This window comes from Pseudomonas sp. FSL R10-1350 (assembly GCF_009600525.1).
GTDB lineage: Bacteria > Pseudomonadota > Gammaproteobacteria > Pseudomonadales > Pseudomonadaceae > Aquipseudomonas > Aquipseudomonas helleri.
This window is the reverse complement of record NZ_WIVR01000005.1, coordinates 1-56847: the sequence shown is the minus strand read 5'-3', so window position 1 is coordinate 56847 and position 56847 is coordinate 1. Positions and strand designations below refer to the sequence as shown.

The following is a 56847-nucleotide window of genomic DNA, read 5'->3' as shown; positions in this document are numbered from 1 at the left end:
CCTTATCGCCAGGATTCCCATGCGCCAACAAGGGTATCCCGACCGCAGGTTTGCTCGCCTACTTCATGGTGGCCAAGTTTCCCGATCACTTGCCGTTGTACCGGCAGGAGAAAATCTTTGGCCGCGCCGGAGTGGCAGTTGCGCGCTCGACCTTGGCTCAGTGGGTCGGACAAAACGGCGTGCAGCTCCAGCCACTGGTCGACGCACTGCATGAGACCGTGCTGAACCCGGACGTGATTCACGCTGATGAAACACCGGTGCAAATACTTGCGCCAGGTGAGAAGAAAACTCACCGGGCTTATGTTTGGATCTATAGCTCGACGCCGTATTCGGCGCTTAATGCGGTGGTTTATGACTTCAGCCCAAGCCGTGCCGGAGAACATGCACGCAACTTCTTGGGCGACTGGAACGGCAAGCTGGTTTGCGATGACTTCGCTAGCTACAAAGCTGGTTTTGAGCAAGGCATCACTGAAATCGGCTGTATGGCTCATGCCCGCCGCAAGTTTTTCGATCTGCACGTGGCGAACAAAAGTCAATTGGCCGAACAGGCGCTGCACTCGATCGGTGGCTTGTACAGGGTCGAACGCCAAGCGCGGGACATGAGTGATGAAGACCGCTGGCGAATACGTCAGGAAAAGGCGGTGTCGATCCTCAAAAAACTGCATGACTGGATGTTGGCCCAGCGCGACCTGGTGCCGAACGGATCAGCCACTACCAAGGCCCTCGATTACAGCCTGAAGCGCTGGGTCGCGCTGACGCGCTACCTGGACGATGGGGCTGTGCCTATCGACAACTATCAAGTGGAGAACCAGATCCGGCTTTTGGGCACTCGGACGCTCAAAATGGTTGTTTGCCGGGTCGCTACGCAGTGGCAAACGGGCCGTTGCGATCATGAGTCTGATCCAGTCGGCGCGCATGAATGGGCATGATACGTATGCCTCTCTCAAAGATTTGCTTACGCAGCGGGCCAGTGAGATCGCGCAGTTGCTGCCGCATGAGTGTGTGTATGTCTGATTCGCGCTAGGTGAGTTGGGTGTGCTAATAGTTATATCATAATGCCTTGCCTAATCGCGGGCGATTAGTCAGTACACTACATCAACGATGAACAACTCACGACAGGGAGTTCGAATGAGTACCTTTGACGGCAACCATAAAAAGATAATTGCTGCTTTCATCGCCTTGAAGAACAAGGCCACCATCTTGGAGAAGCACACGCTACGCGGTATTTATCAGATCAACAAGAATCGCTTTCCGTTCATCAATGTGCATAACTACTTTGCACACCTGAGGAATGTATGCGATCTGCCGATCGTTTTCATGATAAACGAAGAGTTATCCAACACTGCGGCGAGACACCTATGCTCCGATTTGCTGGTCGAAATGCTTCAGGAGCAGTTCCTGACACCAGCCGTACAGATCGATGGCAAACAGGCCGCTTTAGTGCGCGAGGATTTCGAAGCGTCGTTGTCCGATGTAAGAGCGCTTCTCTCGGATCGTATCAATGGGATGGTTGGTAGCCTAATGCTGGACTTCACGGTCTCGGCATTCTCCTGTTTCGAACACTGGATCACTAAGCTGTACGAGGGCTATGCCGAAAAGTTGGAGACTGATCATGAAAAGAGCAGAAGGGACAAGGTCATCAAGCTGCTCGACCGGCATGGCGAATCGAAGTCGGATGAGGAGAGGTCTAAGTGCGTGGACAAAATCCTGGATGTGCGCAGCTCCTACCGCTCTTTTCCCGACAAGATAAATGAGCTTTACAAGCTTGCCGATAAGCAGAAGTACGGCAGGGATATCAACCACGACAAAGATCTCATCAAGTTCTTGGGGGCCTGCCGTAACACGGTGCACAACTCAGGCATTCATCGAAAGGGCCCGCTTCAGATAACCTGCAACGAAATCACCTATTACCTAAAGACCGACATGCCCTGGTATAGCCCTAGCTATCCCCAATCGATCGCGCTGCTGGGTGAGTTGGCAGATATCTATAGCCACCTCATAAGGTCACTAGATGATTGGCCGTTGGAAGCCGTCTGTGAGGAAATCACGTTACAACCAAATTTGAGACGTTTTGAAATCGCTGTCCAGATTGCCCATGAGTCTGATAGGGAGACGGAGCTTGAAGACATCCTCATTGAGAATCTGGAGGTCGGTGAGGTACAGGCGGCGAACATTGTTAAAAAGCTGGCGGAGATCAAAGCGGACACCTCTCGTGATCCAAAAGAGTTCTGCATTCATGAGATCATGACTGCCGATCTGCTGAAGCCGCTTCAGCTTAACCTCGGATCATGATCTTGGGATGCTAATGAACGTAGGTGGCTATCTAGTCTTTTCGGAGACATTGTAATGGGGGCAGACGGAACACTGATTACCCAAAATATCTATGCCTGATTGTAGCTTATATAGCTGCCTAATATGAACGCCCGCATCTGGCCGAAAGAAGTGCTTCTTGTTCATATGTGATCCATCTAACTCTCTAAATTCTGACCGGTCACAGCGAACCAGCCAGTTCCGCCCGATTGTTCACCGCCATATCCGGCTCAATCAAATCCTTAGTAAGCTGCCGCTTATCCAGTAGCATCTGCCATAGCATTTGGTCGATGGTGTTCTCCACCAGTGGGATTTTCACCACGACCATGCGCATTTGCCCGTTGCGATAGGCTCTGTCCTCAGCCTGTTCTTGCATACCTGGTGTCCAGGGCAAACCAAGAAACATGACGTAGTTCGCGGCGGTCAGGTTGTTGCCTGTACCTGCCGCTGAAGTCGTGCCAATAAATATCCGGCTAAAGGGATCACTCTGGAATGCGTCGATTGCTTTCTGCCGTTTGCCAATCGAGTCGCTGCCTACCAAGGAAACGCACCCATAACCAGCGACTACACACAGTGATCGCAGTTTGCTGACAGTGTCTTTGAATTCGCAAAACAAAATTACCTTGTCCTCGACGTCCAGCTCTGCGAGCAGTTCCATCACGACTCGAATTTTCACCTGCTCCAACAGTTGGCGAAGTGAGCCGAGTCTGGCAAGGCAGGGCCTGTCTTCAAGACGAATGCGATCGTACTCACTACGTTCTTCCATAGAGAGTTCGACCGGTAATGTTTGCCGTTGCTTGCCCTTGAGTCCGGGCAACACGTCTTTGCGCCGACGTAGCATCCAGTCGCCAATGGCATCGCGCAGGTTTTTGCGAAAGTCCTGACTGCCAGCGAATTGTTCGCAGAACTCTTTGAGGGGCAGTTGCCCAACCGGGTGTCCAGACAGGCGCAATAACGTATGCAGTTCTGATTCGCGATTCAGAACGGGTGTGCCGGTCAAAAGGTAGCGATTGGGCACTTTTGCTGCAATGTCGAAGCCGTGGCGGGTCCAGGCCGCAGTGGGCTCTTTCAGACGGTGAGCCTCGTCAATGATCATCACTTCGAAATGAGCCGCTTGCAGCACGTAATCCCCCAACCGCTCGTAGTTGGTAATGATCCACTGTGAAGACGTGTCAAAGACCTGCAGCCCGATCCGGGCCTCTGGATACACCATCTGGATTTCACGCTGCCAGTTGATGATCAGCGTTGATAGGGTGATGACTAATATAGGCCGGTTTGCCGCCCTTACAGCAGCCGCAATGATGGCCTGACGTGTTTTGCCAAGGCCCATATCATCGGCCAGTAACGCACTGGTGCGTTGAAGCAGGTGCTGGATGCCTGCCGGTTGATGGGCCAGCAACGAATGGCCGTTTATGGCTTGGGCGATTTGTTCTGGGGTGAGCTCGGTACGCTCGATTGAGGGGATTGCAGCCAGGTACAGGTCGTTCGATGATTCTTCCGCAGGCAACTGCGCCGCACGCTCCTGGGGCGGTCCACCGAGACTGATTCGTGTGATGGTTTCGGCAGGAACGATTGAGCCATCGGTCAGCAGCTCCTGAATGGTGTCGAGGATCTCGAACTGTTCCTCTGACAGCTCAAGTTCGAGAATGAGGTTGCTACGCACCAACTCAGCGCTGGCATCGATGCGCCAGGCCTTGGATTGGCCGAGAAAGACACCGCGCATGCGGCGAGCAACTGCGACGGCTCCAGGGTGATAGTCACCCGACAGCAAAATCCCGCCGCGGACGAGCGGGGCGATACGAAAGACAAGCCCCCAGGTGAAGGCTTGACGATCTGGCGCGCTCTGCGCTGCCTCGATTCTTTGGCAAATGGATTGCCATGTATCCTGAAAACGCCCGTCGGCCAGCTCCATCAAGCGATGAAATATAACGTCTAGCTCTGGCAACAATTTGTCTTTGGGTAAACGCCAGAATCGAAACATTGGATGATCGTTGCGGCGAATAAAATAGCCGCCACGCTCAAGCAGTAGCTTTCGTGCAACCGGGGCAGAAGGCTTTTTCTTTTGCACACGATCCCGTGGGTAAATCTTGCAGGCCCTTATCGTTTGGCCATCGAAGTACTGGAGGCGATCACCCATTCTGGCTAGAACGGGCTGTGGGTATTGATCGATGTCTCCCAGCGGAACACACCAGCAGCGGGTATGGGAGGTTGAGTTCAAATAGTGTGTGATGAAGGGGGTAAGAATCGCAGGAGCGAGCTTAAAGTGCATGGCCCACGTTTGTGCGACCTCAACCTGGCGTTCAGAAAACTTCTGCAACTTGGGTTCAAGCCCGAGCAGCTCTGAGACAGGACTTCTTTTCAGTGTATTCACCCATGATTTCCTCTGCGGTTCGTGGGTGAATGTCTGATGTGGAGTCGGTGATGTTCCACCGTTAATGCATAACCCCTTAACTTGAAATTTACGTCATACCCGAGTTTTTGAACGCAGAAATTTCATTGGCTGTACTGCAGATCAAAGTCCCCTCGGCTTTTCGAAGTTCGGCTTGCCATTCAATGTGGGATAACTAACCTTGCAGCCATTGGCTTTGTAGCCTGTGCACCCCCAGAAGTCATAGCCTCCGTCGCCTTTTTTCTGCCTTCGGGCGAGAGGTTGATTACATTTGACGCAGGTGTAAGTGGCGCCTGTTTGAGCAGGCCGAGTAACTGACGCCATGGGCACGCTCGGTAGTCCACGCTGCTGCAAGAGTTCTTCTTCCAGCCGTTTATGCAGCCGTTCGACGACAGCGCCATAAGTGGCTTGGCCTTGGGCTATCTTGTCCAGGTCGCGCTCCAGCTCGCGTGTAAAGTCCAACTCGACGAAGCTGAAGAATCCTTCGAGCTTGCTGATGGTTTCTTCACCCAAGGGCGCCGGGATCAGCTTGCGACTTTTCTCCTCGATCATTCCTTTACCGGTGATGTTCTTCAGGATGGAAGCGAAGGTGCTGGGGCGACCAATGCCGCGCCGTTCCATTTCCTTGATCAGGCTGGCCTTGGTGTAGCGTGATGGCGGCTGGGTTTTCTTCTGCAGCAATTCGCCGTGGTGCACCGGGATGAACTGTTTTGGGGTAAGCGCGGGAACCGGATTGTTGGCTTCTGCGTCCTTTTCATCGTCGGTGTCATCACCCTTGAGCAATTTCAGCCAGCCAGGGTAAGACAGCGTTTTACCTGTCGCAGTGAAGCGCAGCGGTTTACCTTGGGGACCTACTGCAAGAAGCTTTGCCGTTCTCACGTCGTAGACAGCCGCTTCGAGCTGGCTGGCCAGCGCCCGGGTCCAGATCAGCTTATAGAGTGCACGTTCCTCATCGTTTTCACCGGCTGAGGCTTCAGCCCAATAAGTCGGGGTGATTGCCGGGTGGCCTTCTTGAGCACCCTCGGCAGCTTTGAACGTGCGTCGAGTATCGACTGTTTTCATGCCCAATGAGGTGGCCACCGCTTGAATGTCCGCCATAGCCTCGTCCGGAACATTGGGATTGTCTGTCCGGTGATAGGTGATGACACCTTGTTCATATAGCCGCTGAGCAACCTGCATGGTCTTGTCTGGATCCCACTTCAAGGCGTTGCTGGCGGCCTGTTGCAGTGAGGACGATATGAACGGGGCGGGCGGATGGCTATCGGCCTGGCGATCTTCGCAGTTTTCGACTACGACGTTGCGAGTGCCGGCGACGAGTTGGGCGAAGTTGGTGTTCTGAACGTAAGGAAAGTCCTTGCTAGCAAAGTCCGGGACCGGTTGCCAGTCTGCGTGCCAAGTGATGCCCTGGTTCAGATCGATGAAGTTCAGACGCACGCCAAAATGATTGATCACCTGAAAGGTGCGGATTTCGCGTTCACGCAACACTACAAGGAAAACGGCGGGCGATTGCACGCGACCGGCGGAAGTGGGTTTGCCCATGAGGCGGCGTAGTTCCTGAGTTACCAGGTAACCCACCAAACGGTCCAGTACACGACGGCACTCTTGGGAGGCGACCCTGTTCAGGTCTATTTGGCGAGGGTTGGCCAAGGCCTCCTCAACTCGTTTCAGAGTGATCTCATTAAAAGTGATGCGTTTGTAGTCTTTGACTCCGAGCACTTGCTGGATATGCCAGCTGATGCTTTCACCCTCTCGGTCAGGGTCGGTTGCCAGATATATTTCGCTAGCCTGTTTCGCAGCCGCTTTAATGGTGCGTACGGCCTTGGCACTTTTATCCAGAATCTCGTAAACCGGTGTGTAGTTTTTGCGTACCCCGGTGGTGATCATGCTGTCGTCCTGACCTTTGGCCGGAAGATCGCGGATATGACCACCACTGGCAACCACCTGCCAGTCTTCGCCAGGGCGCAACTTCTTCATCATCGGCTGGAGCTTTTTCAGCTTGCCGGGTGCCTCGATGATCAACAGCTTCATGGGGTGATCCCTCTTTAATTGGCAGAGAGGGACTGTCGCGGGAGCGCAAGGCGGTTATCAATGGGAAATGGGAATAGGGGACCGGGTGTTATTTTCGCGGCAGTAGAGTAGTTCCGGGCATGTGCTTGAATTTAAATAATCGAATGGTTTGCACGCAACTTCCTATGTCGACAGGTACTTAAAAAAGAGCCAGAGTCAGCTGCTGTTCCTGGGCAAATCCCTTTAACCACGACGCACGCATGGCAGGATGGCGATAGGGGCAGGTATACACCGCAAGCCCTTTTCGGGCCGCCTCAGCACCTGCCGCCTTCACCGCCTCGTGTGGATTGTTGAGTTTGCGTCTGTCCACCGACTTCAACGGTGTTGATGCCTGCACCATGGGCTGCGCTCCTCGAAGAACAGAACAATCAAACAGTAGCTTCCTGATTGGGAGTATTTTGGATCACCACATAAGGTTGAATCACAAGGTGCTAAATTGCCGAAAAGCAGGTTTGTACCACCAGAAACCTCACGAGTGGCGCGATTTTTTGACAGTCTTCCATACGTACCGTTAACCGGCGAGGCCAAGGCTGTGTTTGTGAGCATCGGCTGCGGCCAGGGCGTGGTAAAGCAGAAAAGCTTCGTGGGCTCGATGCAGTGGGGGCCAGTTCAGGCCGCTTCCAGTGAGTGAATGACGGCAGATAAGAGCTCTGAGGTACTTTGCAGCACGTAGGCACCAGGATTCCCCGGCATAAGCTAGAAATCCAAAACTATAAGGGCGATTTTACATTGATGGCGAGAGCCCATCTTGATCTGCCTGGCTGGTGTGTCGTTTTGTCGACTTGTGATAATATGAATACATGTATTACAGAGGAGCCTGAAGCATGGCCACTTCAATTCGTTTGGCCCCCGAAACTGAGCAGCGGCTCGAGTTTTTGGCAAGCAGTACAGGGCGTACCAAAGCGTATTATTTACGCGAAATAATCGATCATGGGCTGACGGATATGGAAGATTATTATCTCGCGGCTGAAGTCTTGGAGCGCGTACGTAAAAACCAAGAAGTCGTTCACTCTGCTGCAGATGTGAGGAAAGACCTTGGTTTGGACGATTGATTACACCGATACAGCTAAATCTCAATTACGTAAGCTCGATAAGCAATCAGCCAAGCGCATTCTTGACTACATGGATGAGCGCGTCTCCAGAAGGGATGATCCGAGAACGGCTGGTAAAGCCCTCACGGGGCCATTAGGTGGCTTGTGGCGGTATCGTGTAGGTGACTTTCGGGTCATTTGTGAGATTCAGGACGGTGCGTTGAGGATCCTTGTCGTGCAGCTTGGTAATCGAAGTGATGTGTACCGTTAGATCAGCGTAGTCTGCAACCTTGGCCATCTGCATTTCGAATTTATTTGAGTTTGAAGAGTTCAGGGGGTAGACGATGAACTGTCTCCCCCAACACCGTGAGCTTCACGAATGGGGCGAAAAATTAAGCTCCCAATCAGAACGGCTCGTCAGGATCTGGATAGCTATCCGGACCTGAAGCCGGTTGTGGCGCCGATTGAGTTTTATTGTTCTGTTGCGCGGTTTGGTTTTGGGAAGGAGTCAGGTTCACCAGGGTGACGCGATGCGGCAGTATTGCGATGCGGCTGGCCTGAATTTTCAACGCTTCAAAGTCACCGTCGTCGTTTTTCCAGCGGTCCATCACGGCCCGACCCGACAGCAACACGCGCATCCCTTTCTGAAACAGTTGGGAATAGTGCTCGGCATCTTTATGCCACCACTCCACATTTGCCCAAAACCCGCCACGGTCTTCATAACCGCCTTTGCCATCCGGAATCGAGTTGTCGAAGTAGACGTTGATGCGTAGCAATCGACGCGGGTCTTTATTGCCATTGGGGAATTCTTTGAACTCCGGTGTAGAACCGATATTGCCTTCCCAGCCTTGAACGGGCGTGCCCATGGTGTAGCCCTCAGTGAGTTGATTTCTTGAATTTGAAAGGATCGCGGATGGCATGGCTGGAGATGTAGGCGAGCAGGTCCCGGGCTTGGCGGGATGTTTCTGCCAGTTTTCCGGCCATATGATTTTTGTAAGCCTCGCTGGCCAGCTTTTCGAGGCTGCTGTCATACAACGAGTTAAAGAGCAGTTCGGTATCGTGTGCCGATCGCAGCAAGCCGTAGAGCAGGTCTTTTGCTTGGGAACTACCGGCGACGCCTGGCAGCGTTATGGCTGCCGCACCTTCACCGATGATCTGACCTTGCAGAAAGTTGAGTGCTTGTTGGAGTTGCGCGGGAGAGATCTGGTCCAGTGATTCCACGGCCAGGTAGTTTCGCGCCCGGGTGATGTCAATCTGCAGTAGCCCACTGGCGGTGCCATTTGATCAAAATACGAAGTGTCTGTCGGACGACGTTCCTTGCTAGGTAGGAATGTTCGTATATCAATAGTTGCTGCGGTTCGTTGAGCGTATTTTGAGCCGAGCTCCTACTGGCCATGACATTGCCTCAACCCCAATCATAATTTTTTATACAGCCGCGCGTGATCATGAGGGTGAAGAGGGTTGAGGCCCCGTTCAACTGGTTTTCGAGGGTGTTGGTCATGCTCATGTTTCCGCAGACCAGATTGTTATTCCAGCCGCCACCCATCTGAATGCTCTGCATGTTGCCAGCACTGCCCATAGCGACCGCGCTGCCGCCTCCGATGCTGTAAAGCACCTCATCCCCGATCACGCTGCCAGAGGACGAAGCGTTGATAGGGTCAGCACACCAGGCTGTCGCGCTGCAGAGGCTGTAAAGGGTTCCGATCAACCAGGGAGTGATTTTCATGACATGCTCCGGTCGCTGTTGGTCTGGATGCTCATTAGAAACCTGTGCTCCCCAAGAAAGTCTGGCCACGCCGTTGGCAGCAGGCGTATGGACGCCACAGCGCCCAGGCGTAGCCACCTCCTCGGCCTGAACCTGTGGTGTTGAATGTGCGAACACGGCATACGATTGACTGAGCGTCGGCGTCAACTCCTGCCACTTGCCGGTAGTGGCATCGCCCTCTACAAGCTCACCTGCAGGCCAATAGCCGTCGCGCGCAGAAGCTTGCATCGGCAGATAGACATGGACTTGCCCGGTACGCGTAGTGATGTCACCGGCGCGCTGTGCGATGACTGCCCCGGTCTTGTAATCATTGTTTGCTGCAGAAACCCACTGCGGGGGTAAACGTTGCCCCACAGATCTGCGGCGACCATACTGCCGACTTCACGTCGACCGGGGATCAGCGCTTCTGGATAAACCACCTCAGGAATTCCATACCGCCAGGCAATAGGATCAAGCGTGCTCAAGTAATACGGCATCCACGGCGCCGTCGCGCCTTGGCAGTCATACCCCGACGCACTGGCGAACTTACTGAATACAGCACCGCCCGGGTGCCCGATTACATCAGCCTCTTTGAACTTGAGCGCCGCGTTCCCGGCAACATGATTGGTCGTGGCGTCATTGCCCGCCTGAGACAACGGAGTCGGCGACCCCAAAGGCGACATCTCAACCCACGGGTTAGCCCCGGTATTGGAATACGCCGACACCACCGCATCCGGCACGTAATGCCGCACCTTGGTCGACGTCTTCACCTTGCAGCCAAACGCCGTGCACAGCAGCCAGTAGCAAATGCCAACCACCTTGTACTCAAGGCATTGAGGCGACAGCGACGAGGTAATGATCGTTGCTGAAGTGATCGATGCCGAGGCGCTGAAGGGCAGGTTACAGATCAGAGCCTGCGATAGCGGGCGGAGCAGGTGGCGGTTCATCGCGGTTGGCCTTTGGCGTTATTGATGAGGACCAAAGCTTTGGCCACATCCGGCTCGCCGTAGACGACGTAGCGCCGGTCAACAACGACGGCAGGGATCTTGGTGATGCCTAGGCTCCAGGCATCGGCTAGGTCTTGTTGGGCTTTGGCGAGATCGGTTTGTAAGCGTTTGCCAGAGGCAGAGTTGAGGCGGCTTTGGATGCTCGCGGCGGCTTGGTGTGGGTTTGTGGGTAGTGCGCGAGACAGCTCGGCTTCAAGGTGTTGTTGCTGGTCTAAAAGAATGATTCGGGCTGGGCCGGGGGAGGTGATGGGGTGTGATTGGTCGGTGATGATCCAGATTTGGGCTTGGGTGATTGTCGTTATGTACAGAAAGGCTAGCGGCAGCACCACTTTAAGCGGTATGCGGGTGAGGGCTTGTTGGGTGGGCATGGTGCTGTACCTGAGATGGGCTCGGGTACATGGGACTTGAAACAATGAGTATGTGCAGTAGGAAAATGGTTTTTGGTGGGGGATGGTTTTCTTGGCTGTATTCTTGACAAGAATATTTACCACCCTGAATCGGTTGATAAGCTCACGACGTTCTACAGATACATGAACTTAGAGTCATACTCTCTTGGTCAAGATGTGTCTGATATAAAGGAGTTTTATACATGATGTATTCAAAGATTGTCTGAGGCTGGTTTTTTAAGATTGCGGGTCTGCGGAGTACTGCCAGCCTATTATTAAGTAAAGCTGACATGGGATAAGTATTAGCAATGATGACTGCTCTGCTTCATGGGCTTTTTTGCTCAATCTTCTTTTCGCGAGGAGCGATTGGTTGGCGATCAACAAAATACTCTCGAATATTGGAGAGCATTTTTAGATGCTCAGGTGTTTGATAATTTCGATCGAAAATAGTTTTGGTTGCGTCAATATATAATTGTCTTGAGTCCAGAGATGGCGCTACAAAGGTGCCACCGTAAGGTTAGTTCGGTCCTACTCAGTATTGCCTGATTTATAGATTTTTTTAGAATCTCGTGGGGCTGAGTATCTGATAGAGTTTGAGGTATGATATGGTGGCATATGGCCTTTATCTCGTCCATTTTTTCGGTATTGATCACTTTATGAGCACCGTTTCTGCGCGAACTGTCACGATGCGCCAGGTTTTCGAGCTGGTGCTTGCGCTTGGTATAAAGGCAGTGCAACGACTAAAAAATCTGCCTGATAAGACCTTCCCTGATGTTGAAGTGCAACTTCTGGCCGAGCTGACCCTGAGAGAACTGATGTTAGTGATTGCAGGCATGAACCTATCTCACCTCGTCACCGATACGCTTCCCCAATGTGACTTAAAGTCCAGGACGCTTCAGTTAGATCAGGATCCAGACCCACTATCAAGCACGATGGAGTTTTAGTCATGTCGAGCAGTCAATCTAATGAAGCGACTAAACTGCTGGACTACTACATTGATGATTCTGTCGATACAGAATACGCAATTATGCTCTCTGCCCCATGGGGAGCTGGGAAAACTCACTTCATCGAGAAATATCTAGATCACCGTTCGTCTCAAAGAACCGCGAACAAGGGACCTTACTACCTTTATGCGAGTCTTTTCGGTGTCACTGCTATATCCGCGATCAAAGATCAATTCTTCGCCCAGATTCATCCGCAGCTCAACTCAAAAGGTTTTCAACTCTTCGGAAATATGGCCGCTGGTGTCTTAGAGAAATTTTCTGGCGCTAAGGGTGGCGCTCAAGCTTTGAAGGAATTGCTACTGAACCTAGACGGCAAGATTCTGGTAATCGATGATCTAGAACGCTGCTCTATGAAGATCTCGGATGTCATGGGCTTTATCAATACTCTGGTCGAGCATGAGAAGCTAAAAGTGATCATCCTTGCCAACGAGAACGAAATCCCTGAAGCACAGCGTAAAGACTACGACAGGCAGAAAGAGAAACTTGTAGGCAAGACCATTGAGGTGAAAGCAGATCCTTCTGAGGTCTTAGACAAACTTTGGAGCGACCTGAAGCCAGGCGCTGCCAAGGAGATCGTATGTGCTGAAAGGACTGCGTTACTGGCTACTTTCAACGATTCTAAGAGCCCCAACTATCGCAATCTACGCGCTGTGCTAGCGGACTTTGAGCGCTTGGTTGGTGTAGTGGATAAGCGGCTAAGTGATCAACCTAATGCACTGAAGCAGTTGCTGTTATACATGATTGCGACTGGATCTGAGGCCCGTAGCGGCGAATTGAACGAGGCTATGCTCCGGCAGCTTCCGACCACAACTATTTCAATGGGGCGATTATTCTCGAAATCAGTAAAATCTCCTCTTGAAAATGCCTTTGAGAGGCTAAAGAATCGCTACCCCAAGGTCCGTTGGACAGACCCCATCGTCAGCCCTAAGCATTTGGCCAATCTATTCTTCAGCGGTAGAATCGATGTTGATGCAATCAACGAAGAGTTAGCCTGCCATCCAGATGTAGTCGGGCACGCTCATATCCCGGCATGGAGGCTGCTCTGGGATTGGACACGTATGAGTAAATCGGAGTATGAGAAAGCCAAGGCCGAGCTGTTGAGTGAACTGGCCAACGAAAAGCTAACTCTTCCAGGTGTGATTCTGCATGTGGCAGGAATCACCATCACCCTACGCGATTATGATGATCAGCTGATAGGTGGTGAGGAGGAGGACTTACTGACTTATTTCACCAAGTATGTGTCCAGATTGGTAGGCGCTGGTACATTGGCACCAAATAAAGGCTTTAATGCCTTCGATAGTATGAGTGCTTTGGGACTTGTATATTCGTCATATAGCAACCCACAATTCATCTCTATCTATACAATGGTGAAGAATTCTAGTGCGGAAGTTTTACTTAAGCAGTTGAAGGAGAAAGCGTGCAGCTACGTAGAGCGCTTAGCGATTGACTCTGACAGCTATTCTTCTTTATATGAATATGGTGTTGAGGCTGAAAGCTATGGAGGCATACCATTTCTACATCATATAAATGTTGAGGTTTTAGCTGAACTTCTGATTATCGATTCACGATGCAATGATAAGCTTTTCATCTCGCTATTAAAACGATATGAGCATAATTCTCAAGCAGGCCAAACCCTTAAGGATGAATACAAATGGTTGGAGAACTTAAAGAATTGTTTGCTCGAAATGGCCGACGATGCTACGCCACCGTTTTCAAGAATGCTCCGTGAGCGTGTGAGTTACTACTTCGAAAATATTAAAAAGGGAATCGGCCAGCTAGCTAATGCCTAAATACAAATAGATGGATCATCTGTCAGTTTTTAGGGAGTAAACTATTCTAGTGTGATTAATAGAAATTTCGCCACGAGCGATCGCTACGATGGCTCATGGACAGTTACAATAACGACACTCTGGTTTTTAACTGATTACGAGCATGAAGCTCACAATCAAAGCGAGGTTTCTGTGAACGAGTACGACTTTTCGCGACTAAACGACAAGGAGTTCGAAGTTTTCTGCACTGACTTACTCAGCGCAAGTGAAGGAGTCCGCTTTGAGCGATTTAAACCTGGGCGAGATGGCGGAGTGGATGGTCGTTATTTTAAGTCCAAAGGTAATGAATGGATACTTCAGTGCAAACATTGGATTTCAACTCCCTTAGAAAAGCTTGTTAAGCACATCGAAGACTCGGAAATCCTGAAGGTTCAGAAGCTTTCACCAAGTAAATATTTTTTGGCAGTTTCACACCCTCTGTCGCGGAATGATAAAAACATTCTTATGCAGAAGCTTTCGCCTTTTGTTTTGTCTCCTGATGATATATTAGGCCGAGAAGATTTGAACGATATGTTGGCGAAGCATCCGGATGTTGAAAGACGGCACTACAAGCTCTGGATAGCTAGTTCGAATTTTCTTTCTTATATGCTTAACAAACCCATTTTTGACAGGAGTAAGTTTGAACTTAGCGAAATCATCGATTCCTCTAAGCTATATGTAGCTACAGCTAATCATAGTAGTGCGATTGAGACGCTGGAGTCTACGAGTGTAGTGATCATCACTGGTCCAGCTGGCATTGGTAAGACAACACTGGCGGGCCAGCTTATTTTGCAGTATGTCGCAGACGACTTTGAACTTACTGTGATTTCTGATGATGTAAAAGAGGCTGAGGGTGTTTTTGATTCTGACTCAAAGCAGATTTTCTATTTTGATGATTTTTTGGGGCGTAACTACCTAGAAGCTTTATCTGGGCATGAGGGCGCAAAGATTATGGGTTTTATTAAGCGTGTAGCTAAAAACCCAAAAAAACGATTTGTATTAACCTCTCGGACCACTATTCTAAATCAAGGTAAGATTTTAAACGACGTTTTTCATAACTCAAATGTCAAGCGAAACGAATTTGAAATTACACTAGAGTCTTTGGTGAAGATTGATAAGGCCCGAATTCTTTACAATCATATCTGGCATTCTGAGATGGATAGTGAATATGTCGAGCAGCTATATTTACACAAGCGTTATAGAAGTGTAATTGATCATAAAAATTTTAATCCTCGGTTAATACGATTTATTACCGATGTCCAGCGATTGGAAGATGTCCCGTCAGAGTCTTACTGGTCACATACAGTTAGTCTGCTAGATGATCCATCTCAGGTCTGGGACCATCCATTTCAAGCACAACTGGATGACTGTGGTCGTGCCCTAGTTTTGCTGGTCGCTTTCAACGGACGTTTAATTTCAGAGCTTGATCTTTCAGAAGTATTTGCGCGATATCTAGCGAATCCAGGCGCCTCCAGTCTTACTGGAAAAAAAGATTTTCTGCTAAACCTTCGTCACCTATCCGGTTCGATGCTCACAAGATTTGTAGTCAGCGAAAGTCATTCTTTCGCTCGGCTATTTAACCCTTCTTTAGGTGACTTCGTGCTGAATAGATATGCCAGTAACACTCCTATATTACGGCAGTGCTTTGGTAGTCTTATGACACTGTCTTCACTAAAGACGCTAAAGGATATGCTGAATAACAAGATCATCAACAACGGTGTTGCTGCTGAAGTTGTATGTCATATCTTTGCATCAGTTGCAGATATGAATTTTCTTGGATCTAATGCCGAATTTGTAGCGCAGTTATGTATTTTAAGGTCTGAGTTTGGTATGGGATTTAGCTTGTCGGATCAAAGTCTCTCAAAAGCTATAGATTTTATCGCTGGTGAGAAATGTGGCGGTAGTTTCCTAGCGTCAGCACGATTACTTTTGTGGGCACTATGTAATGGCAGTGTTGATGAAAATGCGGTGGAGGAATTTTTGGGAGGTGCTTTTGCCAATGATCCCGGTTATGACGAGCTACTGATTTTAGGTCAACTGCTAAAATGCTTTGATATTATAGAGTATCAATCGCTTTATGATGACTATGACCAAGCCATCACAGATCACCTAATCGCGTCAGTTGAAGATGAGTTTCCAGATGCTGAGATATTCTCTGATTGTAGTTCATACTCAGCAGCTCGTAGAAAATTCATGGAACTAATGAATGAAAAGGCTTTTGAGCTGGGAGCTAATGATTCGTCCAGTGTTGCAGATAGTGTTGTAGGTAATGTTGATATAGATAAATTTTACGATAAATATTTTTATGAAGCAGAGCGAGATTCAGATTATGAATCTTACAGAGCACAAAGCGTGAACTGGTTCGAGCGATCGCTTAATGCTACCGATCCAATTGACGATCTTTTCTCTCGTGATTAAATTAACTTACCTGAGGCTCATACTGAAAAATTAATCATCTGGTAGATTCTCGTATCCGAGATAATGCACCAGATACTTGGAAAAATTTCTGGTTTAAGTCGGATCCCGCTTGGAGGTCATTGGTGTAATCGAGAATTTTGCGGCGGCCGTGAGATTCTCGTACGGGATGATTGCAAGACGATAATGTTCAGTCGCATTTATCGTTCATTAGCCCCTCATCCCCCCACCGCCAAAATCAACCCAGCCTCATCATTCCTAACATTCCCCACCTCTTTCCCAACCGGAAACCATTCAAAATCCTCAGTAGCCTGACACCCGCCCAAAGCCAACTCCTCAGCTCTCCCAGCATCCAAATCAGCCTCAACCCATTCCCGCGCATGCTCCGGCGCGAACACCAGCGGCCGTCGATCATGAATATCCACCATCCCCTGATCACTCGCTGCCGTGATGATCACAAAGCCATCCCCGTCATGAGGCTCTAACCCCGGATGCACTTGTGCAAGCGCTGCAAAAAACATCGGCGCCTGGCTTTTCAAGCGTATGAAGTAGGGCTTTTTCTTTTTCGGGTCGTCCGGATCTTTGACCCACTCGTACCATCCATCTGCCATGACCAAAGCACGGCCGTTGGGCCACAGTTGTTTGAAGAATTTGCCGGTGGTGACGGTTTCTACGCGGGCGTTGATGGGATCCGGGCGTTTGCCTTTTGCCCAGAAGGGGGCCCAGCCCCAGTGCACGGGATCAATGCGTAACCCGTCTTCCACGCCATAAAGAATGCTGACCCGGGTATTGGGGGCGATGTTGTAGCGGCCAATGGGGTGGTTGTCGTAGCCGCTGACGATCTTTCTGTCGCTGGCCAATACGTTCAGGTAATCAGCGATGCCTCGGTACTGCACAAATGGTCCGCACATGGCGAGGGCCTCGTTGGCTGTAGCGACTGCAGGGAGCGTAGACGCATTAAACGGGATGTTCCTCTCGTCTAAATCTCATGCGGACGTATTGCTCAGACCTGTCTTACGCGGCTAACTGTATATTCATTCAGCTAATGAAAGGCGCGCGTCATGAGCTTCACTCTTTTAGGTCCTCTCGTGGAGGGTGGAGTTCCTATACCGCTGTGTTTGTTCAAGATTCCGGCCGGGTTTCAGACACCGGCGGCGGATCATATCGAGCAGGCGATTTCTTTGGATGAAGTGCTCAATGTGCGTTCGCCGCATGTTTATCTGGCGTCTATCGATGGCGAAGTACGCCAAGGGCGTGATTGTGACGCTGCCATATCCGACCGATGATGTGCGCTTGTTGACCAAGGCGGCGGTCGAAGCGATCACCCATGTTTTTCAGCCCGGGTTCAAATACAGCAAAGCCGAGGTGTTACTCATGGATCTACGGCAACCGGGCGAGTTCTCGGATGATCTGTTTGCGGTTAATCAGCCCGCAGAGGCGACCAGGGTGATGGCCGTTCTGGATCAAATTAACGCGCGCTGGGGCAGGGGCACGCTACGGGCTGCCAGTGTGCCCAGCAAGCCGGATTGGGGCATGCGCAGGGAAATGATGAATCAAAGCTACACGACCCGGCTGGATCAGTTGTGGCGACTGTCGTGTCATTAGCAGCAGGACACAACCCCACCCGTTAACGATGGGGCTGCCCATGGGCTGACGCTAAACCTATACCGTTACGGTACGTCTTGCAGCCCCAAGGTCACGTCGTCAATGATCGCTTTCGCCATCTCGCTGAGGTAGTGCGACGCCCAGCGCATGGTTTCGTGGCCATCGTCCATGGCGCCCAGGTAAGAGAGCGTGTTGACGCAATTCAACAGCAAAGAGGCATGTTGCAGGGCTTCTTCACCTGAGACACCGGCAATGACGCTGAATAGGCGCTGGTTATCTGCGTTGCAGGTGCCAAAGGTGGCGCCGCCAACGGTTTTGATCAACGGTGAGACGTTCATAAGGCACCTCGTTTTGCATCGAGGGGTTGGACGTTGGGCAGGGCGACAGTTCGCGTCGGGCATTTTTTGAGCGGATTGAGAGCGTGCATCGGGCATTACTCCTATTGTTGAGGAGCTGCCACGAACCGCCGTCAAACGATTTAGGGTGGCAGCTGTGCGCAGGTTGACGGACCGGGACAATAGGAAACCCGGCAGACCCGAAGGTCTCCCACGCACAGCCGCCATTAACGAAAGTGTGGACGCAAAAAAAGCGCCTGCAATCGTAATGGGGGCGCCTGTGCGCCTATTGTTAATCGGGCCGTCAAACCCGGTCGCTGATGTGCAGCGACGTCGAAAGGGTAACGCTCAGGTCCTTAAAGTGCAACCGCGAGCCGGTTTCTCACTCAAGTTAAACCGGCCTCAAATCGAAGCATCGCAGCGCGCGCCCACCAATCCATATCTGCTCAGCGCTTCAGCGCCTAAAGAGGCATTACCAACTGCCATAGGGGATGCCATAGCGTTCGACATAACGTTTCGAAGGTTCTTCTTGCGGACGGTATTTTCCATTTGATTTGCCTTGGTACGGGCCCAACGGCTCAATCTCTGCTTGGGCGCTGGAGACCAAGACCCTACCCAAGCAGTTGTCCTTCACCCAAACCTTGATAACGCCTCCTGGTGCCACGCCAATTATTGCCAATGCCGAGTAGTTCGCTGCATCATTTGGCCAGTCAGGGCAACGACGCGCAGTGGAGCCGCGCATGATGCTTCGGGCGTTTTCAGTAATTTCGATCCAGCCTTTATAGGTTTTCTGCTCAACGACGGATTGCCAACGCACGAAGATACGTTTGGGCAAATCAGCACCCGTAATAGGGTAAAGGTTTCTTCCTAGAGTGCCCCAGCCCCGGGCGTATTCTTTGTCCAGCCCTGGGTCACCAGACCCAAGCGCCCCTCCAGGCCCTCTGAACCATCGACCTTTCATATCCTCGACAGTGATGTGCTCAACCCAGCCAGACATATAGGAAGGGCCAATGTAATCCAGATTCCAAGAATCGTCCTTGGGGTCGTTTGCACCAGACAATGGGTCGTTTTTACAGGCCGAAAGCATCAAAAGGCTTAGCAGCATAAAAGCTGTTTTGAACCGTTTCATAACACGGCCTCTGTCCCCACATGGCTCCAGATTTTATTGGGTAAGTCTTCATTCGCCATCTGAGTACTTTCGCTTTTGAAAAGCGTGAACTGTAGGGTGGCTGAGGCGAACATGGATGTAGGAGGGAGCAGGTAGATAGCGAAGGAAAAAAACGTTATTTGCGTAGGTGCTGAAGGGTGCGGTCTTTTGAGAAACGGTTGTGTCATCGATGGCTGTTTTTACCCGAGTGGTTTTATAAATTAAGTTTTATTTATATGCCAAGAAAGCGCTTTGATCAGATTGATTTCCCACGTGTGGATCGATTATTTTTGTTTTTTGAACGCATAAGCTAAGGCGGTGGGGATGAAGGCTTGCAAACTGAACAGAGTGAAATTTGCAACGAAATCTATTTTGGTAATTAGTGTGGTGGTGGGCTGTTCTAATGCTTTCGCGCTAGATGCCGGTAAGGCACCGGGTTTCAATTTTCCAGGTTTAACTTCTTCGTATCTTCTCCAGGATTTCAATGGCATGAATCTCCCGGAAGAGGTGGCTTTGACGAAGGACTATCAGAACTCTTATTTTTACTCAAACTGTTACAGTCCAAATAATTTCTATCGAAGTGTGCCTGAAGGCTCAATGGTGTTTTTTGCTCCTTCCGGCTTCAGGTCTACGCCCAATAGTAGCTACCCTCGAGTTGAGTTAAGAGCTAAGAGAACATTCAGTGTGGGGCAAGAGATTGATGTTGAACAATCGGGTTCTGTTTATATAGTGCAAAACCCAAAGACGAAATCTATTATCTTTGCTCAGATTCATGGGGATAAATCGGGAGGGTCTGAGCTGTTAAAGCTTCGCTGGAAAGACGGCGCTATTGTTGCAGGGATAAAGAGTCGTTTTGGCGATAGCGAGAGCCAGTCAACATTGTTGGCGGGTGTAAAGCTCAATGAAAAAATTGATTACAAGATTGAAGCTAAGGGTAAGGATGGCGAAATGAGACTCTCCATCAAGGTTTCCGTAAATGGCAAAAATTCTATCAAGGAGTTCTCGTTCCAGAAGATTGGGTGGGAAGGTGTGGGTTTGTATTTTAAGGCCGGGAACTATAATCAAACTTCTGATCCTGACGGGGCAGCCGCTATAGTCGCCTACAGCGCCATAAATATTGAATACAGGTAGGCATAGATGAAAGTTGAAAAAAGCATGCTGGGTATGTCTTCAATAAACTTGTTGCAAGGCAGCGATAAGAGTAAGTCTTTGCAGGCTTGAGTGGCGTTAGTAACTGACCGAAGCAACTCACCCGCTACCTCTGTAGGCGAGTGAGCACATTCTTTGATGACATACCGCTGTTCCCGAGCAAAGGCCAATTCAACTTAGCTTTAACGCTGAGCGATTGTCAGTAGTACTCCAAAACTCACGAGCAGGCCGCCAAATATCCGGTCAATCCAATGTCGTGCAGCCACCAATTTCTCGCGCACCCTCCCGGCTGAGAAGCACAGTGCTATGAGGCTGAACCATAGGATGTGCGCGCCCGCGATGAACAACCCATAGGCAATTTGTACTGTTAAAGCTGTGTCCGGTCGCACTACCCCCATGAACAGACTTACGATGAAAATCGCTGTTTTAGGATTCAACGCGTTTGTGAGAAACCCCGTACGCAGGGCTGCAAGGTCTGACATGACGGGTGGCGGTGCGTCTAAACGCTCAATAGCCGGTTTGGAACGAAGCATTTTGACGCCCAGGTAGACAAGATATGCCGCCCCTGCGAGCTTCAGAGCACTGAACAACCAAAGCGTTTGTTGAAGCACCAACCCTAGTCCAAGCAGTGTGTAGCACACGTGGACAAGCACGCCCATACCAATTCCCACGGCTGTAAGGACGCCAGCGCGTCGAGACAGTAGCAATCCGTTGCGAGAAACCATGGCGAAATCAGGCCCTGGACTGATGCATGCAAGTGTTGTAATGGTGATCACTGCTATCCATTCGTTCATGGTTTGCCTTGAAATAACTGTTCATAGGCAGCCATGTTTTCAGGTTCCGAGTACTGGTAATAACGATGATTTCTAAAAGAAATGGTGATTTTAAATCACTAATTTCTGACGGCCGCATGCCATCTTTGCTCGCATTGCGTTGCTTCGAATCAGCTGGGCGGCTCGAAAGCTTTACCCGCGCGGCTGACGAACTGCATCTGACGCCAGGTGCTATCAGCCGAGCAGTGCGCTTGCTTGAAGATGATTTGGGCATCGACCTGTTCGAGCGGCGAAATCGCAGGGTTTTCTTAACAAATACCGGAAAACGTCTCGCGAAAGCGGTTAGCGAAGGGTTTGGGGTGATGAGCAACGCAGTTCGCGAGATACGCAGCGACTCCCGCCGTGCTCGTCAGCTTGTCCTGTCCTGTGAACCAACGTTGTTAATGCGCTGGTTGATACCACGCTGGAGCGACTTCCAAACACGTCATCCAGGGTTAGACATTCACTTGGTGGCTGGCGGCGGCACGTTTTCATTCGACCAGGGCATAGACTTGGCTATCCGGCGGGACGATTTTCCCTGCCCTCCCGATTACCATTCTGAGACGCTATTCCAAGAGAAGGTTGGCCCTGTGTGCCGGCCAGAAAAGGTGGATGTGTGGTTCGGCAAAAGCAGGCGTTGTTTGCGTTCGTCGGCTCCGCTGCTTCAGACGATAAGCCGACCTACGGCTTGGCAGGAGTGGGCGACTGCAAAAGGACTACCTGCTCCTGTAGTTGAGATGCAAGCATTTGAGCACTTTTATTTCAGTATCCAGGCGGCTGTCGCAGGTCTCGGAGTTGCTATTGGCCCGTGGCATTTAGTGCGCGACGATATACAGAACGGCGTGTTGACGGCGCCTTTAGGGTTCGTTGAAGACGGCTCACGCTATTGCCTGTTGTCCCCAGTTGCGCCAAAACCAGGCAGCTTGGAAATGGATTTACTTAAATGGTTGCAGGCCTTGGGCTGAGGCTATCCATCAACGCCAAGAGCCGGTCGCGACAGTTACCATGCGCAATCAAACTTCGGCGATGCGCTTTCTCTCCAACGAGGACGAGAACGCCCAGATAGCCATCCCGAGTCCGCTGTGGAAAAGCAGAGGAGCCTAAAGATTGATATTTGCGTAAACGCTTGTAGCGAAGAGGCGAGGCCCTTAATGGCTGGGAAGAAATTGATGATTTGGATTGACCTGATCGGCAAGCGCAGTGCAATCAAAAAGGAGTACAGGGTGATGGGCAGCACTGCCCACCCATGCTTCCACGTCCTCAGGCCTGATCGCAGGTTTTGCGTGGGTGATGTGTCGAAATTCTATATAGCTATCAGCGATAAAAATGAGTAGCAAAGCTGTCAAAAGCTTCAGCCCTTAGGGTAGAGTGCCGCCGCCCGATAATTGGATTCGGGTTCTATTGAATGGAGTAACACCGTGAAGATCGTTAGTAAAACCCTCGCTTCTGCTGTATGTGTTTTGGCTCTTGCAGGTTGTACCGGTACGGCTATGAAGACTCATCAGTACGATAGCAACCAGTACACCGTCGTAGGCCACAGTGAAGCGAGCGCTACGGGTGTGATGCTTTTCGGTCTGATTCCTATTGGTCAGAACAGCCGTTTTGTCCGCGCGCAGACATCTGCAATCCAGGCCAAGGGCGGCGATGCGCTGATTAATACTCAAGTCCAGGAAAAATGGTTTTGGGCCTGGGTTCTGAACGGCTACACCACCACCGTTTCTGGCGATGTGATTAAGCTGAAAACTGCTGAATAAGTAGCATTTGGTTTAAGAAAGCCCGGTTTCCGGGCTTTCTTGTTTTTAGCGTTTGGAGATTCTGTGAATTGAGTTAATCACGATGATGCTCCTGCATAGCCATTTTGTTATGACATCGGTCAGACCGTTGTCATCGTCCATGACGCCCAGGTCCGAAAGCGTGGTGACACCGTTAGACAGTTAAGAGGGGCCGCCCCGTCTTCGACGCCGCGCTGTCGCGCAGCAAACAGGACAGCGAGTATCTTCAGCATCCCCCAATCGGTTCCCTCTCCTTCGGGAGAGGGCTAGGGTGAGGGGTGCTCTTAGATAAAGATCAAAAGATCGCGAGCAAGCTCGCTCCTACAGAGCCTTTAGAGTCAATGACTTATTTCATGTTTGATAGGAGGCATGACGCCTGCTCGTATTTGGCAGTCTGTGTCCACATCACCTATGAGCGGATTTATCCATGGCCTGAGTATTTCAATGTTTACTGTGGCTGGCCAATTCTAAACTCTGGATATATAAATTAAACACAGTGGCTGCGTTGTTTCGGTCATTGCTATAGCGCCTTTTGATTCAGGCCATCCAAAAAGAGATGTAAGATCGCATTTTCCGCCGTCTTATATATTCAAATGGAGTCTATTTAATAGACGGCTGGGAAATAATTACGGATCGTTTTAAAAATTAAAAGAGTTAATGTACTTGGTTGTGTTGAGTAGAGGGGTAAACGTATTAAACGCGATATTCTTATTATAAAAACTCCTTGCTGAATGTTTCATTTTCATTAAAAATGAATTCGTAATGTGTGGTGCTTCCTGATGAGATAAGGAGTTCTGTTGATGGGTGAGTTGAATAACTATTTTAGAAGTGAGGAATACTCACAGGAGACTGCGTATTTATACAGCTATGCCGAGCGTGCTGTTTTGAATATGGGCTTTGACTATTTTATCTTTCGCATGATCATACCTACCTATCTGAGCAGTACTGGTGGTGCAGTGCTGACTAATATCCCGCCAGAAATCATGAAGCCGTATGAAGATAAGAACCAAGTAGAAGACAACCCTATCATTCGTCATTGCCGTACCAGTTTATTGCCCATTATTTGGGGGGCTGAATCCTGTCCAAAACTTAAGGATCTGATTCAAAAAGAAACAGGCAGCTATGCATGGTCTCAAGCACTGCATGATCATACGTGTGTCTCAAGTCTGATAACGGTTATCAGGGCTCATAACACTATCTCGGATCAAGATATTGTTGAAAAAGGCGGCAGCGTGATGTTGCTGTGTTCAAAGCTTCATACGTACTTTATGGATGCTTACCTCTCTGATTCAGATCGTTATAATAGGTTGCTCAAAATCACTGCAAGAGAACGTGAGATATTGAATTATTACGGGCAAGGGAAAACCGCTTCGGAAATCGGAATGGTGTTATCTATTTCGTCTAGGACCGTAAATTTTCATCTGAACAGTATCTACACAAAGCTAGGTGTTTCGAACAGTAAAGAGTCCCTCGTCCTTGCTGTTAAGTTTGGTCTTATCTAAAACGGCCGTTAACGGTTTGTCTCGCAATTGTACTAATGCAGTGTCACCACAATGCCGTCTTCGCACAATCTAATTCGGGACAACGATTTTTTCAGGCTTTTGAGGGAAGACTCAAGGGCTTTAGCTTTATCATCACGGCCTTCAACAGTCTGCTGAGTCGCGGTCTCTTCAATTTTTTTTGCGGCTTCGTTAATACGCTCGTGCACGAGAGTCAGCCTGGTTTTTATTTTTTTCTGCATGGTAAAGATTCCGGAAAATTCACCCGTACTGACAAGCGCCCGATACAGGACGAGAAATGTGTTGTTGAGTTACGGGTATAGAGAAATGCTGATGCGGAGTGTTAGATGGGATCGGCCGAGTTTGCGTGCGGCTACTGCGTAGCCCGGAAGATAAACATTGATAGGGCAAGTGAAATAGCTATAAGAATGACGCCGTGCTTTCAGTCTTGCTTTTCATGGGGGTGTATTAAGCCCAATGAAAAGCAAGCTGTTGATGTAAAGCGGCTGACCAAGGCCAGGTCGGTTATCTAGCCTGGACAGAACACCAATTACTCGAAAGTGCAGAGTTCCTGGTTGTTCTCTTTACATTCATTGCCTTTCCACGCTGTGCCCACAGGCTTGGCAGCAGGTTTAGTTGTAAGGGACATCCTCACGGCCTCGTCTTTTTTACCTTCATAGTCGCAGGCTACAAATGTTTTACTGGCATTAGTGCGGATTGACGCCATTTTAAATGTGACGTTTTTCAGATCAGATTCATCAGCCATCGGGTTTCCTCCTACCCACTGCTGCCCATTGGGAGCAGCTGCTGTATAGCTAAAACCGTTACCGTCAGCAGTCTGTCTAATATCGCTGACAGCCGGGCATGCAGTGGTAGCCGCATAAGCGTTACCCATCAACGCCATCATAGTAATAATACCAGCGGACATTTTTGTCAGGCTTTTAGTCATTTTTATTGCTCCGAGTCTTATGGGATACGATTTTTAGTTGTTTTACGTCTGTGAAGGCAGTCGGAGTGAGGAGAACAACAGTGCAGTAAACATACTTAAACTCAGTACCTGCTGATAAACCAATGCTATAAACATCTGGCGTCAAGTTAATGCTTGCCCGCTAGCGGGTAAGCCGAACTATAGTCAGCGATACATGAGGGTTCAGTACCTTGTTTCCTCGCGCCGATATAAAACGCTCTTCAAGTTTGGCTAATGCTTTACTTATTGGAGAGGTATTAGGTTAGGCGTTCGGATTGAGTGGCGTCTACTGTGATAAATAACAGGTCGTTAAAAATACTTAAGAGGATATTCAGCATTCTGAATGAGAGGGGCGGCCGTTCAAAGCATGTGGGGCAGTTAATCGTAGAGTAGGCACCAGACCTGACACGGGTTGTGTCAGGCCCAATCGTAATTTAAGCAAGCAGTTGAATAGCCTGTATCATCCCACGCTCGCATAAAGCTGTGGCCTACGGTCCCCATGCAAGTCGTTAAGTTTACTGATGTGTTTGTTGTGCGCTTCTTTGAGGTTTATCGTCGCCAGCAATAGTTGCTCACCTGCCAGTTCCGTCGGGCCTGCCAGTGGGTAGCCGTCGGCGTCGACGATCACTGAGCCCTGCACCCAGCCAACCCCTCGCTCGTGACCGTGGCGATCGCAGGCGGCGATGAACAGGCGGTTGACGGAGGCATTGGCCTGGACACGCACCACTTCGGCCGGGCGTTCTCTTTCCGGTCGTGGGCCGTCGGGCCAATTGACCGGCGCGCAGAGCAGTTGCGCACCGGCCAATGCGGGCAGGCGTACCCACTCCGGGAACTCCAGGTCATAACAAATCATCATGCTGATTCGCCCAAATGCGGTTTCTACCACCGGAGGCGGCGCGTTGCCGGCGCTGAAAATCGCGTTTTCCTCGTCCCACAAGTGAGCCTTGCGGTACACCGCACGCAGGCCTTGAGGGTCAATCATCGCGGCGCTATTGGCCAACTGATCAGCACCCAGCCGCTCGCAAAACCCTGCAACGATGAGGATGTTCAGCTCCTTGGCCAGTGCTTTCCATAAGTTGATGGCTGGCCCATCGGTGGGCTCGGACAGTGACAGCGCTTCACTGCGGTCATGGAAGAGGTAGCCGCTCTGGACCAATTCGGGGAGCACCACAATCTGGGCGCCGGCCGAGGCTGCCTGGCGGATGACCCGCTCGGTGAGCGTTCGGTTGTAGGCAAGGTCACCGATCTTTGGTGCCACTTGGCAGCACGCAACGGTGACATTGTTGGCTCTGTTCATTTACCCGGTTTCCTGTTCTTTAAGGCTCAGACGGTGTCGACGTTTGGCTCATTGAGACGATGTCGCTTTCGCTAATGGCGTCGATCACCCGGCGTTCGTACGCAAGGTCAATCGACCGGCTGAGCACGTAATAGACGAGCCCGGACACCAGCAGCCCGACCATCCAGGCAATGTCCACGCCGTTCAGCAGACGCGCCAGAGGGCCGACAAAAATCTCTTTGTTGGCGGTGGCATCGACGATGTAGAAAAACGGCACCATGGCTGCGAAACCCAGCAGGTAGGCAACGATCCCGCGAAATTGCCAGGCGCCATAAATGCCGTGGGGTGTGAAGAAGTGCGGGATCGCGTAATGGCCTTTGCGCACGAAGAAGTAATCCACCAGATTGACGGCAGTCCAGGGCACCAGGAAGTACAGCAACACGACCAGAAAGGTGTTCAACAGCGCGACACTGTCACCTTTGATCGACAGCACGCAGGTCAACACGATGACGCTGATGGCGAAGATCGATACCACGCGGGCTTGCGGCGTCGGCGTGATTTTTTTGATGGAGTCGACCCCCGTCAGCAACGTCAACATGGCGCTGTAGGTATTGAGCGCAATGATTGGCAGAAAACCGACGACCGAGATCAGCACCAAGACATTGCCCAACCCCGGGAAGACCGAAGAGCCCACTTGATTCAGCGCGACCAAGGCATCGGTGGCCTGCAACTGCTGTGAAAGCCAGGCACCGAGGCCGATCATCCACCCGCCGGACAAGGATGCACCGAGAAACACCGCTGCGATCAGTTTGGGCCTGCTGGTGTTTTTCGGAAGATAACGGGAATAGTCCGAGACATACGGCGCGTAAGAAATGTTGTAGCTGGCACCGATAGCAAACAGGGTGGCAAATGCGACCCAGTTAAAGCCAAGGTTGCTGGCTGGCGCCACGGCATCGCTTTGGCCTGTGCCCAGCATCAAGGCGATGGTGACGAGCGTATAGAGAGGCAACGTGGCCAGCAGCGCCCACTTGAACGCTTTGTGCATCAGGTCGTGGCCATAGACAGAGAGCAATGCGCCGATGAGCACGACGGCGGTGGCCACAAGGGTCGGGTCAAAACCAAAGACATGTTTGAGGCCGTCGATGATCAGTGAAATGTTCACCACGTTGAAGCCGACAAACACGAACATCGTCGCCACCAGGGCAAGGATCACCCCGCGGTAGCCAAACTGCGCCCGCGACTGGATCATTTGCGGTAGGCCCATCTCAGGCCCCTGGGAGCCATGGAAGGCCATAAAAATGGTACCCAGCATGATCCCGAGCGTGCCCGCCAGCGCTGTCCACAGGGCCGAAAGCCCCAGGCTTGGGCCTACAAAGCCAATAGAAATGGTGAAAAAGTGGAAATTGCCCAAAAACCAGAAAGGGCCTTGGCTGCTGAGCTTGGCGTGCCGCTCGTTTTCTGGGATGTAATCGATCGAATGGCCTTCGATGGCCATCCCGTCGCTTGTTTTCAAGGTGCACGTGGGGCTCTTGGGGGCTGACATACGATTCTCCTTTTGCTGGAATCGACAGTGATCATTGTTTTTATAAAGTGAAGCTGTCAGTGCAGGCGGGCGGCTCCATCACCCTGTCTCTCAATCAGGTAGAACTCCAGAACACTGCGATGAGATCGCCAAAAAACGTTGTGGCACGTGCACCAAAAACCGACCTATCATCGCTCGCCATCAAGGCGATTGAGTGCCGGTCCCTGGCAATGTAGGGGTCAATTTCAAGCTGTTAAATATCAGAGGCCAACTGTTCACATAGGTGTTTTTCTATGTAAACCGTTTACCAGGAGCGCGCATGTTAGGAACGGTGTCGGAGCTGGATATACGCTTGATCAGGGTATTTCTGGCCGTTGTTGAAGCCGGGGGCATCTCTGCAGCGCAAACGGCGCTCAATACGACGCAGCCCACGATCAGTGCGCAATTGGCCACCTTGGAAGCCAGGCTGGGGTTTCGCCTGTGTGACCGCGGGCGCGCGGGGTTTTCTGTCACGCCCAAAGGCCAGCAGTTTCTCGAGGCGGCGCGCCGCTTAATGGCCGCCACAGAAGGCTTTCGCATTGAGGTTCAGCACATCAATCGCAAAATTACCGGTAACGTCAATATCGGTTTGATGGGCCAGATCGATCCCGTAGCCAACAAAAAAATCGCGCAGGCCATCGCCCGTCTGCGATCCGAGCATGAAGGGCTCTACTTTCACTTTACTGAGCTGTCTTCCTCGCTTCTGGAAGAGAAGTTGATCAATGGGCATCTGGATCTGGCGATCGGCTACTTTTGGCGACGGTTGCCCAATATCGACTATTTTTCGCTGTTTCAAGAGACACAAATTGCTTATTGCGGGCCGTCTCATGTGCTTTTTGATCAAGTCGGAGCGCTCAGCAGCGAGGATGTTCGCGAGCATGACTGGGTCTGGCCCAGCCATCCGTTACCGGAAATGCCGGTTCCCACCTCCATTGAACGCTTGACCGCGCTCACCGACAGCATGGACGGGGCCGCCTTGTTGATTTTGTCAGGTCAGCATTTGGGCTTTCTTCCTCAGCATTACGCCGCCAAACATGAAGTGCTGGGGCAGTTGCATCCGCTTAACGCTGAGCAGTTACGTTATGAGGTCGGTTTTCATGCCGCCGTTCGACATTCCACGCGTCAGCATGATGTGGTGAGCGCCTTTCTGGCCGAGTTGACGGCTATTTTTGCGGTTGATTCGATTGTGGCGTGAGGCTTTACCCGGCGATCAAGAGCCTTGAAAAATCGCACAGCCTTTGCGCGATTACCCCAATATCCTGGCTGACGCCTATCCAGCGGCCAGGTCTGTAAAGGGCCACATAGTTAATGTTCGGTAATGGTGGCTCGCAGCGTATTTCGCTCAGGTCGCCTCTTTCCAGAAGATGCTGCAAACAACGTTTTGGTAAATAGGAAATACCCAGCCCGCACATGGTCAAACCGACTTGCGCGAGCAAGTTGCTCGCGGTCACGGTATTGGCGAAATAGACGCTCTGATCCGAAAACCATTTTTGATAAAACAAGCCGGTACCTGATGAAGTCCCTTGGGCCAATAATTTTTGCTGGGAGAGTTCAAGCAAGCTCCATGTTCGTTCGGTGTTCAGCAATCTGGGCGAGCACATCCAGGCAAACCCTACTGTTTGCAAGGCTACCGTGATGGATCTGGCGTCCGAGAATATATCCGGCACAACAACAAGGTCTAAATGGTCTTGTTCAAACTTGCGAAAGAGTTCTGCGCCGACCTCGACCACCGGTTCCAATTGCAGGCGAGGGTAGACCTCGCTCACGGCCTCGACCAATGACGGGAGCCAGGTCATGGCGGTCAGTTCTGTCACCCCGATGCGATACCGGCCCACCAGGATCGTTTTGTCGCTGACCTCACCCAGCATGTGGTCGCGCCGGTACAGCAAGTCGGTGGCATGTTCGAGCAATAAAGAGCCTTTTGTGGTCAGTCGGGCCGTGCGCCGCGTGCGATCAAACATCGCCACGCTGAAGGTCTCTTCGAGTTCAACGATTCTTTTGGATATCGCTGATTGGGACATATTTAACTTGGTTGCCGCTGCTTCGAAACTGCCTAGCTGGGCAATCCAGTAAAGAGCCTCCAATTGCTTAAAAGTCACCATGTAGAGCAGCCTTGTTCAGGTGTTGCCGGGTGGAAGTTATGGCGAATGGCAGTCCGACAGTGTTGTTTAAACAGTGCTTTATTCGGTACCGGGGCCGCCTGAGACGAGACGATCCTTGCATCGCCGGCCCGAACGTACAAGCGAGTTTTAAGCCTTAATAAACATCACTAAAAGCGATGAAAAATCATCATTTAATGTCGCTAAAAGTATTCTTGCGGGCAGCCTAAGATCGACCCCACGGTGATGATTGTCCATCGCTAAGGGTTCAGTTTCGTCTTCAGGTTGGTCCCCCCACTGTCCCTCTACGCAGCAAGCTGAACCTCAGCGTTGGCGGCATGACCGTAACGACACGTCAAGGCTGTGATCGACAGGGATCTGCTGATCCCTGTCGATCAACTCCGCTTTGGCTGACATCAGTTTGCGGTGAGAAAAAAATAAAATGAAAAACGCGTTTTTGTCCGAGCGGGTCCTGAGTATTGCCCCGTCCCCGAGTGTGGCTGCCAACGCCCTGGTGGCGCAGTTGCGGGCACAAGGTCAGGACATTGTGAACTTCACCGTGGGTGAGCCTGATCTCAACACGCCGGCGCATATCGTTGAGGCGGCGCGCGAGGCCATGGCGTCTGGCGATACTCATTACACCAGCACGCTGGGGACACCTTTGCTGCGCCATGCCATCGTGACCAAACTGGCGCGTGACAATGCCCTGGAGTACAGCCTCGAAGAGGTGGTGGCCGGGTCGGGCGGCAAGCAAATTATTTTTGAAGCGCTGGCGGCCACCCTCAACCCTGACGACGAGGTCATCGTCCACACGCCTTACTGGGTTTCTTACCCCGATATCACTCGCCTGAATGGCGGCACGCCGGTCGTTATCCATGGTCATGAAAGCAACGGTTTCAAGCTGACCCCGGCTGAACTTGAAGACGCCATAACGCCACGGACCAAGTGGGTCATTCTGAACAGCCCGAACAATCCCAGCGGCGCTGTGTACAGCGTTGCCGAGCTGCAAGCACTGGCCCAAGTGCTTCGTGATCACCCCCATGTGCTGATCATGGCTGACGAAATCTATGAGCACTTTGTGTATGGCGATGAGCCCTATGTCTCATTCCCGGCCGCCGCTCCCGATCTCAAGGTACGCACCCTGATTGTTAATGGCGCCTCCAAAGGCTACGCGATGACAGGTTGGCGCCTGGGCTTCGGCGCGGGTCCGAAATGGCTGATTGCTGCGATTGGCAAGTTGCTGTCCCAGAGCACTACCTGCCCGAGCTCGATCAGCCAGGCGGCGGCGGTTGCGGCGTTCAGCGGAGATCAAGGTCCGGTCCAGGCAATGTCGACGCTCTACAAGGGCCGCAGGGACATCATGCTGGTTGCACTTGAAGGCGTGCCAGGCCTGACCTGGACCGTCCCGGACGGCGCTTTCTACGTATTCGTCAACGTCAAAGGGCTCCTGGGCAAGACCACCCCGCGTGGGCAGGTGCTGAACACCGACGGCGATGTCGTCAAGTACTGGTTGGAGGAGGCGGGTGTCGCCACGGTCGTGGGCGAGGCCTATGGCATCAGCCCCTACGTGCGGTTGTCCTTTGCCAGTGGCGAAGCGGTGATCCAGGACGGCTGCGCGCGAATTCGTCGTGCCTGTGTAGCGTTGCGCTGATCAGGGCAACGCTGCTCAAAGGCACAGAATTATCACGCTGGAGCTGCCGCAGGCTGCGATCTTTTGATCTTCAACATCAAAAGATCGCCGCCTGCGGCAGCTCCTACCAAAAATGAAATAAGTGATTGATGCCAAAGGCCCTGTAGGAGCGAGCTTGCCTCGCGATCTTTTGATCTTGATCTGGCTTTTGATCTAAGAGGCCCCGTTAAACCACGTTGTCCGAACGCAGGTGTTGCGCAGTGGCTAAGCCGCAGCAATAGATATGTACCCAAAAATACCGAGGTGGATGGTTTTACGGCTGCATGCAGCCGATCGCAGCCTTCGTACCTCGTCAGCGACTACAGTCACCTGTTTGCTGCGCGACAGCGCGGCGTCGTAGACGGGGCGGCAGCTCCTACCAAAAATGAAATAAGTGATTGAATCTAAAGGCCCTGTAGGAGCGAGCTTGCCTCGCGATCTTTTGATCTTGATCTGGCTTTTGATCTAAGAGGCCCCCCTAAACCACGCAGCCGATCGCAGAGCGGCCACAAAGCCACGTCGCTTTAGAGTTGTGTAGATAACGATGCTTTGGCCGTCGCGTAAAAAAAACGCCCAACACGAAGTTGGGCGTTTTGCTTAGGGCAGTTAATTACTCAGGTTGGCAATAGGGCTTCACCGCGATGCCTGCTTGCTCAAGGGAGGCCCGCACTTTTTTCGCCATCTGCAGCGCGCCGTCGGTATCACCGTGGACGCAGATGGTGTCGATGGACACCGGAATACGCTTGCCCGACTGGGTGATAATTGCGCTTTCTTCGATCATCTGCATCACCCGTGCTGCCGCCTGGTCGGCGTCATGGATCACCGCACCTGGCTGCGTTCTTGGCACAAGGCGGCCGGAATCAAGGTAAGCGCGGTCGGCATAGATCTCGGTGACGTACGCCACCCCGGCACTCTCGGCGAGGCGTTCGAGGGTGACGCCGGCCATGGTCGACAGAATGAGCGTGTCGTCGACTTTCTGGATCGTCTCAATTAACGCCTGAGCTGCCATTTCATTGTCTGCAACCAAATGCCCCAAGGCACCATGGGCTTTTACATGGGTCAACCGGTGGCCGACCGACCTGGCCATCGCCCATGCGGCGCCAATTTGATAGGCCAACAGTTGGCGGAGTTCGTCCTGGGAGAATTCCTGATGCCGACGACCAAAGGCCCACAGATCGGGGTAACCCGGATGAGCGCCAACCGCGACGCCTTTTTGCTTAGCCTTTGCGCAAATATCGGCCATGATCTTGAAGTCGCCCGCATGAAAGCCACAGGCAAGGTTGGACGTGGTAACAACATCCAGCATTTCGTCATCCTGACCAATGGTGTAAGGACCAAAGCCCTCACCCATATCGCAGTTAATATCGACAGACTTAAGCACGGTGAAACTCCTTTAGTTAGTTGGTGAGTTCTTGTCCGGTGACATCTTTCATCTTGCTCAGGGCAATAATGGAAATCATGGCGGCCAAGCTTGTCCAAATGGCCGGTGACATTGAGTTGCCGGTATTTTCGACCAGCCAAGTGCAGATAAACGGCGTGCTGGCGCCGCCAAAAATAGCGCCCACGTTAAAACTCATGGCCATGCCGGTGTAACGCACACGGGTTGGAAATAACTCGCCGTAAACGGTGTAACCCTGGGCCTGAACAATGGCAAACGGCAAAAAGGCGAGCAGGGCGGCGAAGCTGGCCAGTGGGAAACTGCCAAGTGACATCAAGTACATTGAAATGGGGATAACAACGATATAGCTGGCATAACCAATGATCATTAATGTTTTACGACCCACCCGGTCAGATATTTGACCGAACAGGGGCATTGCCAAGGCCGCTGCCAAGGTACTGGCCGCCATCAGCCAAAAGACTTTGCCTGTTTCATAGCCCAGGGTTCGGGTCATATGCAGGTTTAAATAAACAATGCCCAAGTAGGCGGTGCAGTTCTGCGCAAAGGCAATGGATACCGCCAGATACAGCGATTTTCTATGGAGCGTGAATACTTCGCGAACTGGGGCTTTAACCACTTCATTTGATTCCACCAGGCTTTTGAATTTGGGGGAATCCTCCAGCTTCATCCGTGCCCATAAGGTGAGGCCGATAAAGGGAATGCAGATCAAAAATGGAATACGCCAGCCCCACGCCACCATTTCTTCCGGGGTGATCATGAAACTGACCGCGCCCGCCATGCCCGCGGCGGTGGCAATACCAATGGCAACACCCGCCGGGTTGAAGGCACCGAAGAACCCGCGTTTGTTGGCGGGAGCACACTCGGATATGTACGTGGCGGCACCGCTGGCTTCGCCTCCCGCGAAAAACCCCTGCGCCATTCTGCAGGCCACCAGCATCACCGGGGCAAGCACTCCCGCTTGATCGTAGGTCGGTAGTATCCCGACGATGCCGCTGACAATACCGATGCCGATGACCGTCGCAACCAATGTGTACGAACGGCCCCGACGGTCACCCAGGCGACCGAAAAAGATGCCCCCCAATGGGCGCATGATGAAAGCACTGGCGAAAACGGCAAGTGCAGAAAGAAGGGCCTCAAATGAATTCATGGCAGGAAAGAATACTTTCGCCAACGTGCTGGCCAATAAGCCATATATCGCAAAGTCATAGTACTCAACGGCTGAACCCATGCCTGCAACAATAGAGGCTTTCCAGGGGGATTGAGGTTCTGATGAAGTTTTATCGAATGAATAATGCAGAACTGCAGTATCTTTTATCATAGGTGTTTATCTCGCCGGAGGAATCCGAGAACTTTTGAGATGTAACCACTAGACAGTAGGGAAAGAGCAGGTGCCGAAGCATTAACCCGTAGTAGCTAGTAATTGTTATTGTATTTGTTTGCTGTAAGCCACTTGCAACATACACCACCGCTTATCATGGCTATAGCGATTTATTGGGATGGAATATCATCGCTTTTTCTCATCTATAGAGAAATTCAGAGCGTGAGAAGTCGCGCCACTAAACCGGTGGTGATGTTGCTTGTCAGGTTAAACGTCAGGCTGGGCGTTATATAAGTATTGCGACGATATCTCCGTAGCCCACAACGTGAGCATTACTGACTGAATAACTTTTCAATGTTCCGCTGGTGCTGGGGTATACCGGTACGATTGTTGTTTCAACGACGACATAACCAATGATCATGTCAGGTGTCACCTGTTGTCCGCAAAGGTCAGTCGTGGCCCCGGCAAAGGGATGCTGATGATAAAAAACACCCATCTCGGGTGATTCAATCACTGTGCCCTCTTGCAGAGTCTTGGCAGGCGCTGCCAGCGCGGGTTCTGCAACGCTCACGGTTGTCGTTGCGCTGCCAAACTCAAGGCTTAAAGAATAACGTTCATCTTCAACGGTTAATGAGCGGATGCTCGATCCTTGCAGTCGCTGGATCAATAATTCAATGTCATCAATGGTCATGACTGCTGGCTCCCTTCTCGCTGGTCTAGATAATGCTCCAGGTAATGAATGTTCGCCCCGCCTTGAGCAAACTGCGGTGTGCCCAATATCTCCAGTTGCAAGGGGATATTTGAATCAACACCGGCGATCACCAATTCACTGAGCGCTACTTTTATTCGCTCGATGGCTTGCTCTCGCGTTGAGCCATGGGCAATAACCTTGGCGATAAGGGAGTCGTAGTGGCTGGTGATTTTGAACCCGGGTTTAAGGTGTGACTCGACCCGAATGCCCGGACCACCTGGCGGCAACCAGTCACTTACCGTGCCGGCTGACGGTGCAAAAGACCATGGGTCTTCTGCGTTGATACGGCACTCGATGGCGTGGCCTGAAAATACAATCTGATCCTGGCTGATCGACAGTGGCAGGCCCATGGCCACTCGAATTTGCTCGGCGACGATGTCGACGCCGGTGACCATCTCGGTGACCGGGTGCTCGACTTGAACACGGGTGTTCATTTCAATGAAAAAGAACTCGCCGTTTTCGTAGAGAAACTCGAAGGTCCCGGCACCCACATAGCCAATCGCCAGGCACGCTTTCACGCACAACTGGCCAATCTCCTGGATCAAATCCCGGCCGACGCCCGGCGCCGGGGATTCTTCAATCAATTTTTGGTGTCGGCGTTGCGTTGAACAGTCTCGCTCACCCAACCACAGCGCATTGCCATGCTGGTCGGCCAGCACCTGAAGCTCGACGTGACGCGGTGTCTGAAGGAATCGCTCCATGTAGACCACCGGGTTGCCAAAGGCCGCGTTGGCCTCTTCGCGGGTCAGGCTGACCGAGCGCAGCAGCTCCGATTGCGCATTGACCACTCGCATACCACGGCCACCCCCGCCACCGGCCGCTTTGATGATCAGCGGGTAGCCGACTTTTGTGCCGCACTCGAGGATCTCTGCATCGCTATCAGGCACTGCGCCATCTGACCCCGGCACACACGGAATACCGGCTGCAATCATTGCCTGCTTGGCGCGCACCTTGTCGCCCATGCACGCAATGGCCTCGGATGACGGGCCTATGAATGTCAGGCCTGCGTCCTCAACCGCTTTGACGAACCCGGCGTTCTCGGACAGAAAGCCATACCCCGGATGAATGGCCTGAGCCCCCGTGAGTTTTGCCGCCAGCAGAATTTTTTGCTGCAACAGATAGCTTTTGGAGGCTGAAGCCGGGCCGATGCAAATAGAGGTGTCAGCCAGCTTTACATGGCGCAAGTCGCGGTCGGCTTTTGAATACACCGCCACGGTTTGCAGGCCCAGTGATTTACAGGCACGCCAGATACGCAACGCGACTTCACCCCGGTTTGCGATCAATACCTTGTCAAACATGGTTAACCTTCCTGGCTCGATAAATGGGGGTGCCGCGCTCAACGTCTTCACCATCCGCCACCAGGATCTCGACGATCTCGCAGGCAAACTCGGCCTCCAGCGGGTTGAATAATTTCATCGCTTCAATCACCGCCAGGGTGTCGCCTTCACTGACCTGACTGCCAACGCTGGTGAAGTCAGGCTTTGCCGGGGAGGGGCGCAGGTACACGATGCCCGCCATCGGGGCGGCGATCAGGTGCTCATCCAGTGGTGCGGCGGGTGCTGGCACAACCACAGTGGCTGCGGGTTTGAGAGGTGTTTCGGTGGTACTGACAGGCGTTTGTTGTCGGCGACCGAGGTGGACTTTGGTGTTCCCTTGCGTGTACTTCAACTCAAGGAGAGTCGAGCGCTCGAAGCTATCAATCAATCGTTCAAGATCTTTGCTGTGCATTTTTCCTTTTCCACTTTTTTCAGATCAACTACAAAAAACTTACCGCCATTGCGTCGCGGTCGTTTCAAACAAGGAGTGCCGCTGGGCGCCTGCGCTGAGGGCGGCGTCGATGTCGGTAAGCTCGAACCGAAGGGTGCGCCCCGGCATCAGTTGGCCCAGTTTCCAGAGGTCGGCTTCAATCACGTTCACCAGCTTGGGGTAGCCACCGCAGGTATTGGCGTCGACCAGTTGAATGATCGGCTCGCCGCTGGTGGGTATTTGCACCGTTCCGGGGACGATTCCGTGGGAGAGCAACTCACGGTTGACGGTGCGCTTCAGCACGGCGCCAGACAGCCTGTAACCTTGCCTGTTGGAGCTGCGCCCGACGGTGTAATGGGTGTTGAAGAAACGCTCTTTGCTCTCGTCCGGGAACTCTTGCCATTCGGCCGAGGGCAAGACGCGAACCGTGGTTCCCGCTTCACTCAGCGCCCGCCAGTAGGTTTGCAGTGCGGGGTCGAAGAGGCTCGATGCGGCGGCTGATGCAGCGCTATTGCGGGGCGAGCTGCGAAGCCTGTCGCCTTTTGCCAGGGCTTTGCCTTCGTGGCCTCCGAACGCGGCTTTAAGGTCGGTGGCGCAAGAGTTGAGCACCCGTTGCACCTCAATGCCGCCCTCGATTGCCAGGTAAACACAGCGGCCTTCTTGAGGCGCTTCGATGACCAGCGTCTCTCCCGCATTGAGCTTTAACCGTGACCACGGCGCGTGTTGTTTTTGCCCGATGCGGCTGCTGCTTAGCGCGCCGGTAATGGCAACACAGCACGCGTCGCTCATGCGCACCTTGAACGGGAAGTTGTTGATCTCAATGCTGGCCGCCTCGCGTGAATTGCCCAGCATCGCGTTGCCGAGCTCGTAGCTCAGGCTGTCAATGGCACCGCTGCGGCTGACACCGCTGGCCAAAAAGCCGATACGGCCGCGATCGACAATGATGTTGAGAGGACCGTTAGAGAGGATTTCCATCATTTCAATTGCGCCTTTGGACGAAATACCAGGGTGTCACCGGGGCTCAACAGCGCAGGCGGCATTGCCAGGCTGTCAAAGCCATCAAAGTCGGCGTGGCCGATCACGTGCCAGCCGCACGGGCCTGGGCACGGGAAGACAGAGGCCTGCTCACCGGCGATTACCACGCTACCTTTAGGAATCAAGGTGCGCGGAACTTGGCGGCGAGGCACTTCAAGCGCCAGGGGCAACCCCACGAGATAGGGGAACCCGGGCATCGATCCGAGCGCGGCCACGGTGTAAGTGACCGAGCTGTGCAAGGCAATGACGTCACGTGGGGTGAGGCCCGTCTGTTCGGCGACGTAGTCCAGGTCCATCCCGTGTTCGCCGCCGTAGATCATGTCGATGACGAAGTGCTTGCCATTGATAGGGGTTGGGCTGGAGCGGATCCACAGGTCGGACAACACCTGCGCCGCTGCATCTGGGGGGATCTTGCGGGGATCGTAGATGACCAGCAGGTTGTTAACCCCTGGCACGGTTTCGACTAACCCTGGAAAACTTTGCGGATCACGCAGGGTGTTGTTCAACGCCCAAAGCCGTTGTTGCAGCGCCTTGTCATAAGGGCCGCAGGACACATCCAGAAGCAGGCCATCGGTACCTGCGAGCGATATTCGCACAGAGGTATCAACGGCCTTTGACGTTGCTAATGTGGGTTCAAAAAGAATCATGGCTATTCCAAATGCAGGTGCTCACCGAACGACAGATGCCGTGCGGGAGGCGTTGCATGGAGCACGCCAACGTTTACGATTCGAATGTGTTTTGTCTTCGTTTAGTCTTTAAAGTGCTTTTTAATGGATATAACTAATTGAAAGTTAAGCTAAAAGTTAGATTTTGTTTTTTGCGATTTTTTGCCGAGAATTCGGCGGTGAAAGGATTTTTCAGCTCGCGACGCTATTTTGGCAATGCTACCTAAGGGAGCAAAGTCGCTACAAAAGGTAACATCGCGTCGAGTGCTTTCGTAAAGCTTGAGGGGTCAAACCAGTGAAGAGGCTGCCCTTGCTGCCTGGTCATAGGTGCCAGACATTTCTCTCAATGTGCGGGCCGTTGAACTGAGCTTTTCGACCAGGTTTTGATCGATGCTCGGCACCAGGCATTTGGTGCGTACCGTCACATACCGCTCTACCAGCGCCAGGCCCTTTTTGGTCGGGCTGTAGAACACTTCCTTGCCAATCTTTTTGGAACTGATCAGCAGGCTCCCTGACAGCTTGCGCAGGGAGTAAGAGACGATGTGGGTGTCTGCGAAATTCAAGGTAAAGCAGATGTCGGCGAGCTTCTTCTGTTTGCCACGGTGGCAAATGTGGTTCAGCACCATGATGTCGACCATGCCCAGGTCAGGTGCTCCGGCCGCGCTCATGCAGGAGGTGGCCCACCTTGAAAACGCGTTCCACGTCAGGATCATGCCGAACTCAAACTCCGACGCCGGGACTTGGCCTTCTACCACCAGGTGGGCAGACGCGACCAAGGGGCCGTTAAGGTCGGATTCAAGCTGAGAAAGCGTGTCGGACATATATCCTCCGTAATGACAAAGATCCCAAGTGAGAGCCATTGGTTTACGCGGCAATCTACCATAGCTGCCTACGCACAGGGGGCGCGGGGCGGCACCTGCGGGCAATGGCGGGGGCAGTTTGGGCCGCTGCGAAATGCCCTTTTAGTGGTCTGACGAGCCACTGACTCATCACTTTTTTCGAACATTTTTGCCTTCTTTAATTCGCTTTTTACAGGCGAAACCTTCTCCTAAAGTGGCGTCAACCCGCAGGTGATGCCAGCTGGGCCCCTGGCTTGAAGGCGGCTGGCATCCACACCTGTACCCCGGCTGGCGCATTGCCAACCGCCCACTCCGTCAAGATGGAAAACAACAATGATCGGACTTCGAATCCTCCCTCGTACACGCCAAGTCAGCGCCGCACTGGTCGACAGTTTTCGCGCAGTCCCGGTTGCCAACGTCAGTGACTGCATGGGGCGAATGACTGCTGGTGGTACTCAGTTGCGTCCGTATCACAAAGGCGGTGTGCTGGCGGGGCCTGCCTTCACGGTCAAAGCCCGTCCGGGTGACAACCTGATGATCCACAAGGCTTTGCATCTGGCACAACCCGGTGACGTGATTGTGGTGGACGGCGGCGGCGACCTGACGAACGCGCTGATGGGCGAGCTGATGGTGGCAACGGCCATCAAGCGCGGCCTGGGCGGCATCGTGCTCAATGGGGCGATTCGCGACATCGATGCGATCCAGGCCGGTGACTTTCCGGTGTACGCCGCCGGGATCACCCACCGTGGCCCGTACAAGGACGGGCCTGGCGAAATCAACGTGCCAATCGCCATCAGCGGCATGGTGATCAACCCGGGTGACCTGATACTCGGTGATGCTGACGGCTTGCTGTGCGTGCCGTTTGAGGCCGCCGAGCAGATCCTCGATGCCGCGCTGGGCAAGTGCGCAGCAGAGAAAGTGACGGTTAAAGAAATCGAAGAAGACCGCCTGGATATCACCTGGATTGATGCCCAGTTGGCACGCCTGGGTTACAAGGCATGAAGATCGTCATTCTTGACCGGGACACGCTGTCGCCACAGACCGTGCTGCGGGCGCCGTCCTTTGCACATGAGATTCAGTCCTGGGGGCGCACCGCTCCCGAGCAAGTGGCTGAGCGGATCGCCGATGCCGACATCGTTGTGCTCAACAAGGTAAAGCTCAGCGGTGAAGTGATTGCTGCGGCGAAAAACCTTCGCCTGGTGGCCATTGCCGCAACGGGCACCGATAACGTCGACATTGCGGCGTGCAAGGCGCGCGGCATCGTGGTCAGCAATATCCGCAACTACGCCGTCAACACGGTGCCGGAACACACCTTTGCCCTGATCTTTGCCCTGCGCCGGAGCATTTGTGCGTACCGTGACGCGGTGAGGGCAGGGCGCTGGCAAGAGGCGCAACAGTTCTGCTTCTTCGATTACCCGATCAAGGACCTGGCCGGTTCCACCATTGGCATCATCGGTGATGGGGTACTGGGCCAGGCGGTCGCCAATATGGCGCGCGGGCTCGGCATGCGGGTGATTTTCGCCGGGTACAAAGGCCACTCCGGGCTCGGCTCGTTGTATGTGCCGTTTGAGCAGACGTTGGCTCAAGCCGACATCCTGACCCTGCACTGCCCGCTGCTGCCAGAGACACGTAACATGATTGGCGCTGCAGAGTTTGCGCTGATGCGCCGCAAGCCTTTACTGATCAATACCGCACGCGGTGGGTTGGTGGACGAAAGTGCTGTCGGCCCGGCCCTGGAAGCAGGGCAGATCTCTGGCGCGGGTTTTGATGTGGTGATGACCGAGCCGCCTGCGCCGGATCATCCGTTTATGACGCTGGTGGATCGCCCCAACTTTATTCTCACCCCCCATGTTGCGTGGGCGAGTGATGAGGCCGTACAAGGTTTGGCCGATCAATTGGTCGACAACATTGAAGCCTTTGTACGTGGCGAGCCAAGAAACGTCGTTTAACCCACACCCGTTAAATTCCCGACCTTATGTGACGCTGAGAACGGGCATTTAATGTTAGAACCGCTATCAACCTTGAATAAGCAGGTTGTGTTCGAAACTCTGGAGGGCGCCCCATGATTAAACACCTTGATCACTTAGTTCTGACCACCGTTGATGTGCAGGCGTGCAAAGACTTCTACATGCGTGTGCTCGGCATGCAATTTGTGCCTTCGCCGGGAGGGCGGATGGCGTTCCATTTTGGCCAGCAGAAGATCAACGTTCACGTGCGCGGGTTTGAGTTCGAACCCAAAGCTCATTTGCCCGTCTCGGGGGCGCTCGACCTTTGTTTCATCGCCACCGTCACCCTGGATGAGGTCATCGCCCACCTGGAAGCCGAGAACTGGCCGATTCTGCTCGGTCCCGTGCAGCGTACGGGGGCAACCGGCCCTATCCGCTCTGTTTATCTTCGCGACCCTGATCTGAACCTGATCGAGATTTCCGAGTTGCTGCCCACTGAGCAGGCGTAAACACGTCACGATTGTTTGATTCGCTCCGCTGAGCGTTCGGCACGCGCTTGAACCCAAGGTGTTGAAGTCTCCTGTTTCCCTTTGCACTGCACGTGGCAAAGGGGAGTGATGAGAACACCCGGTCAAGTGTCGTGCCTTTTTTTGCGCTCGCACCTGCCGTTACACCCCTGAATAGCGACGCTTAATGATGCGAAAAAGGAATGAATAAGGTTTCTTATTTATCGCTTTTATCGACATCGCCGAATGCAGAACATGGCGGCTCCAATAAGCATAAAAAAAAGGAATGTTCATGACCGCAATCGCCGCCACCGACGTTGCCGCTCAGGCGAGGTCAAAGTATCGCTGGGTTGTTCTGTCAGTCATTGTCGTTGTTTACATGCTGGCCGCTGCCGATCGGGCCAACATCGGTATCGCCTTGCCCTACATCCAGAAAGAGTTCGGGGCGACCAATGCCCAGGCGGGATTGCTGGTCAGCGCGTTCTTTCTGTTTTATTCCCTGGGGCAAATTCCAGCAGGCTTTTTGCTCAGCAAAGTGGGTGTGCGTGTTGTGGCGCCGATCTCCATTGGCTTGACCTCAATCGTCACCCTGCTGATTGGCACCGCGCATAATTTCGGGCTGCTGAAAATCTATCGCTCAGCGCTGGGCATTGCCGAAGCTGCCCTGCCGTTGTCGATGCTGAGTACGATCAATCGCTGGTTCCCGGCGCGTGAAAAAGGTCTCGCCACAGGGGCTTTTCTGTCGGCGGCGAAGATGGGCGCAGTGATTGCCCCGCCCATTGGCGCAGCGCTGATCATGCTCGATGGCTGGCGGACGATGTTCTTTGCCTTCGCCATCCCCGGCGTCGTGCTGGCGCTGATCTGGTGGTGGCTGGTGCCCAACGATCCACGTGCGGGTCGCCGGGTCAACGACGCAGAAGCCACCTACATCGAAGACCAGCAGACCAGCAAAACCGACAGTGTGCGCACTCACAAAAGCTTCGGTGCGCTGGACACTTTGCTGCGTTACAAACAAACCCCGCGATTGGCCAGCTCACGCTCTGTGTTTGCGTCCTGGAACATATGGGGCTGCGGCCTGGGCTATTTGTTGATGACTGGCGTGGTCAACGTGCTGCTCGCCTGGCTGCCCAAGTACCTGGGGGAAGTGAAGCATTTTGAACTGATGCAGATCGGCTTCGTGGCGGCCTTGCCTTTTGCTGGCGGCGTGCTGGGCAATATCGTAGGGGGCTGGTTGTCTGACACCGTGCTGGACCGTCGCAGAAAGCCGACGATGATGATCAGCGCTGTGGCCACGTGCCTGATGATGGTTGCCTTGGTCTATGCGCCCAATGACCTGCTCTCGGTCAGCCTGCTGTTGTTTGGCACGGGCTTTCTGTTGAACATCGGCTATTCGTCATTTTCGGTGTACTCCATGGGCCTGACCACGCGCACCACTTACCCGGTGGCGGCCTCTGTGGTCAACAGCGCCGGCCAGGCTGGCGGGGCGATGGCGCCGCTGATCACCGGCATGCTCCTGGATAGCTACAGCTGGACGGCGGTGTTCATCTTCCTGGGCGTGTGCTCACTGGCGGCGCTGGTCTTTGTGCTTTCGATTAACGAGCCGGCCAACCATGACGAGTCGCTAGCGAGTGCCTAACCGGGCTGCCCATTAACAGCCTTCGGTTCTCGCCGGGAAGGTGCGTTGACGACCGTCATCTGCGCCTTCTCAGCTTTGCAGTTGCCGCGAAAAATCACACTGCTCGACGGCCCGAATCGCCACTTCGCTCACGAACGCCGAGGGCCGATCATTTCGGTACATCGCCATGTAGGGCACAGGCGGCAAGGGCGGGTCGGTGTGTATGATCGTCAATTTGCCCTCATCCACCAGCGGGCGAAAGCACTCCAGCGGCAGGTACGTGACACCCAGCCCGGCGGCGGTCAGCCCGAGCATGGCCGTCAGGCTGTCCGAGGACAGCATCTTGGGCAGCTCGATGCCCATGGTCCCCAGCCACTTGTTGACAAACAAACCCGACCCCGACTTTTTGCCTTGTACCAGCAGCGGGTATTTGGCCAGTTCGGCCAGCCCGACCACCCCCGAATGCTCGACGACGCCGGGCGCTGCCATCCAGGCGTTTTCAACGATGCCCAGCGGCACCGCGGTGATCTCGGGCGCTGTGAAGGTGTCGGGGATGATAATCATGTCCACCAGATCATCCACGAGCTTTTCATGGAGGTTGCGGCTCATATCGACTTCAGCCTCAACCGTTAGCCCCGGAAAATCCTCTACCAGTTTGGCAATCAGCCGGGGCAGCCATGTCAGCGCCGTCAGCTCGGTCACGCCCAGCCTGAGTCGTCGGGTCACCACGTGGGTGCCGTCCTTGAGTGAGGTGATGCGTTCTGCAAGGGTGAGCATTTCCCGGGCAATCACCAGCATTTCTTCGCCGATGGCCGTGAGCCGTGCACCGCGTTGCGAGCGGTCGAACAGTTGCAGCCCCTTGGAGGCCTCCAGTTCCTGTATGCGCTTGGAGATGGCTGACTGCGTGGTATTGAGGTGCTCGGCCGCACGCTCGAAAGTGCCGAGGCGTTCGATCCAGTGCAGCGCAAGGAGTTGCCGGAGGTTGATCATTAACATTCCTGTTAGGCATGTTTGGGCATACGATAATATCGCTTTTTCTATTTTTCAGGGTCTTTATCCTCAAAGCCATACGCCACCTGAGGAACACCCATGAACGCTATCGCCTCAACGTCAGACTTGCATGCGCTGCTGGCCGCTTATGCCCGCACCTCGACGTCCATTATCAGTGATTGCCTGGACCGCCTGCCTGGCGCGCCACTCACGCCATTCCATTGCATTGAAGGCACCATGGTCGGCACCGCCCTGACCGTGAAAGTCCCGTGCGGTGACAATCGTGCGATCCATCAGGCGCTGGAAATCCTGAGCCCCGGACAAGTGCTGGTGGTGGATGGCGGAGGGGATATCAGCCGGGCCTTGATGGGCGACATCATGACCGCCATCGCGCAAAAGCGCGGCGCCGCAGGCATTGTGGTAGACGGCGCCATTCGTGATCTGGCGACGATTGGCAAGGGCAGCTTCCCGGTGTTTGCCCGGGCCGCCTACCATCGCGGCCCGTATAAAAACGGGCCGGGGGAGATCAACGTACCGGTCAGCATTGGCGGCATGATCGTCTCGCCGGGCGACATCGTTGTCGGTGATCACGATGGCATCGTGGCGTTCCCGGCCGAGCAGGCAGAAGAACTGTTGCAACGGTGCCTGGGGACCGAACAAAAAGAAGCAGAGATGATGGCGCAAATTGCGTCCGGAACTTACAAGGGCGCCTACGGGGCCAAATAATCGGAAACCCTAACAATGAAAATTGCAATTGTCGGAGCGGGCGAAGTCGGCCTCACTTATGCGCGGCCATGGGCAGCGGCAGGGCATGACATCATCTTGTGCGACCTGAAACCCTCAGCCACCGCCCAGGCGTTTGCCGCCGAGCGGGGCCTGGATATCGCCACCTCAGTCGGCGCTATCGCTGCAGACTGCGACGTTGTCGTGTCGTGCGTATTCGGCACAGTGTCGCTGGTTGTGGCCGAGCAGGCGCTGGCCCACATGCGCAAGGGCGCGCTGTACATCGACATGACGACCGCTGACCCGGCGCAGATCAGAATCGCTGCCGAGCAGGCGGCGCAATCGGGCATCGTGTACGTCGACGTGGCAATCCTCGGCGCCATCGCGCTGACCCATGAGAAAACCAACTTGCTGGGCGCAGGTCCCGGCATTGAACCTGCGCAGCGCCTGTACGCGGCCATCGGCGCACCGCTCAAGGCGGTCGAAGGTGGCGCTGCGGGCGATGCGGCAGCGCTCAAAATTTTGCGCAGCGTGTTTACCAAAGGGCTGGAGGCGCTGACCATCGAGTGCTTTATGGCCGCAGAAAAACAGGGCGTGACCGACAAGCTGCACGACGCCTTGAGCGACATTGATCAAGCCAGCCTGCGCGACTTCCTCGGCGCCTTGATCCGCACGCACGTCCTGCATGCGCCACGTCGTCTCAAAGAGGTTGAAGAGGCTGAGCGCCAATTGCGCGCCGCCGATATGCCGGTGGCTGTGCTGCCGGGGGTCAAAGACCTGTTTCAGCGCACCGCCGAACAGATCAGTGTAAATCCGTTGGAAACGCCCGCACCGACCCTGGAACAGGCGTTTGAATGGCTCTTCAAGGCCAATGGGATCAAGCGCTAAATGAAGGCAGGGCCAGTCACCTGATCAAGGTGCTGGCCCTTGTGTTGCGGGTTCACTCAGTTGCGGTCCAGCCACGTTGAAACTGAGGCTTGCTCGCTCAATACGCCCACTTGACTGTGAGCGTGGCGTTGCGCGGATCGCCATAGAAGTTGTTGCCACCACGATGCCGGTTGGATACAGGGATGTAGTAAGTCTTGTCGGTGAGATTGTTTCCCACCAGGCTCAACGTTGTATGTTTGTCTACCCGATAGGCGATAGAGGCATTGAACAGGGTATAGCCGCCCTGATACATATCGCGGGTGGTGTCCGTGCTGCTTTGGGTCGTCAAGCCGGCGCCAATGCTCCAGCGCTCACCCGATGTGTCGAGGCGGTAGTCGGTATACATCCGTAACAGATGTTTGGGAAACCATTCGCTATAGGGATCGCCGGCCTTGATGGTGCCAGAGACATCATTCAGGTATTCGCTGCGCGTAAACGTGTAGCCAGAGTAAATTTGCCAGCGGTCGCTGAGCGCGCCCGAGGCTTCTATTTCCCAGCCCTGGCTGCGCACCTTGCCAGCAGCTTCGTAGCAGTTGTCCACGCACTCCAGGTTGCCGTTATCGATGGCACGGTTTCGCTGAATGATGCGAAATACGGCCGCTGACACATTAAGGTTGCCATCGAGAAAGTCGCCTTTTATTCCCGTTTCATAGTTAGCGCCTATGATCGGTTTAAGCGGCATACGGTTTTCGTCCACCACGTTCTGCGGTTTAAAAATGCTGGTGTAGCTGGCGTACCAGGAAAGGTTTTCTGCGAAGTCCCACACCAGCCCACCATAGGGCGTGAGTTTTCCGTCCTCACGATAAGGCGAGCGTGTTTCATTGCCTGTCGCGAGGTTCTTGAAGCGTGAGTTGAAATAGAAGCTGCTGTAACGGCTGCCCAAAATAAGCTTCAAGTCGTTGCTCAGGCTCAAACGTGTAGCCATGTACGTCGCGCGTTGGGTGTTGTCATAGCGATAGCGGTTACGGTAGGGCACCTGCGCGCGGGCAACCCCTGACGGATTGAAGGAGTAGACATTGACCGGTGAAGTATTGGAGAGCGTACCGACTCGATTGTCGTAATTTTCTTTCTGATAATCGGCGCCGATGACCACTTCATGGAGACGTTCCAGCAACGAAAAATTGCCGGTTACGTTAAGGTTGGCCGCGTACTGGTCGGCCATGTTGTTTCGGTGAATGTAGTTGTTAAGCCGGGCAGTCCCCTCAGGCCCGACACCTGTTACACCATTGCCGAACGTACCGATGAACTGTCCGTCCCCTTGTGTGTGGGTGTAGTTGAGAGAGCTGCTCAGCGTCCAGTCTTCCGCGAAACGGTGTTCAAGCTCGGCGAACAGATTGTTTTTCTCATAAGTCATGTTGTTCCAGCTGGCGCCCAGGAAGGTCGAACGCGACAGTCCCAGGCTGGCGTAGTCCGTCGACATGGGCACGCCATATAGGTTGGGCACGATGTTGGATTTCTGCCAGGTGTAGCCGGTGGTCAGGGTTGTGTCGGGGGTGAAGTCGTAAGCCAAGGTGCCGAAAAACACTTGCCGATCTGAGGCCACATAGTCAACGAACGATTTGCTGTCCTGGTAAACAGTGACAACCCGGCCGCGCAGTGAGCCGTCATCATTAAGCGCGCCCGATACGTCAATTTCGTTGCGGTACTTGTCCCATGAACCAGCACTGAGGCTGGCCGAGGCTTGAAAGTCATGGGTTGGAGCCTTGCGTACCAGATTGACAGTACCGCCGGGTTCGCCTGTCCCCTGGGTCAGGCCAGAAGCTCCGCGCAGCACTTCAACGTGGTCGTAGAGAGCCATGTCCGGTGAGTCGCTGGAAGCCTCAGCTGAACCCATGCCCGGAACACTTCCTTGAAATGAAGAGCTGGCACCGTTTTCCTGGACATTGTCCATGGCAAAACCACGTGAGTAAAAGCGCACCTGGTCGGCGGTTTCGTACATCACATTCACCCCGGTGACCTGAGCCAGGGCGTCCTCCAGGCGTGTCATGCCCTGGTCGTCCATCCGCTGGCGTGTGACCACGCTGACAGACTGCGGTGTTTCGCGAGTCGAGAGTGGCAAGCGGGTGGCGACCCCCATGCTGGTGGTGGTGTACGAGCCGCTGTGTTCGGTGGTGGCATCCAGGCCGCGGGTTACGCCCTGAACCTGAGTGTCTTCGAGGGTCAGCGCAGCGCGTCTACGCAACTGCAATTCTGTTCCTGTGCCGATCAGCTCCAGGCCGGTACCGCGCAACAGATGCGAAAACCCCTCATACAGGCTGTATTCACCCTGCAGGCCGGGACTCGACAAACCTTCGGTCAGACGGGTGTCGTAAATCAGTGCCACGCCCTGTGCTGCAGCGAAATTTGAAAGCACCTGGCTCAGGGACGCTGCGGCGATCTCAATACGTTGCTCGGGGCTTGCAGATGCTTTTTGCTCTGTGCTGAACGACTCGAGAGGTAGCCCTATAACGAGGCAGGTCAGGGTAGTGCGGGTCAGTCGGGAAATATTTAACGGGGGGGTTGATTTCAGGGGAGTGACCACCACAAGTGCTCCATTAAGTGACTAGCACTGAGGAGGCCAAGCGAGAACATAAAAGTGTCAGTCCACCGCCATATATTTTTTAAACGGCCGTTGAGAGTGCATCGACACGGACCCAGTAGCGTGAAAAGTAACGCACTGATACCGGCAGAATCTCTGGCAGCCGAGCCAGAAGGCGATCGCTGTCAGCCAATTTAAAGACACCGGAAACACGCAGTGTCGCAGCACGTGAATCGCACGAAAGTATTCCGGGCCGGTATTGAGCCAACTGCTTGAGGTAAATACTTAATGGCATGCCGTCAGCAAAGATCAGGCCGTGCTCCCAAGCCGCGACCTGGGGATTCTGAGCGTAAATGAACGCGCTTTTATTGCGTTGGATAAGCATGGCCTGGCCCGCATTCAGGCGTTGCATGGTCGCCCCATAGGGCTGAACGTCAAGTGCGCCTTCGAACAGTGAAACGTCAACTGACTGATCCCCTGTGCTCACCATAAAGCGGGTGCCCAGAGCTCGGATCAGGCCTTGCTCGGTCCGCACCAGAAACGGGCTCTGTGCCAAGGGCATGTCGTGGCCCGTCTCGATCAGAACTTCGCCTTGATAAAGCAGGATCAAGCGTTGTTGTGGCTCAAACACAACGTCTACAGCACTGCGAGCATTGAGGCTAATGCGTGTACCGTCAGCCAGGGTCCACGAGCGCACCTCACCTGTGCCGGTGCTTAAATCGGCGAACTCACGCGTCCAGGCCTGTGTATTCATGCCTGCTGCAAGGGCACCGCCGGTGACACACAGAACGCCCAATAATTTAAGTGCCGCACGGCGATCCAGTGCAGGGGTGTCCAAAGCTGTTTGCGCCACTAGCGGCGGCAACCCCTGGAAGCGTGACACTACTTTTTCGACCAGAGTCCATGCCTGTGCATGCTCCGGCGATGCATCAAGCCAAGCTTGCCATTCGTTGCGCTCCCGCTCGCTGACTTCACCCGACGATAGCACCGCGTACCACTCGGCAGCTTCCAACTGGGCGGGCGCCACGCATGAGCATGGGGTATCAAGCATCAGAGTGTGTCCTGAGAAACAACGGTCATGCACTGCAAAAGTGCGCGAGCGATGTACTGACGTACCGAACTCAGGGATACGCCCATCTGATCAGCGATTTCTCGATGGGTAAGCCCGTCAAGCTGACAAAGCAGAAACGCCTTACGTACCTTGTGCGGCAAACCACTGAGCATGGCGTCGAGTGCGTGGAGTGTTTCCAGAAGTTGTAAGCGCTCTTCGGGCGAAGGCATCAGTGATTCAGGTAAATTCGCCAGCGCTTCGAGGTAGCTTTGCTCCAATTGGCGTCGACGCATCAGGTTGACAAACAGGCTATGAGCGATCGTTGCAAGATAGGCCCGTGGCTGCACTACCTCACTCAATGTACGCTTGTTAAATACCCGAACAAACGTATCTTGAGCCAAGTCGGCGGCCACTTCCGGGCAGCCCAGGCGTCGGTACAACCATCGGCGCAGCCACAAGTGATGCTCGCCATAGACTGCGCTAAACAATGCATCGTGCTGAGCGTCGCTCATCCAGGTTTCCATACATTTAACTGAGACACGGGCGAGGGTCGGCACCGCAACGACGGCATCAGGCTTTTCGGAGGATATCCGATGGCTGATCGCAAATAGGAATGATTATTACATGCGCTTGTGAGATATGGAAACACTGTACTGACATCATGCTGTCAGGGGCTGGATGCCTGGGGCGTGAATCGGGTGAAGAAACGGGTTACCGGTCAGATCTGTCGATAAATGCCGGCTGGTAACCCTTGTGTAGCTGTCAGCTCAGGGCTGCGGGGTTAATCAGTTGCGATCCAGCCACACGGTTTGCACGTTGCAGAATTCCCGCACGCCGAAGTGCGACAGTTCACGGCCGAAACCGCTCTTTTTCACGCCACCGAAAGCCACGCGGGGGTCGCTGGCCGAGTAGCCGTTGATGAACACGCCGCCAGTTTCCAGTTCGCCGGTCAGTTGCTGGGCCAGTTCGACATTGGCGGTGTAAATGGTCGCTGTCAGGCCGAAGTCGCTGTCGTTAGCGAGCGCCACGGCATGGGCGCAGTCTTGTGCAGTAATGATCGATGCTACCGGGCCGAACAGTTCCTGTTTGAACGAGGTCATGCGGTCGGTCACGTTGGCCAGAATCGTCGGTTCATAGAAGTTGCCGGCCCCTTCGGCCTTGCCGCCGCCGAGCAACAGGGTCGCGCCTTCTTCCAGGGTGTCGCGCACTTGTTGGTCCAGTTCATCACGCAGGTCATAGCGTGCCATCGGGCCGATATAGGTGTCGCTGGACAACGGGTTGCCTACCACCAGTTTGCGGGTGGCTTCGACGAATTTTTCAGTGAATGCCTCGACCACGCCTTTTTCAATAATCAGACGCTTGGCGGCAGCACAGACTTGCCCCGAGTTCTGATAACGACCGACCACGGCGGCCTGCACGGCGGCGTCGAGGTCGGCGTCATTGAGCACGATGAACGGATCGGAGCCGCCCAGTTCCAGCACACATTTCTTCAGGGCAGCGCCAGCCTGTGCGCCGATGGCGGTACCGGCGCGAACGCTGCCGGTGAGGGTCACGGCGCTGATGCGCGGGTCGGCAATGGCGCGCGACACACCGTCCGGGGTGACGTTGACCACTTCAAACACGCCCTCGGCAAAACCGGCGCGCACAAAGGCGTCGCGAATCAGGTACGCGCTGCCCATCACATTCGGTGCGTGCTTGAGCACGTAGGTGTTGCCTGCCAGCAAGGCGGGCACTGCGCCGCGCAGCACTTGCCAGACCGGGAAGTTCCACGGCATCACCGCCAGAATCGGGCCCAGCGGACGGTATTCGATGCGTGCCTTGCCGCCTTCGACCTGGGTCGGTTCAGCGGCCAGCATGGCTGGGCCGTGTTCGGCGTACCACTCGCAGAGCTTGGCGCATTTCTCGATTTCGCCACGGGCCTGGGTGATCGGCTTGCCCATTTCCTCGGTGATCATGGTTGCCATGGCGTCAGCGTTGTCGCGCAGCGCCTGGGCCAGTGCAACCATGGCGGCAGAGCGCGCTTGCAACGGCGTGCGCTTCCAGCGGCTGAAGCCCGACGCGGCGCGGGTGAGGGCCGCGTCCAGAGCCTCGGCGGACTCATACGCGTAGTGGCCAATCTGCTCGCCCGTGGTCGGGTTGATCGAAAGGGCGTGGGTCTGGCTGGAAATCGGGCTCATGGCATGGTCCTGCTGAGTGAGTAGATGGGCACAGAGTAGGGTGGCTAAAGATTTCTTTAAACTGAATAATAGAGATCGTTTCTTTCACGATTGGAGAATGGCTGTGGATCTGGTGCAACTGGAAATCTTCAAGGCGGTAGTGGACCACGGCAGCATCAGCGCTGCGGCGGCCCACATCCATCGTGTGCCCTCAAACCTGACGACGCGGATCAAACAGCTCGAAGAGGATTTGGGTGTCGACCTGTTCATCCGCGAGAAAAGCCGTCTGCGCCTGTCACCGGCTGGCTGGAGTTTCCTTGACTACGCGCGGCGCATTCTCGACCTGGTGCAAGAAGCGCGGGCGACAGTGGCGGGCGAAGACCCCCAGGGTGCATTCCCGCTGGGTTCACTGGAAAGCACCGCCGCGGTGCGGATCCCCGCCTTGCTGGCGGCCTACAACCAACAACACCCCAAGGTCGACCTGGACCTCTCGACGGGGCCGTCCGGGTCCATGATTGAAGGCGTGCTGTCGGGGCGTTTAGTGGCCGCGTTCGTCGACGGCCCGGTGCTGCACCCGGCGCTGGAAGGTGTGCCGGTGTTCGAAGAAGAAATGGTCATTATCGCGCCGCTTCATCACGCGCCGATCCGCTGCGCAACCGACGTCAACGGCGAGAGCATCTACGCCTTTCGGGCCAATTGCTCGTACCGCCATCACTTTGAAAAGTGGTTCAACACTGACGCCGCTGTGCCCGGCAAAATCTTCGAAATGGAGTCTTACCACGGCATGCTCGCCTGCGTCAGCGCCGGTGCCGGGTTGGCGCTGATGCCCCGCAGCATGCTCAACAGCATGCCGGGGTGCGCGACGGTCAGCATCTGGCCGCTGGCCGCCGAGTTCCGTTATCTGACCACGTGGCTGGTCTGGCGGCGCGGGGCCGTGTCGCGAAACCTCAGCAGCTTTGTGCAGTTGCTGGAGGAACAAGGGCTGAGCGCTACGCCTGCTCTTGGCGATTAAGCTTCGCTGATTTTATTGACGCTGGTGATACGCCCATTCCAGATCATCTCGTAGTGGGCTGATTGAACCATCGACGACACGGCGCTTGGGGTCATAAGTGCCCAGCAGTGGTTGCCGTGCAAGCGCACAGAGTTGTACCGCAGCCCTGTGCATCGGGCGTCTTTCACGGCCTTGCCCAACGCATGCGAGTGCGTGTAAACGTCGGGGTTAACGTGGGTGAACGGGGCGGTCGCATAAGAGCAACCCGGGATACCAAACGGAATCTCTGCTCGCGGTATCAACTCAAGGCGCCCGACTTCATTTTGCATTCGGGGATTGGTCAGTGCCTGAATCTGGTACAGCGCTTCAAAGACGGCGGCATCGGCCACGTCATCAAATAGGGCAATGGGCGGGAATTTTGAATTGACCAGTCGATAGGCCAGCAGCGACGCGCCGGGCAGATCTGCCAACTGGTTCAAGGTCACCATTGCGACCCCCGCAATACATCAATGCGCCGATAGGTCTCGTACAGAGAAATCATGTCTAAGTGCTTCGAGTTAAAGTGGGACAGCCTGTGTCAATTACCCAGAGATCACCATGTCACTACGCGCCCTTCACACCTTGATCGCCATTGCTCAATACGGTTCGTTTGTGCGCGCTGCGGAGGCGGTTCATCTCACGCAGTCTGCGGTGAGCCTGCACATTAAGTCCCTTGAAGAGACGTTCAATGCGACCTTGTTCGACCGCTCGCGGCGGTTGCCGGTGCTCACCGAAGCGGGCCATATAGCCGTGGAACGGGCGCGGGAGATCGTGGCGCTGTATGACGGCATTGCGGCTGAAATTGGCGGGGATAACGAGCTGCGCGGCAGGCTTAGGATTGGCGCCATTCATACGGCGCTCGCCAGCACGTTGCCTGCGGCCCTGGCCGCGTTGGCGGCCGAGCACCCGCATGTGCGTATCAACGTGGCTTCTGGTATGTCGGCGGAACTGGCCGTGCGCGTTGAGGCGGGCGAGCTGGACGTTGCGATCACCACCGAACCTGTACGCCCGCACCCTTATGGCTTGGTCAGTACCACGCTCTATGAAGAGGGCTTCTGGATAATTGCGCCGGGTTCGCTGGCGGGGCAGGATTTTCGGCAGTTACTGCAACAGCAACCGTTCATTCGTTTTGATCGCCGGGCCTGGGCCGGGCGCACCATCGAGCAGGAGCTGCGGCGGATGCGCCTGCGCGTGCACACCAGCATGGAACTGGACAGCCAGGAGGCGATCATCCAGATGGTCAGCAGCGGGCTTGGGGTGGCGGTGATTCCGCTGTCAAGTCACAACCTGGCGCAGTTGGGCCATCTCGACATCCAGCCCTTCGGCTCGCCGCAAAAGACCCGCCGCGTGGTCTTGCTGGAACGCGAAGACCGCCCGTTGGCCAGATTGGCCGCCGCCCTCGCGCAGGCCGTTCAACGGCATGCTCCGGCCAGGTGACCTATGAGCAAAACTTGTTGATGGCTGAATTTTAAGTCGATTTTATTTTAGGTCGCGAGTTCTTATCGTGGTGCTCATCCAACCGTTGCCCGGAGAGCTCCATGTCACCTGTCGCTTGCGTAAAAATGATCGAAAGTTGTCACAGGTCGATTCGCCCAGCAGGGCCACTGTAATGACCCTCGCACTGCTACTCGCCCTGGCGCCCATTGCGTTGCTTATCGCCCTCGGCGCCTGGCTCAATCACAGTCGTTTTCTGGCCGACAGTTTTTGGGCTCAGGCAGAGCGTTTGGGGTATTACGTTCTCCTGCCAGCGCTGTTTTTACATGGCTTGGCCACGGCCAGCCTGGACAACGTGCCCGTCAAAGGCATGGCCCTGGTGCTGGTGCTTTCGACCTGTGCAGTCACTGTGGCGCTGCTCGCCAGCAGGTCACTGCTAAAGGGCAGTGATGCGGCGTTTACCTCGGTTTTTCAGGGCGGCATACGCTTTAACAATTATGTCGGCGTGTCGATCGTCGCGGGCTTGTTCGGCGCCCAGGGCATTGCCCTGGCGGCGGTCGCCAACGCGGCCATTGTGCCGACGGTGAATATTCTGTGTGTGCTGGTGTTCGCACGGTACGGCACCGGGGCCAAGATGACGGCGGGCAAGGTGGCCCGGCAATTGGCGCTTAATCCATTGGTACTGGCCTGCTTTGGCGCGATTGCGCTTCAGGTGCTGGGGCTGGGACTGCCGGTGGTTATTGAGCCGGTACTCAAGGCGCTGGGGCAGGCGTCGTTGCCCCTCGGTTTGCTCTGCGTCGGGGCGGCCCTGGAGTTGGGGTCGGTGCGCAGTTGGGTGCGGCCGGTTGCGTACTCATCAATGGCCAAGTTTGTGGTCATGCCGCTGGCGACGGTAGGCGCGTGCCATGTGTTTGGCCTGGACGGCAAAGCGGCGATTGCGGCAGTCCTTTTTCAAGCACTGCCCACCGCATCGTCGTCCTACATCATGGCGCGGCAACTGGGGGGCGATGCCCCGCTGATGGCCGGCATCGTGGCGAGCCAAACCCTGCTCGCGGCGGTGACGCTGCCCCTTGCCGCGATTGTTTTGATTCCCTGGGTCTAATCGCCGCAAAGCGACTTACTGGACCAGGTAATGCTGCACTTCGGTCGCCGAAGGGTCGATGCGTTTTTCCATTTCCGCGACAAACCCCTTCAATGGCATCAAGGCTTTGCCCGCATAACCAGGGTATTGCACCTGATAGGGCGGTGCGTCGGACAATCTGCGCAATTGGTCCATGCTCTGCGCCACATAGGCCACGCTGACAAACTGCGCGCCGGTGTGGTCGTCGATCCAGCGTTCAAACAGAAGGGTACCGCCCGGTGCGGCATCGTTCTCGGGGTACTCAGCGATTTTCCAGTCAAAGCCCAGCAGTGTGCGCAACTGCGCGATGTTGGTGTCGTGGCCCACGAAAGCCAGCCATTGGGTGCCGGGCGGGCTGCCCGCTGCGTTCGGTTGCAGGGCCAACAGGATTTGCCCAAGCAATTGCGATGCACCGCGCCGGGCGATGTACGGGACGTGGTTGCTGAGGGCGTATTTAGCCGAACGCAAAGCCATCAGGCGCGATATCTCTGCCGCACTGCGGCCTTGACCAAACGCGACCTGATCCAGCGGCAAACCTTCTGCATATTGCATGCGAAAGGTTTCGCTCATGCCCGCGCCCACGCCCAATGGGCTGCTGAGTTTGACCACGCCGTTTTTCTCTTTCAGCGCCCAGGGTTGCTCGCTCAGGGCGCAGTTTTTTTGCTCGCAGGTGGTTGGCACGCCGACCACTTGCTGCATGGTCAGCACCGGTGCGGCATAGCGATCACGGGCAGCGTCGAGGCTACCGCCCATGGCGTGCAATATTGCCGCTTTGGTCTGCGCCGGGTCCAAGGGGGCCAGGCCATTTTCGGTCGCGTGGAACAGCCGGTCCTGGCTTTTCTGCGCATGGTTTACCGGGACGTTGCAGCCCGGGAACATCCCTTGTACCAACGCCGCGCTGGTGGCTTGCGTGCGCGCGACGGGGCTCGACCACACGTAGACCGCCTGCGCCGGCGGGCATTGGCCGGTCTTGAACAAACCGAGCGAATCGAGCAGGCCGCGTTGCCATTGGCCGAGCAGCACGAT

Annotated in this window: 50 protein-coding genes and 6 pseudogenes; 24 read left to right on the top strand and 32 right to left on the bottom strand. The window is 54.1% G+C overall.

The window, feature by feature from the left end; all coding sequences use genetic code 11:
• Positions 1-26: 26 nt before the first annotated feature.
• Together GHO25_RS03965 and GHO25_RS03960 are read left to right on the top strand one after the other, a co-directional pair.
• Positions 27-1014: pseudogene (locus GHO25_RS03965) on the top strand (IS66 family transposase); the annotation flags it as partial.
• Positions 1015-1128: 114 nt separating this feature from the next.
• A complete protein-coding gene (locus tag GHO25_RS03960) occupies positions 1129-2292 on the top strand; it encodes a hypothetical protein (protein WP_153389956.1) in 1164 nt (387 codons plus the stop codon).
• A 199-nt stretch (positions 2293-2491) separates the two neighbouring features.
• On the opposite strand, the gene GHO25_RS03955 is transcribed toward GHO25_RS03960, so the two are convergent.
• The 3 genes from GHO25_RS03955 to GHO25_RS03945 form a co-directional block, all read right to left on the bottom strand.
• Positions 2492-4681 (bottom strand): DEAD/DEAH box helicase, encoded by a 2190-nt coding sequence (locus GHO25_RS03955; RefSeq protein ID WP_372240920.1) that lies wholly within the window; start codon positions 4679-4681, stop codon positions 2492-2494.
• Between the two features lie 141 nt (positions 4682-4822).
• Positions 4823-6727 carry a type I DNA topoisomerase gene (topA, locus tag GHO25_RS03950; RefSeq protein ID WP_153389955.1) on the bottom strand — a complete coding sequence of 635 codons (1905 nt, stop codon included), beginning with the start codon at positions 6725-6727 and terminating at the stop codon, positions 4823-4825.
• A 178-nt stretch (positions 6728-6905) separates the two neighbouring features.
• On the bottom strand, positions 6906-7106 hold the full coding sequence (locus GHO25_RS03945) for a CrpP family ICE-associated protein (protein ID WP_153389954.1): 201 nt from the start codon (positions 7104-7106) through the stop codon (positions 6906-6908).
• A gap of 484 nt (positions 7107-7590) precedes the next feature.
• On the opposite strand from GHO25_RS03945, the gene GHO25_RS03940 reads away from it, so the two are divergent.
• Together GHO25_RS03940 and GHO25_RS03935 are read left to right on the top strand one after the other, a co-directional pair.
• Positions 7591-7818, top strand: a complete 228-nt coding sequence (locus GHO25_RS03940; protein WP_153389953.1) for a CopG family transcriptional regulator — start codon at positions 7591-7593, stop codon at positions 7816-7818.
• Positions 7802-8068: a type II toxin-antitoxin system RelE/ParE family toxin gene (locus GHO25_RS03935; protein WP_153389952.1), complete on the top strand. Its 267-nt coding sequence runs from the start codon at positions 7802-7804 to the stop codon at positions 8066-8068. Before GHO25_RS03940 ends, GHO25_RS03935 begins: the two co-directional genes overlap by 17 nt.
• A 133-nt stretch (positions 8069-8201) precedes the next feature.
• Here the strand turns inward: GHO25_RS03935 and GHO25_RS03930 are convergent, their stop codons facing one another.
• From GHO25_RS03930 to GHO25_RS03910, 5 genes and pseudogenes are all read right to left on the bottom strand, one after another.
• Positions 8202-8663: a single-stranded DNA-binding protein gene (locus tag GHO25_RS03930; RefSeq protein WP_153389951.1), complete on the bottom strand. Its 462-nt coding sequence runs from the start codon at positions 8661-8663 to the stop codon at positions 8202-8204.
• 10 nt (positions 8664-8673) lie between these two features.
• Positions 8674-9030: pseudogene (locus GHO25_RS03925) on the bottom strand (phage regulatory protein); the annotation flags it as partial.
• A 220-nt stretch (positions 9031-9250) separates the two neighbouring features.
• Positions 9251-9523, bottom strand: a pseudogene (locus GHO25_RS03920) (integrating conjugative element protein); the annotation flags it as partial.
• A 34-nt stretch (positions 9524-9557) separates the two neighbouring features.
• Positions 9558-10488: pseudogene (locus tag GHO25_RS03915) on the bottom strand (TIGR03756 family integrating conjugative element protein).
• Entirely contained in the window at positions 10485-10916 is a 432-nt protein-coding gene (locus tag GHO25_RS03910) for a TIGR03757 family integrating conjugative element protein (RefSeq protein WP_153389950.1), read from the bottom strand. The pseudogene GHO25_RS03915 and the gene GHO25_RS03910 overlap by 4 nt, the downstream one beginning before the upstream one ends.
• Before the next feature lie 674 nt (positions 10917-11590).
• On the opposite strand from GHO25_RS03910, the gene GHO25_RS03905 reads away from it, so the two are divergent.
• The 3 genes from GHO25_RS03905 (at position 11591) to GHO25_RS03895 (ending at position 16164) form a co-directional block, all read left to right on the top strand.
• A complete protein-coding gene (locus tag GHO25_RS03905) occupies positions 11591-11878 on the top strand; it encodes a hypothetical protein (protein WP_153389949.1) in 288 nt (95 codons plus the stop codon).
• Positions 11879-11880: 2 nt separating this feature from the next.
• Entirely contained in the window at positions 11881-13728 is a 1848-nt protein-coding gene (locus GHO25_RS03900) for a P-loop NTPase fold protein (RefSeq protein WP_153389948.1), read from the top strand.
• A gap of 171 nt (positions 13729-13899) precedes the next feature.
• Positions 13900-16164, top strand: coding sequence for a restriction endonuclease (locus tag GHO25_RS03895; RefSeq protein WP_178109973.1), 2265 nt, complete (start codon positions 13900-13902; stop codon positions 16162-16164).
• 215 nt (positions 16165-16379) lie between these two features.
• Here GHO25_RS03895 and GHO25_RS03890 read toward each other — a convergent pair whose 3' ends face one another.
• Positions 16380-17072, bottom strand: a complete 693-nt coding sequence (locus GHO25_RS03890) for an SOS response-associated peptidase family protein (RefSeq protein WP_153389947.1) — start codon at positions 17070-17072, stop codon at positions 16380-16382.
• Positions 17073-17222: 150 nt separating this feature from the next.
• Here GHO25_RS03890 and GHO25_RS26075 point away from each other — a divergent pair.
• Both GHO25_RS26075 and GHO25_RS03885 read left to right on the top strand, forming a co-directional pair.
• Positions 17223-17444 (top strand): annotated as a pseudogene (locus tag GHO25_RS26075) (peptidase S24); the annotation flags it as partial.
• A pseudogene (locus GHO25_RS03885) lies at positions 17398-17766 on the top strand (DUF4113 domain-containing protein); the annotation flags it as partial. The pseudogenes GHO25_RS26075 and GHO25_RS03885, both read left to right, overlap by 47 nt.
• A gap of 65 nt (positions 17767-17831) precedes the next feature.
• Here GHO25_RS03885 and GHO25_RS03880 read toward each other — a convergent pair.
• Entirely contained in the window at positions 17832-18104 is a 273-nt protein-coding gene (locus GHO25_RS03880) for a DUF3077 domain-containing protein (protein WP_153389946.1), read from the bottom strand.
• A gap of 469 nt (positions 18105-18573) precedes the next feature.
• Entirely contained in the window at positions 18574-19230 is a 657-nt protein-coding gene (locus GHO25_RS03875; protein ID WP_256677156.1) for a DUF2931 family protein, read from the bottom strand.
• Between the two features lie 342 nt (positions 19231-19572).
• Here GHO25_RS03875 and GHO25_RS03870 point away from each other — a divergent pair, with 342 nt between their 5' ends.
• Positions 19573-20379, top strand: coding sequence for a polysaccharide lyase family 7 protein (locus GHO25_RS03870; protein WP_153389945.1), 807 nt, complete (start codon positions 19573-19575; stop codon positions 20377-20379).
• Between the two features lie 200 nt (positions 20380-20579).
• Here the strand turns inward: GHO25_RS03870 and GHO25_RS03865 are convergent, their stop codons facing one another.
• Complete coding sequence (locus tag GHO25_RS03865) at positions 20580-21191, bottom strand: LysE family translocator (protein WP_153389944.1); 612 nt, start codon at positions 21189-21191, stop codon at positions 20580-20582.
• A gap of 65 nt (positions 21192-21256) precedes the next feature.
• On the opposite strand from GHO25_RS03865, the gene GHO25_RS03860 reads away from it, so the two are divergent.
• The 3 genes from GHO25_RS03860 (at position 21257) to GHO25_RS03850 (ending at position 24483) form a co-directional block, all read left to right on the top strand.
• Positions 21257-22174 (top strand): LysR family transcriptional regulator, encoded by a 918-nt coding sequence (locus GHO25_RS03860; RefSeq protein WP_153389943.1) that lies wholly within the window; start codon positions 21257-21259, stop codon positions 22172-22174.
• Positions 22175-22627: 453 nt separating this feature from the next.
• Positions 22628-22963, top strand: coding sequence for a hypothetical protein (locus GHO25_RS03855; RefSeq protein WP_048370528.1), 336 nt, complete (start codon positions 22628-22630; stop codon positions 22961-22963).
• 818 nt (positions 22964-23781) lie between these two features.
• Positions 23782-24483 (top strand): LuxR family transcriptional regulator, encoded by a 702-nt coding sequence (locus GHO25_RS03850; RefSeq protein ID WP_153389942.1) that lies wholly within the window; start codon positions 23782-23784, stop codon positions 24481-24483.
• A gap of 32 nt (positions 24484-24515) precedes the next feature.
• Here GHO25_RS03850 and GHO25_RS03845 read toward each other — a convergent pair whose 3' ends face one another.
• From GHO25_RS03845 to GHO25_RS03830, 4 genes are all read right to left on the bottom strand, one after another.
• Positions 24516-24722 carry a hypothetical protein gene (locus tag GHO25_RS03845; protein WP_153389941.1) on the bottom strand — a complete coding sequence of 69 codons (207 nt, stop codon included), beginning with the start codon at positions 24720-24722 and terminating at the stop codon, positions 24516-24518.
• Positions 24723-25030: 308 nt separating this feature from the next.
• Positions 25031-25429, bottom strand: a complete 399-nt coding sequence (locus GHO25_RS03840; RefSeq protein WP_053225251.1) for a DUF3757 domain-containing protein — start codon at positions 25427-25429, stop codon at positions 25031-25033.
• 478 nt (positions 25430-25907) lie between these two features.
• Positions 25908-26744 carry a nitrilase family protein gene (locus GHO25_RS03835; RefSeq protein WP_153389940.1) on the bottom strand — a complete coding sequence of 279 codons (837 nt, stop codon included), beginning with the start codon at positions 26742-26744 and terminating at the stop codon, positions 25908-25910.
• Positions 26745-26763: 19 nt separating this feature from the next.
• Positions 26764-28266, bottom strand: a complete 1503-nt coding sequence (locus GHO25_RS03830; RefSeq protein WP_256677155.1) for a cytosine permease — start codon at positions 28264-28266, stop codon at positions 26764-26766.
• A 298-nt stretch (positions 28267-28564) separates the two neighbouring features.
• Here GHO25_RS03830 and GHO25_RS03825 point away from each other — a divergent pair, with 298 nt between their 5' ends.
• A complete protein-coding gene (locus GHO25_RS03825; RefSeq protein ID WP_153330156.1) occupies positions 28565-29479 on the top strand; it encodes a LysR family transcriptional regulator in 915 nt (304 codons plus the stop codon).
• A 4-nt stretch (positions 29480-29483) separates the two neighbouring features.
• Here GHO25_RS03825 and GHO25_RS03820 read toward each other — a convergent pair whose 3' ends face one another.
• The gene (locus tag GHO25_RS03820) at positions 29484-30386 is read right to left on the bottom strand and encodes a LysR family transcriptional regulator (protein ID WP_153389939.1); all 903 of its coding nucleotides are present in this window, start codon (positions 30384-30386) and stop codon (positions 29484-29486) included.
• A 439-nt stretch (positions 30387-30825) separates the two neighbouring features.
• Between GHO25_RS03820 and GHO25_RS03815 the strand changes: the two genes are divergently transcribed.
• Positions 30826-32034: a pyridoxal phosphate-dependent aminotransferase gene (locus tag GHO25_RS03815; protein ID WP_153389938.1), complete on the top strand. Its 1209-nt coding sequence runs from the start codon at positions 30826-30828 to the stop codon at positions 32032-32034.
• A 628-nt stretch (positions 32035-32662) separates the two neighbouring features.
• Here GHO25_RS03815 and GHO25_RS03810 read toward each other — a convergent pair.
• The 8 genes from GHO25_RS03810 to GHO25_RS03775 form a co-directional block, all read right to left on the bottom strand.
• Positions 32663-33433, bottom strand: coding sequence for a LamB/YcsF family protein (locus tag GHO25_RS03810; RefSeq protein ID WP_088500396.1), 771 nt, complete (start codon positions 33431-33433; stop codon positions 32663-32665).
• A gap of 16 nt (positions 33434-33449) precedes the next feature.
• Positions 33450-34769, bottom strand: coding sequence for an MFS transporter (locus tag GHO25_RS03805; protein WP_153389937.1), 1320 nt, complete (start codon positions 34767-34769; stop codon positions 33450-33452).
• Between the two features lie 286 nt (positions 34770-35055).
• A complete protein-coding gene (locus tag GHO25_RS03800) occupies positions 35056-35460 on the bottom strand; it encodes a hypothetical protein (protein WP_153389936.1) in 405 nt (134 codons plus the stop codon).
• The gene (accC, locus tag GHO25_RS03795) at positions 35457-36818 is read right to left on the bottom strand and encodes an acetyl-CoA carboxylase biotin carboxylase subunit (RefSeq protein ID WP_153389935.1); all 1362 of its coding nucleotides are present in this window, start codon (positions 36816-36818) and stop codon (positions 35457-35459) included. Before accC ends, GHO25_RS03800 begins: the two co-directional genes overlap by 4 nt.
• Positions 36811-37248, bottom strand: coding sequence for a biotin/lipoyl-containing protein (locus tag GHO25_RS03790; RefSeq protein ID WP_153389934.1), 438 nt, complete (start codon positions 37246-37248; stop codon positions 36811-36813). The genes accC and GHO25_RS03790 overlap by 8 nt, the downstream gene beginning before the upstream one ends.
• A gap of 39 nt (positions 37249-37287) precedes the next feature.
• Entirely contained in the window at positions 37288-38244 is a 957-nt protein-coding gene (locus tag GHO25_RS03785) for a biotin-dependent carboxyltransferase family protein (RefSeq protein ID WP_153389933.1), read from the bottom strand.
• Entirely contained in the window at positions 38241-38948 is a 708-nt protein-coding gene (gene pxpB / locus GHO25_RS03780; RefSeq protein ID WP_153389932.1) for a 5-oxoprolinase subunit PxpB, read from the bottom strand. The genes GHO25_RS03785 and pxpB overlap by 4 nt, the downstream gene beginning before the upstream one ends.
• Positions 38949-39253: 305 nt before the next feature.
• Positions 39254-39787, bottom strand: coding sequence for a winged helix DNA-binding protein (locus tag GHO25_RS03775; protein ID WP_048370499.1), 534 nt, complete (start codon positions 39785-39787; stop codon positions 39254-39256).
• 351 nt (positions 39788-40138) lie between these two features.
• On the opposite strand from GHO25_RS03775, the gene GHO25_RS03770 reads away from it, so the two are divergent.
• The 4 genes from GHO25_RS03770 to GHO25_RS03755 all read left to right on the top strand — a co-directional run bounded on the left by GHO25_RS03770 (position 40139) and on the right by GHO25_RS03755 (position 43893).
• The gene (locus tag GHO25_RS03770; protein WP_123750033.1) at positions 40139-40807 is read left to right on the top strand and encodes an RraA family protein; all 669 of its coding nucleotides are present in this window, start codon (positions 40139-40141) and stop codon (positions 40805-40807) included.
• Entirely contained in the window at positions 40804-41754 is a 951-nt protein-coding gene (locus GHO25_RS03765) for a D-2-hydroxyacid dehydrogenase (RefSeq protein WP_153389931.1), read from the top strand. Before GHO25_RS03770 ends, GHO25_RS03765 begins: the two co-directional genes overlap by 4 nt.
• 113 nt (positions 41755-41867) lie before the next feature.
• Positions 41868-42260, top strand: a complete 393-nt coding sequence (locus GHO25_RS03760; RefSeq protein ID WP_048370493.1) for a VOC family protein — start codon at positions 41868-41870, stop codon at positions 42258-42260.
• Between the two features lie 289 nt (positions 42261-42549).
• Positions 42550-43893 carry an MFS transporter gene (locus GHO25_RS03755; protein ID WP_218581063.1) on the top strand — a complete coding sequence of 448 codons (1344 nt, stop codon included), beginning with the start codon at positions 42550-42552 and terminating at the stop codon, positions 43891-43893.
• A 69-nt stretch (positions 43894-43962) separates the two neighbouring features.
• Here GHO25_RS03755 and GHO25_RS03750 read toward each other — a convergent pair whose 3' ends face one another.
• Entirely contained in the window at positions 43963-44862 is a 900-nt protein-coding gene (locus tag GHO25_RS03750; protein WP_153389930.1) for a LysR family transcriptional regulator, read from the bottom strand.
• 99 nt (positions 44863-44961) lie between these two features.
• Between GHO25_RS03750 and GHO25_RS03745 the strand changes: the two genes are divergently transcribed.
• On the top strand, positions 44962-45588 hold the full coding sequence (locus GHO25_RS03745; RefSeq protein ID WP_153389929.1) for an RraA family protein: 627 nt from the start codon (positions 44962-44964) through the stop codon (positions 45586-45588).
• 15 nt (positions 45589-45603) lie between these two features.
• Positions 45604-46473, top strand: coding sequence for an NAD(P)-dependent oxidoreductase (locus tag GHO25_RS03740; RefSeq protein ID WP_153389928.1), 870 nt, complete (start codon positions 45604-45606; stop codon positions 46471-46473).
• Between the two features lie 97 nt (positions 46474-46570).
• Here GHO25_RS03740 and GHO25_RS03735 read toward each other — a convergent pair whose 3' ends face one another.
• From GHO25_RS03735 to GHO25_RS03720, 4 genes are all read right to left on the bottom strand, one after another.
• Positions 46571-48835 carry a TonB-dependent receptor gene (locus tag GHO25_RS03735; protein WP_153389927.1) on the bottom strand — a complete coding sequence of 755 codons (2265 nt, stop codon included), beginning with the start codon at positions 48833-48835 and terminating at the stop codon, positions 46571-46573.
• 277 nt (positions 48836-49112) lie between these two features.
• Positions 49113-50081, bottom strand: coding sequence for a FecR domain-containing protein (locus GHO25_RS03730; RefSeq protein WP_153389926.1), 969 nt, complete (start codon positions 50079-50081; stop codon positions 49113-49115).
• On the bottom strand, positions 50081-50593 hold the full coding sequence (locus GHO25_RS03725; protein ID WP_153389925.1) for a sigma-70 family RNA polymerase sigma factor: 513 nt from the start codon (positions 50591-50593) through the stop codon (positions 50081-50083). The genes GHO25_RS03730 and GHO25_RS03725 overlap by 1 nt, the downstream gene beginning before the upstream one ends.
• 273 nt (positions 50594-50866) lie before the next feature.
• On the bottom strand, positions 50867-52258 hold the full coding sequence (locus GHO25_RS03720) for an aldehyde dehydrogenase family protein (protein ID WP_153389924.1): 1392 nt from the start codon (positions 52256-52258) through the stop codon (positions 50867-50869).
• A gap of 103 nt (positions 52259-52361) precedes the next feature.
• Between GHO25_RS03720 and GHO25_RS03715 the strand changes: the two genes are divergently transcribed.
• The gene (locus tag GHO25_RS03715) at positions 52362-53249 is read left to right on the top strand and encodes a LysR family transcriptional regulator (RefSeq protein ID WP_178109982.1); all 888 of its coding nucleotides are present in this window, start codon (positions 52362-52364) and stop codon (positions 53247-53249) included.
• On the opposite strand, the gene GHO25_RS03710 is transcribed toward GHO25_RS03715, so the two are convergent.
• Positions 53246-53716 (bottom strand): RES family NAD+ phosphorylase, encoded by a 471-nt coding sequence (locus GHO25_RS03710; RefSeq protein ID WP_153389922.1) that lies wholly within the window; start codon positions 53714-53716, stop codon positions 53246-53248. The genes GHO25_RS03715 and GHO25_RS03710 overlap by 4 nt on opposite strands.
• Positions 53717-53825: 109 nt before the next feature.
• Between GHO25_RS03710 and GHO25_RS03705 the strand changes: the two genes are divergently transcribed.
• Positions 53826-54704: a LysR family transcriptional regulator gene (locus tag GHO25_RS03705; RefSeq protein ID WP_153389921.1), complete on the top strand. Its 879-nt coding sequence runs from the start codon at positions 53826-53828 to the stop codon at positions 54702-54704.
• A gap of 172 nt (positions 54705-54876) precedes the next feature.
• Positions 54877-55803 (top strand): AEC family transporter, encoded by a 927-nt coding sequence (locus GHO25_RS03700; protein WP_153389920.1) that lies wholly within the window; start codon positions 54877-54879, stop codon positions 55801-55803.
• A 15-nt stretch (positions 55804-55818) separates the two neighbouring features.
• Here GHO25_RS03700 and GHO25_RS03695 read toward each other — a convergent pair.
• Positions 55819-56847: histidine-type phosphatase (locus GHO25_RS03695; RefSeq protein WP_153389919.1), on the bottom strand; the 1029-nt coding region annotated here is incomplete at its 5' end.

What these genes read in the sequence shown, in the direction of transcription:
- GHO25_RS03730 (WP_153389926.1), bottom strand. Translation starts at nt 50,081, where the DNA reads ATGCTTGATACCCCATGCTCATGCGTGGCGCCCGCCCAGTTGGAAGCT.
- GHO25_RS03815 (WP_153389938.1), top strand. Translation starts at nt 30,826, where the DNA reads ATGAAAAACGCGTTTTTGTCCGAGCGGGTCCTGAGTATTGCCCCGTCC.
- GHO25_RS03875 (WP_256677156.1), bottom strand. Translation starts at nt 19,230, where the DNA reads ATGAAACGGTTCAAAACAGCTTTTATGCTGCTAAGCCTTTTGATGCTT.
- GHO25_RS03705 (WP_153389921.1), top strand. Translation starts at nt 53,826, where the DNA reads ATGTCACTACGCGCCCTTCACACCTTGATCGCCATTGCTCAATACGGT.
- GHO25_RS03880 (WP_153389946.1), bottom strand. Translation starts at nt 18,104, where the DNA reads ATGAACGTCTCACCGTTGATCAAAACCGTTGGCGGCGCCACCTTTGGC.
- GHO25_RS03870 (WP_153389945.1), top strand. Translation starts at nt 19,573, where the DNA reads ATGAAGGCTTGCAAACTGAACAGAGTGAAATTTGCAACGAAATCTATT.
- GHO25_RS03840 (WP_053225251.1), bottom strand. Translation starts at nt 25,429, where the DNA reads ATGACTAAAAGCCTGACAAAAATGTCCGCTGGTATTATTACTATGATG.
- GHO25_RS03900 (WP_153389948.1), top strand. Translation starts at nt 11,881, where the DNA reads ATGTCGAGCAGTCAATCTAATGAAGCGACTAAACTGCTGGACTACTAC.
- GHO25_RS03890 (WP_153389947.1), bottom strand. Translation starts at nt 17,072, where the DNA reads ATGTGCGGACCATTTGTGCAGTACCGAGGCATCGCTGATTACCTGAAC.
- topA (WP_153389955.1), bottom strand. Translation starts at nt 6,727, where the DNA reads ATGAAGCTGTTGATCATCGAGGCACCCGGCAAGCTGAAAAAGCTCCAG.
- GHO25_RS03765 (WP_153389931.1), top strand. Translation starts at nt 40,804, where the DNA reads ATGAAGATCGTCATTCTTGACCGGGACACGCTGTCGCCACAGACCGTG.
- GHO25_RS03720 (WP_153389924.1), bottom strand. Translation starts at nt 52,258, where the DNA reads ATGAGCCCGATTTCCAGCCAGACCCACGCCCTTTCGATCAACCCGACC.
- GHO25_RS03865 (WP_153389944.1), bottom strand. Translation starts at nt 21,191, where the DNA reads ATGAACGAATGGATAGCAGTGATCACCATTACAACACTTGCATGCATC.
- GHO25_RS03710 (WP_153389922.1), bottom strand. Translation starts at nt 53,716, where the DNA reads ATGGTGACCTTGAACCAGTTGGCAGATCTGCCCGGCGCGTCGCTGCTG.
- GHO25_RS03940 (WP_153389953.1), top strand. Translation starts at nt 7,591, where the DNA reads ATGGCCACTTCAATTCGTTTGGCCCCCGAAACTGAGCAGCGGCTCGAG.
- GHO25_RS03790 (WP_153389934.1), bottom strand. Translation starts at nt 37,248, where the DNA reads ATGCACAGCAAAGATCTTGAACGATTGATTGATAGCTTCGAGCGCTCG.
- GHO25_RS03775 (WP_048370499.1), bottom strand. Translation starts at nt 39,787, where the DNA reads ATGTCCGACACGCTTTCTCAGCTTGAATCCGACCTTAACGGCCCCTTG.
- GHO25_RS03760 (WP_048370493.1), top strand. Translation starts at nt 41,868, where the DNA reads ATGATTAAACACCTTGATCACTTAGTTCTGACCACCGTTGATGTGCAG.
- GHO25_RS03930 (WP_153389951.1), bottom strand. Translation starts at nt 8,663, where the DNA reads ATGGGCACGCCCGTTCAAGGCTGGGAAGGCAATATCGGTTCTACACCG.
- GHO25_RS03825 (WP_153330156.1), top strand. Translation starts at nt 28,565, where the DNA reads ATGTTAGGAACGGTGTCGGAGCTGGATATACGCTTGATCAGGGTATTT.
- GHO25_RS03830 (WP_256677155.1), bottom strand. Translation starts at nt 28,266, where the DNA reads ATGTCAGCCCCCAAGAGCCCCACGTGCACCTTGAAAACAAGCGACGGG.
- GHO25_RS03750 (WP_153389930.1), bottom strand. Translation starts at nt 44,862, where the DNA reads ATGATCAACCTCCGGCAACTCCTTGCGCTGCACTGGATCGAACGCCTC.
- GHO25_RS03960 (WP_153389956.1), top strand. Translation starts at nt 1,129, where the DNA reads ATGAGTACCTTTGACGGCAACCATAAAAAGATAATTGCTGCTTTCATC.
- GHO25_RS03820 (WP_153389939.1), bottom strand. Translation starts at nt 30,386, where the DNA reads ATGGTGACTTTTAAGCAATTGGAGGCTCTTTACTGGATTGCCCAGCTA.
- GHO25_RS03800 (WP_153389936.1), bottom strand. Translation starts at nt 35,460, where the DNA reads ATGACCATTGATGACATTGAATTATTGATCCAGCGACTGCAAGGATCG.
- pxpB (WP_153389932.1), bottom strand. Translation starts at nt 38,948, where the DNA reads ATGATTCTTTTTGAACCCACATTAGCAACGTCAAAGGCCGTTGATACC.
- GHO25_RS03845 (WP_153389941.1), bottom strand. Translation starts at nt 24,722, where the DNA reads ATGCAGAAAAAAATAAAAACCAGGCTGACTCTCGTGCACGAGCGTATT.
- GHO25_RS03755 (WP_218581063.1), top strand. Translation starts at nt 42,550, where the DNA reads ATGACCGCAATCGCCGCCACCGACGTTGCCGCTCAGGCGAGGTCAAAG.
- GHO25_RS03770 (WP_123750033.1), top strand. Translation starts at nt 40,139, where the DNA reads ATGATCGGACTTCGAATCCTCCCTCGTACACGCCAAGTCAGCGCCGCA.
- GHO25_RS03835 (WP_153389940.1), bottom strand. Translation starts at nt 26,744, where the DNA reads ATGAACAGAGCCAACAATGTCACCGTTGCGTGCTGCCAAGTGGCACCA.
- GHO25_RS03700 (WP_153389920.1), top strand. Translation starts at nt 54,877, where the DNA reads ATGACCCTCGCACTGCTACTCGCCCTGGCGCCCATTGCGTTGCTTATC.
- GHO25_RS03785 (WP_153389933.1), bottom strand. Translation starts at nt 38,244, where the DNA reads ATGATGGAAATCCTCTCTAACGGTCCTCTCAACATCATTGTCGATCGC.
- GHO25_RS03910 (WP_153389950.1), bottom strand. Translation starts at nt 10,916, where the DNA reads ATGCCCACCCAACAAGCCCTCACCCGCATACCGCTTAAAGTGGTGCTG.
- GHO25_RS03945 (WP_153389954.1), bottom strand. Translation starts at nt 7,106, where the DNA reads ATGGTGCAGGCATCAACACCGTTGAAGTCGGTGGACAGACGCAAACTC.
- accC (WP_153389935.1), bottom strand. Translation starts at nt 36,818, where the DNA reads ATGTTTGACAAGGTATTGATCGCAAACCGGGGTGAAGTCGCGTTGCGT.
- GHO25_RS03740 (WP_153389928.1), top strand. Translation starts at nt 45,604, where the DNA reads ATGAAAATTGCAATTGTCGGAGCGGGCGAAGTCGGCCTCACTTATGCG.
- GHO25_RS03805 (WP_153389937.1), bottom strand. Translation starts at nt 34,769, where the DNA reads ATGATAAAAGATACTGCAGTTCTGCATTATTCATTCGATAAAACTTCA.
- GHO25_RS03905 (WP_153389949.1), top strand. Translation starts at nt 11,591, where the DNA reads ATGAGCACCGTTTCTGCGCGAACTGTCACGATGCGCCAGGTTTTCGAG.
- GHO25_RS03745 (WP_153389929.1), top strand. Translation starts at nt 44,962, where the DNA reads ATGAACGCTATCGCCTCAACGTCAGACTTGCATGCGCTGCTGGCCGCT.
- GHO25_RS03860 (WP_153389943.1), top strand. Translation starts at nt 21,257, where the DNA reads ATGATTTCTAAAAGAAATGGTGATTTTAAATCACTAATTTCTGACGGC.
- GHO25_RS03850 (WP_153389942.1), top strand. Translation starts at nt 23,782, where the DNA reads ATGGGTGAGTTGAATAACTATTTTAGAAGTGAGGAATACTCACAGGAG.
- GHO25_RS03725 (WP_153389925.1), bottom strand. Translation starts at nt 50,593, where the DNA reads ATGAGCGACGCTCAGCACGATGCATTGTTTAGCGCAGTCTATGGCGAG.